The sequence below is a fragment of the Streptomyces sp. NPDC101194 genome (assembly GCF_044767885.1).
Lineage (GTDB): Bacteria > Actinomycetota > Actinomycetes > Streptomycetales > Streptomycetaceae > Streptomyces.
On record NZ_JBIWOS010000003.1, the window covers coordinates 290,198 to 343,290 of the forward strand.

At 72.1% G+C, this 53,093-nt stretch carries 51 protein-coding genes (1 of these 51 cut by a window edge); 22 read left to right on the plus strand and 29 right to left on the minus strand.

Translation table 11 applies throughout. The features are described 5' to 3' along the window. A protein-coding gene (locus ACIRP2_RS14425; protein WP_404249991.1) for an alpha-L-fucosidase crosses the window boundary here: on the minus strand, positions 1–651 show its 5' portion. It extends 480 nt beyond the left edge of the window; only the first 651 of its 1,131 coding nucleotides appear in the window; the start codon lies at positions 649–651; the stop codon falls past the left edge of the window. Positions 652–787: 136 nt separating this feature from the next. Then, on the minus strand, positions 788–2,155 hold the full coding sequence (locus tag ACIRP2_RS14430; protein WP_404249993.1) for a GH1 family beta-glucosidase: 1,368 nt from the start codon (positions 2,153–2,155) through the stop codon (positions 788–790). 169 nt (positions 2,156–2,324) lie between these two features. Between ACIRP2_RS14430 and treZ the strand changes: the two genes are divergently transcribed. Further along, positions 2,325–4,106, plus strand: coding sequence for a malto-oligosyltrehalose trehalohydrolase (treZ, locus tag ACIRP2_RS14435; RefSeq protein ID WP_404249995.1), 1,782 nt, complete (start codon positions 2,325–2,327; stop codon positions 4,104–4,106). 177 nt (positions 4,107–4,283) lie between these two features. On the opposite strand, the gene ACIRP2_RS14440 is transcribed toward treZ, so the two are convergent. Both ACIRP2_RS14440 and ACIRP2_RS14445 read right to left on the minus strand, forming a co-directional pair. Beyond that, the gene (locus ACIRP2_RS14440; protein ID WP_404249997.1) at positions 4,284–5,411 is read right to left on the minus strand and encodes an aminopeptidase P family protein; all 1,128 of its coding nucleotides are present in this window, start codon (positions 5,409–5,411) and stop codon (positions 4,284–4,286) included. Between the two features lie 71 nt (positions 5,412–5,482). Further along, entirely contained in the window at positions 5,483–6,118 is a 636-nt protein-coding gene (locus ACIRP2_RS14445; RefSeq protein WP_404249999.1) for a nucleoside/nucleotide kinase family protein, read from the minus strand. A gap of 145 nt (positions 6,119–6,263) precedes the next feature. Here ACIRP2_RS14445 and ACIRP2_RS14450 point away from each other — a divergent pair, with 145 nt between their 5' ends. Then, positions 6,264–6,650, plus strand: a complete 387-nt coding sequence (locus ACIRP2_RS14450) for a VOC family protein (RefSeq protein WP_404250001.1) — start codon at positions 6,264–6,266, stop codon at positions 6,648–6,650. A 33-nt stretch (positions 6,651–6,683) separates the two neighbouring features. Here the strand turns inward: ACIRP2_RS14450 and ACIRP2_RS14455 are convergent, their stop codons facing one another. After that, positions 6,684–7,340: a LuxR C-terminal-related transcriptional regulator gene (locus ACIRP2_RS14455; protein WP_404250003.1), complete on the minus strand. Its 657-nt coding sequence runs from the start codon at positions 7,338–7,340 to the stop codon at positions 6,684–6,686. Continuing rightward, positions 7,328–8,557, minus strand: a complete 1,230-nt coding sequence (locus ACIRP2_RS14460) for a sensor domain-containing protein (protein ID WP_404250005.1) — start codon at positions 8,555–8,557, stop codon at positions 7,328–7,330. The genes ACIRP2_RS14455 and ACIRP2_RS14460 overlap by 13 nt, the downstream gene beginning before the upstream one ends. 164 nt (positions 8,558–8,721) lie before the next feature. On the opposite strand from ACIRP2_RS14460, the gene ACIRP2_RS14465 reads away from it, so the two are divergent. Then, positions 8,722–9,444 (plus strand): ABC transporter ATP-binding protein, encoded by a 723-nt coding sequence (locus tag ACIRP2_RS14465; RefSeq protein WP_404250007.1) that lies wholly within the window; start codon positions 8,722–8,724, stop codon positions 9,442–9,444. Then, a complete protein-coding gene (locus tag ACIRP2_RS14470) occupies positions 9,441–12,101 on the plus strand; it encodes an FtsX-like permease family protein (RefSeq protein WP_404250009.1) in 2,661 nt (886 codons plus the stop codon). Before ACIRP2_RS14465 ends, ACIRP2_RS14470 begins: the two co-directional genes overlap by 4 nt. A 173-nt stretch (positions 12,102–12,274) precedes the next feature. Here the strand turns inward: ACIRP2_RS14470 and ACIRP2_RS14475 are convergent, their stop codons facing one another. From ACIRP2_RS14475 to ACIRP2_RS14505, 7 genes are all read right to left on the minus strand, one after another. Beyond that, positions 12,275–13,207, minus strand: coding sequence for a LysR family transcriptional regulator (locus tag ACIRP2_RS14475; RefSeq protein WP_404250011.1), 933 nt, complete (start codon positions 13,205–13,207; stop codon positions 12,275–12,277). Positions 13,208–13,359: 152 nt separating this feature from the next. Then, positions 13,360–14,553 carry a glycine C-acetyltransferase gene (locus tag ACIRP2_RS14480; RefSeq protein WP_404250013.1) on the minus strand — a complete coding sequence of 398 codons (1,194 nt, stop codon included), beginning with the start codon at positions 14,551–14,553 and terminating at the stop codon, positions 13,360–13,362. A gap of 51 nt (positions 14,554–14,604) precedes the next feature. Continuing rightward, positions 14,605–15,633, minus strand: coding sequence for an L-threonine 3-dehydrogenase (gene tdh, locus ACIRP2_RS14485; protein ID WP_404250015.1), 1,029 nt, complete (start codon positions 15,631–15,633; stop codon positions 14,605–14,607). A 319-nt stretch (positions 15,634–15,952) separates the two neighbouring features. After that, positions 15,953–18,751: a bifunctional YncE family protein/alkaline phosphatase family protein gene (locus tag ACIRP2_RS14490; protein WP_404250017.1), complete on the minus strand. Its 2,799-nt coding sequence runs from the start codon at positions 18,749–18,751 to the stop codon at positions 15,953–15,955. A gap of 180 nt (positions 18,752–18,931) precedes the next feature. Next, on the minus strand, positions 18,932–19,372 hold the full coding sequence (locus ACIRP2_RS14495) for a hypothetical protein (RefSeq protein WP_404250019.1): 441 nt from the start codon (positions 19,370–19,372) through the stop codon (positions 18,932–18,934). A gap of 5 nt (positions 19,373–19,377) precedes the next feature. Beyond that, a complete protein-coding gene (locus ACIRP2_RS14500; protein WP_404250021.1) occupies positions 19,378–20,259 on the minus strand; it encodes an ABC transporter permease in 882 nt (293 codons plus the stop codon). Continuing rightward, positions 20,256–21,164 (minus strand): ABC transporter ATP-binding protein, encoded by a 909-nt coding sequence (locus ACIRP2_RS14505; RefSeq protein ID WP_404250023.1) that lies wholly within the window; start codon positions 21,162–21,164, stop codon positions 20,256–20,258. Before ACIRP2_RS14505 ends, ACIRP2_RS14500 begins: the two co-directional genes overlap by 4 nt. Positions 21,165–21,541: 377 nt before the next feature. Between ACIRP2_RS14505 and ACIRP2_RS14510 the strand changes: the two genes are divergently transcribed. After that, on the plus strand, positions 21,542–21,907 hold the full coding sequence (locus ACIRP2_RS14510) for a helix-turn-helix domain-containing protein (protein WP_404250835.1): 366 nt from the start codon (positions 21,542–21,544) through the stop codon (positions 21,905–21,907). Here ACIRP2_RS14510 and ACIRP2_RS14515 read toward each other — a convergent pair. From ACIRP2_RS14515 to ACIRP2_RS14525, 3 genes are all read right to left on the minus strand, one after another. Continuing rightward, a complete protein-coding gene (locus ACIRP2_RS14515) occupies positions 21,813–22,241 on the minus strand; it encodes a TIGR03668 family PPOX class F420-dependent oxidoreductase (RefSeq protein WP_404250025.1) in 429 nt (142 codons plus the stop codon). The two genes, ACIRP2_RS14510 and ACIRP2_RS14515, sit on opposite strands and share 95 nt — an antisense overlap. 117 nt (positions 22,242–22,358) lie before the next feature. Continuing rightward, positions 22,359–23,183, minus strand: a complete 825-nt coding sequence (locus tag ACIRP2_RS14520; protein WP_404250027.1) for an LLM class F420-dependent oxidoreductase — start codon at positions 23,181–23,183, stop codon at positions 22,359–22,361. A 289-nt stretch (positions 23,184–23,472) separates the two neighbouring features. Next, positions 23,473–24,132 (minus strand): zinc ribbon domain-containing protein, encoded by a 660-nt coding sequence (locus ACIRP2_RS14525; protein ID WP_404250029.1) that lies wholly within the window; start codon positions 24,130–24,132, stop codon positions 23,473–23,475. Positions 24,133–24,376: 244 nt separating this feature from the next. Between ACIRP2_RS14525 and ACIRP2_RS14530 the strand changes: the two genes are divergently transcribed. Further along, positions 24,377–24,583 carry a DUF5988 family protein gene (locus ACIRP2_RS14530; protein WP_404250032.1) on the plus strand — a complete coding sequence of 69 codons (207 nt, stop codon included), beginning with the start codon at positions 24,377–24,379 and terminating at the stop codon, positions 24,581–24,583. A gap of 192 nt (positions 24,584–24,775) precedes the next feature. Here the strand turns inward: ACIRP2_RS14530 and ACIRP2_RS14535 are convergent, their stop codons facing one another. Together ACIRP2_RS14535 and ACIRP2_RS14540 are read right to left on the minus strand one after the other, a co-directional pair. Beyond that, positions 24,776–25,660, minus strand: coding sequence for a peptidase S1 (locus ACIRP2_RS14535; protein ID WP_404250034.1), 885 nt, complete (start codon positions 25,658–25,660; stop codon positions 24,776–24,778). Between the two features lie 197 nt (positions 25,661–25,857). Continuing rightward, a complete protein-coding gene (locus tag ACIRP2_RS14540; protein ID WP_404250036.1) occupies positions 25,858–26,151 on the minus strand; it encodes a hypothetical protein in 294 nt (97 codons plus the stop codon). Between the two features lie 436 nt (positions 26,152–26,587). On the opposite strand from ACIRP2_RS14540, the gene ACIRP2_RS14545 reads away from it, so the two are divergent. Both ACIRP2_RS14545 and ACIRP2_RS14550 read left to right on the plus strand, forming a co-directional pair. Then, entirely contained in the window at positions 26,588–29,026 is a 2,439-nt protein-coding gene (locus ACIRP2_RS14545) for a GTPase-associated protein 1-related protein (RefSeq protein WP_404250038.1), read from the plus strand. Positions 29,027–29,152: 126 nt separating this feature from the next. Next, positions 29,153–29,623 (plus strand): hypothetical protein, encoded by a 471-nt coding sequence (locus tag ACIRP2_RS14550; RefSeq protein WP_404250040.1) that lies wholly within the window; start codon positions 29,153–29,155, stop codon positions 29,621–29,623. Between the two features lie 189 nt (positions 29,624–29,812). Here the strand turns inward: ACIRP2_RS14550 and msrB are convergent, their stop codons facing one another. The 4 genes from msrB to ACIRP2_RS14570 all read right to left on the minus strand — a co-directional run bounded on the left by msrB (position 29,813) and on the right by ACIRP2_RS14570 (position 33,031). After that, positions 29,813–30,220 (minus strand): peptide-methionine (R)-S-oxide reductase MsrB, encoded by a 408-nt coding sequence (gene msrB / locus ACIRP2_RS14555; RefSeq protein ID WP_391740499.1) that lies wholly within the window; start codon positions 30,218–30,220, stop codon positions 29,813–29,815. 9 nt (positions 30,221–30,229) lie between these two features. Further along, the gene (gene murC, locus ACIRP2_RS14560; protein ID WP_404250043.1) at positions 30,230–31,624 is read right to left on the minus strand and encodes a UDP-N-acetylmuramate--L-alanine ligase; all 1,395 of its coding nucleotides are present in this window, start codon (positions 31,622–31,624) and stop codon (positions 30,230–30,232) included. A gap of 40 nt (positions 31,625–31,664) precedes the next feature. Further along, positions 31,665–32,117, minus strand: a complete 453-nt coding sequence (locus tag ACIRP2_RS14565; RefSeq protein ID WP_404250837.1) for an indole-3-glycerol phosphate synthase — start codon at positions 32,115–32,117, stop codon at positions 31,665–31,667. A 149-nt stretch (positions 32,118–32,266) separates the two neighbouring features. Further along, positions 32,267–33,031 (minus strand): pyrimidine reductase family protein, encoded by a 765-nt coding sequence (locus tag ACIRP2_RS14570; protein WP_404250045.1) that lies wholly within the window; start codon positions 33,029–33,031, stop codon positions 32,267–32,269. A 37-nt stretch (positions 33,032–33,068) separates the two neighbouring features. Here ACIRP2_RS14570 and zapE point away from each other — a divergent pair, with 37 nt between their 5' ends. From zapE to ACIRP2_RS14595, 5 genes are all read left to right on the plus strand, one after another. Continuing rightward, positions 33,069–34,208, plus strand: a complete 1,140-nt coding sequence (gene zapE, locus ACIRP2_RS14575; RefSeq protein ID WP_404250047.1) for a cell division protein ZapE — start codon at positions 33,069–33,071, stop codon at positions 34,206–34,208. A gap of 105 nt (positions 34,209–34,313) precedes the next feature. Beyond that, positions 34,314–34,739, plus strand: coding sequence for an OsmC family protein (locus ACIRP2_RS14580; RefSeq protein WP_404250049.1), 426 nt, complete (start codon positions 34,314–34,316; stop codon positions 34,737–34,739). Between the two features lie 124 nt (positions 34,740–34,863). Next, complete coding sequence (locus ACIRP2_RS14585; protein WP_404250051.1) at positions 34,864–36,243, plus strand: alkaline phosphatase PhoX; 1,380 nt, start codon at positions 34,864–34,866, stop codon at positions 36,241–36,243. Between the two features lie 123 nt (positions 36,244–36,366). Further along, positions 36,367–36,681 carry a hypothetical protein gene (locus ACIRP2_RS14590; RefSeq protein WP_404250053.1) on the plus strand — a complete coding sequence of 105 codons (315 nt, stop codon included), beginning with the start codon at positions 36,367–36,369 and terminating at the stop codon, positions 36,679–36,681. 47 nt (positions 36,682–36,728) lie between these two features. After that, positions 36,729–37,586: a polysaccharide deacetylase family protein gene (locus ACIRP2_RS14595; RefSeq protein WP_404250055.1), complete on the plus strand. Its 858-nt coding sequence runs from the start codon at positions 36,729–36,731 to the stop codon at positions 37,584–37,586. 10 nt (positions 37,587–37,596) lie between these two features. Here ACIRP2_RS14595 and ACIRP2_RS14600 read toward each other — a convergent pair whose 3' ends face one another. From ACIRP2_RS14600 to ACIRP2_RS14615, 4 genes are read right to left on the minus strand one after another with little or no spacing between them, the layout of a single operon-like run. Next, entirely contained in the window at positions 37,597–37,800 is a 204-nt protein-coding gene (locus tag ACIRP2_RS14600; RefSeq protein WP_404250057.1) for a hypothetical protein, read from the minus strand. Between the two features lie 14 nt (positions 37,801–37,814). Beyond that, complete coding sequence (locus tag ACIRP2_RS14605) at positions 37,815–38,483, minus strand: ABC transporter (protein WP_404250059.1); 669 nt, start codon at positions 38,481–38,483, stop codon at positions 37,815–37,817. Next, a complete protein-coding gene (locus tag ACIRP2_RS14610; protein WP_404250061.1) occupies positions 38,480–39,382 on the minus strand; it encodes an ATP-binding cassette domain-containing protein in 903 nt (300 codons plus the stop codon). Before ACIRP2_RS14610 ends, ACIRP2_RS14605 begins: the two co-directional genes overlap by 4 nt. Further along, entirely contained in the window at positions 39,379–40,056 is a 678-nt protein-coding gene (locus tag ACIRP2_RS14615; RefSeq protein ID WP_404250063.1) for an AIM24 family protein, read from the minus strand. The genes ACIRP2_RS14610 and ACIRP2_RS14615 overlap by 4 nt, the downstream gene beginning before the upstream one ends. A gap of 72 nt (positions 40,057–40,128) precedes the next feature. Here ACIRP2_RS14615 and ACIRP2_RS14620 point away from each other — a divergent pair, with 72 nt between their 5' ends. From ACIRP2_RS14620 to ACIRP2_RS14640, 5 genes are all read left to right on the plus strand, one after another. Further along, positions 40,129–40,899, plus strand: a complete 771-nt coding sequence (locus tag ACIRP2_RS14620) for a peptidyl-tRNA hydrolase (RefSeq protein WP_404250065.1) — start codon at positions 40,129–40,131, stop codon at positions 40,897–40,899. Positions 40,900–41,073: 174 nt separating this feature from the next. Then, complete coding sequence (locus ACIRP2_RS14625) at positions 41,074–42,384, plus strand: DUF692 domain-containing protein (protein ID WP_404250067.1); 1,311 nt, start codon at positions 41,074–41,076, stop codon at positions 42,382–42,384. A 7-nt stretch (positions 42,385–42,391) separates the two neighbouring features. Continuing rightward, entirely contained in the window at positions 42,392–43,468 is a 1,077-nt protein-coding gene (locus tag ACIRP2_RS14630) for a TIGR04222 domain-containing membrane protein (protein ID WP_404250069.1), read from the plus strand. A 96-nt stretch (positions 43,469–43,564) separates the two neighbouring features. Continuing rightward, a complete protein-coding gene (locus ACIRP2_RS14635; protein ID WP_404250839.1) occupies positions 43,565–44,362 on the plus strand; it encodes a TIGR04222 domain-containing membrane protein in 798 nt (265 codons plus the stop codon). A 374-nt stretch (positions 44,363–44,736) separates the two neighbouring features. After that, the gene (locus ACIRP2_RS14640) at positions 44,737–45,291 is read left to right on the plus strand and encodes a DoxX family protein (protein WP_404250071.1); all 555 of its coding nucleotides are present in this window, start codon (positions 44,737–44,739) and stop codon (positions 45,289–45,291) included. A gap of 154 nt (positions 45,292–45,445) precedes the next feature. Here ACIRP2_RS14640 and hemQ read toward each other — a convergent pair whose 3' ends face one another. Beyond that, a complete protein-coding gene (gene hemQ, locus ACIRP2_RS14645) occupies positions 45,446–46,159 on the minus strand; it encodes a hydrogen peroxide-dependent heme synthase (protein WP_404250073.1) in 714 nt (237 codons plus the stop codon). Between the two features lie 4 nt (positions 46,160–46,163). Continuing rightward, the gene (gene hemG, locus ACIRP2_RS14650) at positions 46,164–47,651 is read right to left on the minus strand and encodes a protoporphyrinogen oxidase (RefSeq protein ID WP_404250075.1); all 1,488 of its coding nucleotides are present in this window, start codon (positions 47,649–47,651) and stop codon (positions 46,164–46,166) included. Between the two features lie 127 nt (positions 47,652–47,778). Here hemG and ACIRP2_RS14655 point away from each other — a divergent pair, with 127 nt between their 5' ends. Beyond that, the gene (locus ACIRP2_RS14655) at positions 47,779–48,759 is read left to right on the plus strand and encodes a DUF4349 domain-containing protein (RefSeq protein ID WP_404250077.1); all 981 of its coding nucleotides are present in this window, start codon (positions 47,779–47,781) and stop codon (positions 48,757–48,759) included. Positions 48,760–48,796: 37 nt separating this feature from the next. Continuing rightward, positions 48,797–50,182 carry an FAD-dependent oxidoreductase gene (locus ACIRP2_RS14660; protein WP_404250079.1) on the plus strand — a complete coding sequence of 462 codons (1,386 nt, stop codon included), beginning with the start codon at positions 48,797–48,799 and terminating at the stop codon, positions 50,180–50,182. A gap of 28 nt (positions 50,183–50,210) precedes the next feature. On the opposite strand, the gene hemE is transcribed toward ACIRP2_RS14660, so the two are convergent. Then, positions 50,211–51,284, minus strand: a complete 1,074-nt coding sequence (gene hemE, locus ACIRP2_RS14665; RefSeq protein WP_404250081.1) for a uroporphyrinogen decarboxylase — start codon at positions 51,282–51,284, stop codon at positions 50,211–50,213. Positions 51,285–51,375: 91 nt separating this feature from the next. Between hemE and ACIRP2_RS14670 the strand changes: the two genes are divergently transcribed. Beyond that, complete coding sequence (locus tag ACIRP2_RS14670) at positions 51,376–52,035, plus strand: DUF3000 domain-containing protein (protein ID WP_404250083.1); 660 nt, start codon at positions 51,376–51,378, stop codon at positions 52,033–52,035. A gap of 232 nt (positions 52,036–52,267) precedes the next feature. Then, the gene (locus ACIRP2_RS14675) at positions 52,268–52,930 is read left to right on the plus strand and encodes a response regulator transcription factor (RefSeq protein ID WP_024488613.1); all 663 of its coding nucleotides are present in this window, start codon (positions 52,268–52,270) and stop codon (positions 52,928–52,930) included. The last annotated feature ends 163 nt before the right edge of the window (positions 52,931–53,093 follow it).

The following is a 53,093-nucleotide window of genomic DNA, read 5'->3' on the forward strand; positions in this document are numbered from 1 at the left end:
GGCGCGGGAGGCCGGCCAGGCGATGTCGTTCCAGAGGATGTCGGGGCGGTAGCGCCGGATCAGCTCGCGCATCTGGGCGTTCGCGTATGCGGGGTAACTGCCGCGCGGGACCGCGGACACGGTGTCCGCGCCGGTTCCGATGGGGCGGTCGTCGAAGGTCCAGTCGAGTCCGCCGGAGTAGTACACGCCGAAGCGGAGCCCCTCGGCCCGTACGGCTTCGGCGAACTCACCGACCACGTCGCGCGTGGTGTGCCAGCCGGCGCGGTGCGGGTTCTCGACCTCGGAGGGCCAGAGGCAGAACCCGTCGTGGTGTTTGGTGACGAGGACGGCGTAACGGGCGCCCGCGGCGCGGAAGCCGCGGGCCCAGGCGGCGGGGTCCCAGGTGTCCAGGGCATCGTTGAAGTCGCCCCCGAAGGCGGTGTACGGACGGGTGCCGTAGGTCGCGCGGTGGTGGGCGGAGACGGGACTGTCGGGGAAGCGGAGCGCGTTCTCGTACCACTCGGCGTACGACGTCCAGCCGAGCGGCGAGCGGCGGCCCGCCAGCGGCAGTTCGTCCGCCGGAACGTAGGGCGGGGCCCAGCCCGGGACCGAGGCGGGCGTCCAGTGCACAAAGATCCCCAGTCGGGCCCGGGACCACCATGAAGCAACCATGGCGCGAAGTATTGATCACACAGGGGGCCGTACGTAAGATCCGGGCCGCAATGGCGTACGCGGGCGGCTGTGCCGGGCCGTACCCGGCGTCGACGGTGGTGACGGTGAGGACGGGGTTCCGGTGTGGCGCGTCGGGTCAGTGGGCTGAGCCGCCGGTGCCGGACTTCTGCGCTCGGATCAGGTCGCGGTACCAGGCGTACGAGTCCTTCGGAGTCCGCCGCAGCGTCTCGTAGTCGATGTGGACGAGGCCGAACCGCTTGCCGGCCCCTTCGATCCATTCGACGTTGTCGGTGAGGGACCAGGTGAAGTAGCCGCGGACGTCGACGCCCGCGTCGATGGCCGTGCGCAGGGCCTTCAGGTGTCCTTCGAGGTAGGCGATGCGCCGGGTGTCCCGGGCGGGCTCGTCGACGGCGCAGCCGTTCTCGGTGATGTAGATCGGCGGAAGCCGGTCGCCGAAGCGGTCGCGGAGCTGGACGAGGGTTTCGCGCAGGCCGTCGGGGACGACCGGCCAGCCGAAGTCGGTCTTCTCGTAGCCCTCCATCTCGCGGATGCCGAAGGGGAGTCCGGCGGGCAGCTCGAAGCCGGAGAAGGAGCCCAGGGCCTCCGCGTCGGGAGCGCCGACGAGGGTGGGGTTGTAGTAGTTGACCCCGTACCAGTCGAGCGGGGCGGAGATGGTCGACAGGTCGTCCTCGACCGGGCCGGGCATCAGCGCCGCGAAGTTCTCGTCGGGGTAGCGCCCGGTGAGGATCGGATCGGCGAACAGCCAGTTGGTGATCGTGTCGTACAGCTCTGCGCCGAAGCGGTCCTCGTCGGTGTCCCCGGCGGTCCGGACGGGGGTGTGCGAGAGCGCGATGCCGATGTTGTCCGCGCCCTCGCCGCGCAGGGCGCGGACGGCCAGGCCATGGGCGAGGAGCTGGTGGTGGGCGGCGGGCAGGGCGTCGAAGAGGAGGGTGCGGCCCGGCGCGTGCTCGCCCAGGGCGTAGCCGAGCAACGTCACTTCGGCCGGTTCGTTGAGGGTGATCCACATCGGTACGCGGTCGGCGAGGCGCTCGGCGACGATGCCCGCGTACTCGGCGAAGCGGTAGGCCGTGTCCCGGGTGAGCCAGCCGCCCGCCTCGTCCAGCGGCAGCGGGGTGTCCCAGTGGTAGAGGGTGGGGGCCGGGGTGATGCCGTGGGCGCAGACCTCGTCGACGAGCCGGTCGTAGAAGTCGAGCCCCCGCGGGTTGACCGGTCCGCTGCCGCCGGGCACCACCCGCGGCCAGCTGATGGAGAACCGGAAGGCGTCGGCGCCGAGGCCGGCCAGGAGGGCGACGTCCTCGCGGTAGTGCTGGTGGAAACCGGTCCCCCGGGTGGTGTCGGTACCGTCCTTGATCCGTCCGGGCTGTGCGGCGAAGGCGTCCCAGCCGGAGGGCCCCTTGCCGTCGGTGTCGGACGCCCCTTCGGTCTGGAAGGCGGAGGCGGATGCTCCCCAGAGGAATCCGGGCGGGAACGACGGCACGTTCATCTCGGCCTCCACAGCCGTAAGAGGGAGTGCGTATTGAGCGGAACCTGGCGGGGCAATGATCAGAACCAGACCTTAATCGCCAGTAACGGGCTCGATCCAGTGTCGTGAGGCAGCCGTGGCGGCTACTGCCGACCATGGGACACGGGGGCGAGGAGACGAGGAGCGTTGCATGCTGTTCGAGGTATGGGCACCGGATGCGGACTCGGTCGGACTGCGGCTGGGGGGTGAACCGCGGGCGATGGGGCGCGATCCCCTGCGGGACGGCTGGTGGACGGTGGACGCGGAGGCGTCCGACGGGGACCGCTACGGCTTCGTCCTGAACGTCGGCACCGACGGCGCGGGCGGCGGGCCGGTGCTGCCCGATCCGCGGTCGCGCCGCCAGCCCGACGGGCCGGACGGCGAGAGCGCCGTCGTCGACCACTCGGCGTACGGCTGGCGCCATGACTGGGCGGGCCGCGGGCTGCCCGGCGCCGTCCTGTACGAGCTGCACATCGGTACGTACACCGCCGAGGGCACCTTCGACGCCGCGGCGGCCCGCCTCGGCCACCTCGCCGAACTGGGCGTCACCCATGTGTCCCTGATGCCTGTCTGCCCCTTCCCCGGCACGCACGGCTGGGGATACGAGGGGGTGTCGCCCTGGGCCGTGCACGAGCCGTACGGCGGACCGGAAGGTCTCAAGCGCTTCGTCGACACGGCGCACGGTCTCGGGCTCGCGGTCCTCCTGGACGTGGTCCACAACCACCTCGGCCCGTCCGGCAACCACCTTCCGGCCTTCGGCCCGTACTTCACCGACACCCATCACACCCCGTGGGGCGCGGCGGTCAACCTCGACGCCTCCGGTTCGGACGAGGTGCGGGCATATCTGCTGGGCAGCGCGCTCGCCTGGCTGCGGGACTACCGGCTCGACGGGCTGCGGCTGGACGCGGTCCACACCCTGGCCGACACCCGGGCACTGACCTTCCTGGAGGAACTGTCCACGGCGACCGACGCGCTCGCGGCCGAACTCGGCCGTCCGCTGTCGCTGATCGCCGAGTCCGACCTCTGCGACCCGCGGACGACCACACCGCGCGATTCGGGCGGCATCGGACTGCACGCCCAGTGGAACGACGACTTCCATCACGCCCTGCACACCGCGCTGACGGGAGAGTCGCAGGGGTACTACGCCGACTTCGCCGCCGCCCCGCTGACCGCCGTCGCCAAGACCGTGACGAGCGCGTTCTTCCACAACGGCACGTACTCCAGTTTCCGCGGCCGTACCCACGGCCGTCCCGTCGACATCGCCCGCACCCCGGCCCACCGCTTCGTCGGCTATGCCCAGACCCACGACCAGATCGGCAACCGGGCACTGGGCGACCGGCTGTCGGCCACGCTCTCCCCCGGCCTGCTGGCCTGCGCCGCGGCCCTCGTACTGACCGGGCCGTTCACCCCGATGCTGTTCATGGGCGAGGAGTGGGGCGCCCGTACCCCCTGGCAGTTCTTCACCGGCCACACCGATCCGGCACTCGCCGAGGCGGTCCGCAACGGCAGGCGGCGTGAGTTCGCCGCCCACGGCTGGGCCGCGGACGACATCCCGGACCCGCAGGACCCGGCCACCCGGAACCGCTCCTGCCTGGACTGGAACGAACCGGCGCGGGAGCCGCACGCCCGGCTGCACGCCTGGTACCGCGAGCTGATCGCCCTGCGCCGCACACTGCCCGACCTCTCCGACCCGGATCTGGCGTCGGTGCGCACCGCCCACGACGAGCAGGCACGCTGGCTGGCGTACCGCAGGGGCGATCTGCGGATCGCGGTCAACCTCGACGAGAAGCCGGCCACGATCGCACTGGGCGGCGGCCGGCGCCGCGGTGCCGGAGTCAGGGTGGTGGCCGCCTGGGAACCGCTGCGGGCGCCCGGCGAGGACGGGCTGCTGCACCTGCCGCCGGAGTCGTGCGTGGTGCTGGCCGACGAGTGAGGCACCGGGGGGGGGGCCGGGGACCCCGCGGCCCTGCGGGGGCCCACAGGCGTCCCGGCGTGCGGGCCGGGGCAGTGGCCGGGCCGGGACGAGGACGGACACGGGGCGGCGGCCGGGAACGGGGGCCCGCGCCGGCCGGCGGACCCGTGCGGGCGCCCCGCACGGCGCCCCGTCCCGCTACTCGACGATCGCCAGTTCGCGGGCGGTGCTGTTGAGGCGTCGGCCGCCGTCCTCGGTCACGGTCACGATGTCCTCGATCCGGACACCGAACCGGCCGGGCAGATAGATGCCCGGCTCCACGGAGAAGCACATTCCGGGCACCAGCGGCTGCTCCTCGCCCTCGATCATGTACGGCGGCTCGTGGGTGGTGACGCCGATGCCGTGGCCCGTGCGGTGGATGAAGCGTTCGCCGTAGCCGAACTCGGTGATGACGGCACGGGCCGCCCGGTCGATCTCCTGGCAGGCGATGCCGGGCCGGACCGCGTCGCAGCCCGCCTCCTGGGCCTCCCGCACGATGTCGTGGACCCGCTGCTCCTCGGCGGTCGGTTCGCCGACGTGGACCGTACGGGAGGTGTCGGAGCCGTAGCCGTGCTTGAGGCCGCCGAAGTCGAGCACCACCATGTCGCCCCGTTCGATGGTGCGGTCGCCCGCCTCGTGGTGCGGATTGGCGCCGTTCGGACCGGAGCCGACGACCGTGAAGTCGACCTGGGAGTGCCCGAACCGCTTCAGCAGGGCGGCCAGTTCGGCGGCGATGTCGGTCTCCTTGCGGCCGGCGAAGCGGACCTTGAGGATCTCGCCGTACGTGGCGTCGGCGGCGGCCCCGGCGGCCGCGAGCCGTTCCAGCTCGGCGGCGTCCTTCACCGCGCGCAGCATCGGCAGGGCGTCGGTGAGGGATACGTACGAGGTGTCCGGGAGCGTCCGCTGCAGTCCGAGCAGATGCATCGCCCAGGCGTTGTCACTGACCGCGAACCGGCCCCGGCCGTCGAGCAGCGGGGCGGTGACGGCGTACGGGTCCTTGCCGTCGGTCCAGTCCCGGAAGGTGAGGGCCGGTGCGCCGACGGCCCTCTCGGCGTCCGGGGCCTCCAGGGTCGGGACGACGAGGACGGGGTCCTGCCCGGCCCTGAGGACGAGAACGGTGAGGCGTTCGGTGTTCACGGGCTGGTAGCCGGTGAGATGGACGAGGTCGGGTCCGGGGGCGACCAGCACTCCCGCGAGCCCGGCCTCGGCGGCGCTCTCGGCGGCACGCGTCATCCGGGCCCGGTAGTCGTCGGCGGTGAACGGTACGGGCTGGTCGGGGCTGGACATGCAAAACCTCCTGGGGGCGCGACACGGCACACAGCATCCTGCCCGTGCGCACCTCTCCGCGCGAGCGGGAATCAGGTCTCCGGCCGCGCCCGCACCACGAGGTCGGCGCGCGAACGCCCCCGCTCGACCAGGCGCGCGTTCGGCTCGTCGGACTCGGCCACCCAGCGCTCCGCGCGGGGCCGCGGCTTGCCGAACCGCACATGCCGGTCGACGAGCCGGCGTACCCGCAGGGCCGGTTCGCTCTCCAGGAACCACGCCTCGTCCAGCAGCCCGCGTACGGATGCCCAGGCTCCCTCGTCGTGCAGGAGGTAGTTGCCCTCGGTGACGACGAGCGGGACGTCCGGGGTTACGGGCACGGCCCCGGCGATCGGCTCCTCCAGGGCCCGGTCGAAGGCGGGGGCGTACACGACGGTGTCCGGTTCCGGGCGGCGCAGGCGTCGCAGCAGAGCGGCGTACCCGGCGGCGTCGAAGGTGTCCGGGGCGCCCTTGCGCCCGGCCCGGCCGAGCCGTTCCAGCTCGGCTCCGGCGAGGTGGAAGCCGTCCATGGGGACGAGGACCGCGAGACCGCCGAGCGCCTCGACGAGCCGCGCGGCCAGGGTGGACTTCCCGGCCCCGGGCGGTCCCGCGATTCCGAGGATGCGGCGGTGGCCGGGCACGGCGAGGCGCCGGGCGCGGGCCGTCGGCCCGGTGAGGTCGCTGATGTCCATGCGGGCATTGTCCCGCCACGCGCCCTGCGGATGTCATGGCGGGTGCCGTCGTGGTGCGGTCGACGCGCCCTCCCCGGATGCGGGTAGTGTTACGTATAACCAACACCGCTCGTCAGGCCCCTGCCCACCCCCTCCGAGGAGTCACGTGCCCCACATCGCCCTGGTCACCCTGGTCGTCCGCGACTACGACGAGGCCATCTCCTTCTACACGGACGCCCTCGGCCTCGAACTGGTGGAGGACACCGACCGGGGCGACGGATCGCGCTGGGTGGTCGTGCGTCCACGCGGCACCGAGGGGACGGGACTGCTCCTTGCCCGCGCCAAGGACGAGGCGCAGCGGGCGAGCATCGGTGCGCAGACGGGCGGCCGGGTCGGCTTCTTCCTGCACACCGAGGACTTCACGGGCGACCACGCCCGGATGCTGGCCGCCGGGGTGCGGTTCCTGGAGGAGCCGCGGCACGAGCCGTACGGATCGGTGGCGGTCTTCGAGGACCTGTACGGCAACCGCTGGGACCTGCTCCAGCCGGAGTGAGGAGGTCCGGGCGGGGAGGCGGCCCCGGCGCGCTCAGCGCGTGCTGCCCTCCAGGTATGCCAGTACCGCGAGCACGCGCCGGTGCACCGTGCCGTCGTCCGGTTCCAGGCCGAGCTTGGCGAAGATCGAGCCGATGTGCTTGCTCACGGCCCGTTCCGTCACCACGAGTTCGGTGGCGATGGTGCCGTTCGCCTTGCCCTGCGCCATCAGCTCCAGGACTTCGCGCTCGCGCGGAGTGAGGCTCTGCAGGGGTTCGGCCGACGACTTGCGGGTCAGCAGCTGGGTCACGACCTCGGGGTCGAGCGCCGTGCCGCCGCCCGCCACCCGGTCGAGCGCCTGGAGGAACTGGTCGACCCGGCCCACCCGGTCCTTGAGCAGATAGCCGATGCCCCGGGCGCCCCGGGCGAGAAGCTCGGCGGCGTACGTCTCCTCGACGTACTGCGAGAGGACCAGGATCGGCAGGTCGGGCAGCTCCGCGCGGGCGGCGATCGCGGCGCGCAGCCCCTCGTCGCGGAAGGTGGGCGGGAGCCGTACGTCGAGCACCGCGGCGTCCGGGCGGTTTTCCAGCAGGGCCGGCAGGATCTCGGGCCCGGTCGCCGCGTCGGCCACCACTTCGTGGCCCGAGCTGGTGAGCAGGAGGATCAGGCCCTCTCGCAGCAGCGCGTTGTCCTCGGCGATCACGATCCGCACGGCAGCTCCACTTCGATGTTCGTCGGCCCCCCGGTGGGGCTGCTGATGCGGGTGGTGCCGTCGAGGGCGGCTATCCGTCGCCTGATGCCGACCAGCCCGCTGCCGGCACGTTCGTCCGCGCCGCCGTGACCATCGTCGCCGATGACCACCCGCAGGGCGGCGGGGGTCCGGTCGATCCGCACGCCGGCGGCCGTGGCGCCGCTGTGCTTGCTGATATTGGTGAGGGCCTCGGCGATCACGAAGTAGGCGGCGGCCTCGATCGCGGCCGGGAGCCGTCGCCCGTCCTCGACACCGTCGAGTTGCACGGTGACGGGCACGCCGACATCGGCGGCCAATGCCCTCACCGCCCCGGCCAGTCCACGGTCCGTCAGTACGGGCGGATGAATGCCGCGCACCACGTGCCGCAACTCCGCGAGGGCCTCGTCGGCACCGTCCTGTGCCTCGTCGAGGCGGATGCGGGCGGCTGCCGGGTCCCGGTCGAGGAGCTGTTTGGCGAGGCCGATGCGCATCGACAGGGCGACGATCCTGGCCTGGGCGCCGTCGTGCAGATCCCGTTCGATGCGGCGCAGTTCGGCACCGTGTGCCTCGACCGCCCCGGCCCGGCTCTCGGTCAGCTGGGCTATCCGGTCGGCGAGGGCGCCGGACGGCGACCGGGTGAGCAGGGACCGGGTCCAGGTCGCCGACAGATCGGCGAGTACGGCGTGCCAGCGCAGCACCCACCCCTGGCGCACGGGCGGCGGCGTGCCGTACTCGTCGGCGGACCGCCGGTCCAGCAGATGTGCCACGGGCAGCGCGACTCCGTCCACGAGCAGCCCCACCGGCCACAGCACCATGGCGAGGTAGCCGAGGACATTGCCCATGAGCGCCTGGACCGGCAGCCAGAGCGCGTCGCGCCGGACCGTCGGGTCGGTGAGGACGCAACGGACCCGTTCGGAGAGCTCGCCACCGTCCAGGGGGAGGTACGGCGTCGGTGTGGACGGAACACCGAGCCGCGCTGCCGCCCTGCGGCGCTCGAACTCCGCGAACCGGCGAAGCAGCTTGGCGGCCTCGGGCAGGGCCGGCAGTCCGATGAGCGCGACGGCGAACATCAGGGCCGCCACCACCAGGAACGTGCCCGTGTAGGCGAGCAGCGCGACCGGGACGCCGATGAACAGGTAGCGCGACGCATCCCACGAACGCCGGATGGCGACCGTCAGCGGGGCGGCAGGGGTGCTCATGACCCTTCACGTTACGGGGGTGCACCGGCCTGCGGAGTGGCGCCCTCTCCCGAGCCGTGGTGGAGCTGGCTGCACCCCCGGTCCGGGAGCCCTCACCCTCGTCCCGAACCTGTCGCGCTCTTATTGTTTACGCAGGTCAGAAGGCATAGGACGAAGAAGGAACGGTGGGTTCGACGGTGGAGACGATCACGGGGGTGCGGGCGACCGCGCTGACTCTGGAGTCGGTGAGCCGACGCTACGGGCGGCGCGGTGGCGGTCGGGAGGCGGTCGCGCTCGACGCGGTGAGCTGCACGGTCCCGGCCGGGAGCTTCACCGCGGTGGTGGGCCCCTCGGGATCAGGGAAGAGCACCTTCCTGCAGTGCGCGGCGGGCCTGGACCGTCCGACCGAGGGGACCGTACGGGTCGGCGGCACCGATCTCGGCTCGCTGTCCGAGGCCGCGCTGACCCGGCTGCGCCGGGACCGGATCGGTTTCGTCTTCCAGTCGCACGCCCTGAACCTGGTGCCTTCGCTGAACATCGAGGAGAACGTCGTGCTCCCGCTGGTGCTGGCGGGCGCCGACCCGGCGGACGAGCGGGTACTGACCCGCGGCCGGGACCTGCTGGCCCGGGTCGGACTGGCGGGTCGCGGGAGCCAGGGCCCCGCGACGCTCTCGGGCGGCCAGCAGCAGCGGGTCGCGGTGGCACGGGCCCTGGTGACCGAACCCGATGTGATCTTCGCGGACGAGCCGACGGCGTCCCTGGACCCGGAGTCGGCGTCGCTGGTGCTCGGTCTGTTGCGGGACGCCGTACGGATCGACGGCCGCACGGTCGTCATGGTCACCCATGATCCGGTCGCGGCGAGCTGGGCGGACACCGTGCTGACGATGGACGGCGGTCGGCTGCGATGAGCACGGACACGAGCACGGCACCGGACACGGGCACACACACGCGGAGGTCCCGGACGGATGTGCGGTCCGGGGTGCGGCGGGCGTCGGCGTTCCTCGCCCGGCGTTCGCTGAAGGCCCATCGCCGGGCCTGGGCCGCGGTGTTCGCGGCGACGACGGCCGCGGCCGCGCTGATCGGCGCGTTCGCCCTCGTCGTCGGTTCGCTGCTGCTGGCCCGGCCGCCGGTGGAGCGCCATGCAGGAGCCGACGCGGTCGTGGCGGCCGACCAGGAGGTGACGTACACGGCGAAGCCGTGGGGCAGCGAGCCGCAGACCGCGAGGACGTATCTGCCGGAGCGGGTCCGTCTCGACCGCTCCGTGGTGGCGAAGGCGGCTGCCGCCGACGGGGTCGCGAAGGCCGTCGCGGACGATTCGGTCCCGGTGGCTGTAAGTGGCGGGACCGGCGGGAAGCCCGGGGGCGGTACGACTTCGGCCGTCGGCCGGTCCTGGGATTCCGCCGTGCTCACCCCGTACCGGCTGACGGCCGGACACGCGCCGCGCACGTCCACCGAGGTGGTCGTCGACCGCGCGCTGGCGGCCGCCGTCGGGGGCGCCCCCGGCAGCCATGTGACATTGCAGGCCGACGGGACACCCCGCCGGTACACCGTCAGCGGTGTCGCGGACACCGGTCGTCGGGACGCGGCCCCGGCTGTCTTCTTCACGGAGCGGCGGCTGACCGCCCTGGCCGGGCACCCGGGAACGGTCGACGCCATCGGCATCGTCGCCGAGGAGGGCGTTCCGGCCGACGCGCTGCGGGCATCACTGGAGGCCGCGCTGCCCGACCATGTGCGCGGCGACCGCGAGGTCCTGGTCCTCACCGGTGCGGAACGCGGGCAGGCCGAGTACATCGACGCGCTCGGCACCCGGGGCGATCTCCTGCCGCTGCTCGCCTCCGTCGCGGGAACGGTCCTCATGGTCGCGCTCCTCGTGATCGCCACCACCCTCTCCCAGGCGGTCCACCAGCGCTCCGGCGAACTGGCCCTGCTGCGCGCGGTCGGCGCGACCCCCCGGCAGCTCCGGTCGGCCGTCGGCCGCGAGGTGAGCCGGGTGGCCGGCGCCGCCGCAGTGCTGGGCGGAATCGCGGCCGTACCGCTGGGGCTGCTGATGCGGTCCCTGCTGACCACGGACCCGCTGCCGCTGCCCGTACCGGTGTGGCTGCCGTTCGCCGCGGGTGCCACGGGCGCGCTGCTCGTCGCGTCGGCGGCCCGTCCGGTGTCGATGCTCGCGGCCCGGTCGATCACCCGGCTGCGGCCCGCCGCGGCGCTGGGAGCGGCCGGCGCGCCCGAGCCGGGCGAACCGGGCCGGCTGCGTACGCTCTGCGGTGCGGTGCTGGCCCTCGCGGGCGTCGGTTCGGCGGGTGCGGCAACGGCGCAGGGCGGGCAGGCCGCCGCGGTGGCCGCCTCGGGTGCGGCGACCTCGCTGATCATCGCGGTGGCGCTGCTCGGTCCGTGGATCGCCCGGATCGCCCTGCGGGTGCTCGGTGCACCGATCCGGCGTGGGGGCCGGGTCTCCGGGTTCCTCGCCGCCAGGTCCGCCGCCGCGCACCATCGGCGGCTCGGCGCGGCGATCACCCCCATCGTGCTGGTCGTGGCGTTCGTCTGCGTGCAGCTGGCGGCGGGCTCGACGCTGGAGCGGGCCGCCGACCGGCAGGCCGCCGCCGCGCTCCGGGCGGACCTGGTGGTGACGGGACCGGCCGCCGGGCTGCCGGCCGGCGCCGCACAGGCGGTGCGCGAGGCCCCCGGGGTGGCGGCGGCGACCGGTGTGCTGCGCTCCGGCGTCGTCCTCGCGCATCGCGAGCTGGGTGATCCGAAGCTCGACCGGATCCCGGTGCTGGGGGTGACGGCGGACCAGTTGTCCGGCACGCTCGATCCGCACGTCACCGCCGGTGATCTGACCCGCCTCACCGGCCGGGGCACGGTCGCGGTCGGTGAGGACCGGGCCGCCGACCTCGGCCTCGGCACCGGCGACACGGTGAAGCTCCGTCTCGGCGACGGTACGGAGGTACGGCTCCGCGTGGTGGCGCTCTACGAACGAGCCCTGGGACTGGGTGAGTTCATGCTGCCGCGCCAGGTCCTGGCCGGGCATGTCGCGGCGCCGAACGACCAGCGGATCCTGATCCGCTCGGCGAAGGGCGGGGCCGCGTCGGCCTCGGCGGTACGGCACGCACTCGCCCCGTACACGGGTGTGAGGGTCCGCCCCGCCACGGCCGACGACGTACGGATCGCCCCGCAGACGTCCGACGCCGACAACGCCATGATCGTCATCGGTGTGGGGGTGATCGGCGGCTTCGCGCTGCTCGCGGTGATCAGCACGCTGTCCCTGATCACGGTGGGCCGCCGCCCCGAGTTCCATCTGCTGCGGATGGTCGGCGCGGGCCGCCGCCAGGTGAGGCGGATGCTGGTCCTGGAGACGGGACTGGTGGCGGTGACGGGCCTGGTGATCGGCACGCTGGTGGCGGCGATCCCTCTGGTGGCGTTCGCGGTGTCGACGGCCGGTACGACGCCGTATCTGCCGCCGGAGCGTTACGGGGCACTGGTGCTGGCCGTGACGCTGGCGGCGGGTGCGGGGACGATGTGGCCGGGCTCGTCCGGCGGCCGGTTCGTCTTCAGGCGCAAGGCCTGAGCACGTGCCACGTCGCCGGACACGGGCGGGGCCCGGTCCCGAACGGTTCGCGTTCGGGACCGGGCCCCGTGGGCGAGAAGGCCGGTGTGCCGCGGAGCGGACGCGCCGCCCGTCACCGGCCTGCCGGGATCCCTCGCGAATCACCCCGCATCACGGCAGGAATCCGGCGCCCGTCACGTCGAAACCGGCAGGAGCAGGGCGCCCTCCCGAACCGCGGCCGCGGCCAACGCGGCCAGCACCGGTGCGATCAGCGGATGGCCCTCGGCCCCGTGCCGCACCGCGGCGAAGACCCGACGGGTGGGGGCGCTGCCCTCCACGGGGCGCACCACCACCCCCGTCAGCTCCATCCCCTGCAACGCCGACCGCGGCACCAGCGCCACCCCGGCACCCGCCCCGGCCAGCGCGACGACCGCGCGGAAGTCGTCCGAGGAGTGCTCCAGTCTCGGCTGGAACCCGGCGAACTCGCAGGACAGGACCACCACGTCATGGCACGGATTGCCGGGATACGGGCCGATCCACGGGTCCTTCTCCAGGTCGGCGATCGCCACCTGCTCCCGATCCGCCAGCCGGTGCCCCACCGGCAGCACCGCGTCGAACGGCTCCGAGTACAACGGCACCCGGGTCAGCCGCCGGTCGTCCTCGCCCGGCGCACCCCGGTACTCGACGGCGACCGCGACATCGACCTGCCGGTCCAGCACCATCGGCACACTCGCATCGCCCTCGGCGTCCTGGACGCGGACCCGGATACCGGGCGCGGTGAGCGTCAGTTCGGCGATCGCCGGGGCGAGTACCAGCCCGATGCCGGTGGCGAACGCGGCGACCGTGACCGTTCCGGCATCCCCCGCGTCGTACGCGGCGAGCTCCGCCTCGGCCCGTTCCAGCTGGGCGAGGACCGCGTTGGTGTGGGTCAGCAGGATCTCCCCGGCGGGGGTGAGCCGGGCGCCGCGCGCGTTGCGTTCGACCAGTCGGTGCCCGGTCTCCTGCTCCAGCGCGGCGAGCTGCTGGGAGACGGCGGAGGGGGTGAGATACAGCGCGGCGGCTGCGGCGGTCACCGTGCGGTGGTCAGCCACCGCACGGAGAATGCGCAGCCGTCGTGCATCGATCATGTGCCCCATTGTCCCAGGTCACGCACGAGACCCGGCCGCTCGGCCCGAGGCTCCCGTACAAAGACCCTCCCGGGCAGGGACAAGGACCGAGGAGGAGGACCGAGGACGAGAGAGCGGGCGGGGCTCCGTGGGGCGCCCCGCCCGCGATGCCGCTACTCCCCCAGTGCGGCGCGCGCGTCGACGAACGCGTCCACGGCCCGGTTCACATCCGCCGTGGAGTGCGCGGCGGAGAGCTGGACGCGGATCCGGGCCGCGCCCTGCGGAACCACCGGGTACGAGAACCCGATCACGTACACACCGCGCTCCAGGAGCAGCTCCGCCATCCGGCCTGCCTTCGCCGCGTCCCCGATCATGACGGGGGCGATGGCGTGGTCGCCGGGCAGGATGTCGAAGCCTTCCTCGGTCATCCGGGTGCGGAAGAGCGCGGTGTTGGCATTGAGCTGCTCGCGCAGGTCGCCCGCGGCCTCCAGCAGGTCGAGGACCTTGAGCGAGGCCGCCGCGATGACCGGGGCGAGCGAGTTGGAGAAGAGGTACGGACGGGAGCGCTGGCGCAGCAGCGCGACGATCTCGGCGCGTGCCGCCACGTACCCGCCGGACGCACCGCCGAGCGCCTTGCCGAGGGTGCCGGTGATGATGTCGACGCGGTCCATCACGTCGTGCAGCTCGGGCGTTCCGCGCCCGCCGGGGCCGACGAAGCCGACGGCGTGCGAGTCGTCGACCATGACCATGGCGTCGTAGCGCTCGGCCAGGTCGCAGATCTCGCGCAGCGGGGCGACGTAGCCGTCCATGGAGAAGACGCCGTCGGTGACGACGAGCCGGCGCCGGGCCCCCGACGCCTCCTTGAGCTGCGTCTCCAGGTCGGCCATGTCCCGGTTGGCGTAGCGGAAGCGCTTGGCCTTGGAGAGCCGGATGCCGTCGATGATGGAGGCGTGGTTGAGGGCGTCGGAGATGACCGCGTCCTCGGGGCCGAGGACGGTCTCGAAGACACCGCCGTTGGCGTCGAAGCAGGAGGAGTAGAGGATCGTGTCCTCCTGGCCGAGGAACGTGGAGAGCCGCTGCTCCAGCTCCTTGTGGACCTCCTGGGTACCGCAGATGAAGCGGACCGAGGCCATGCCGTAGCCCCAGCGGTCCAGGGCCTCGTGGGCGGCGGAGATCACCTCGGGGTGGTCGGCGAGGCCCAGGTAGTTGTTGGCGCAGAAGTTGAGCACCTCACCGGGACGGCCGCCCGCGGTGACGGCGACGCTCGCGGACTGCGGGGTGCCGATTACACGCTCGGGCTTGTGGAGTCCGGCGGCCTGGATCTCGTCGAGGGTGGTGCGCATGTCGTCGCGTACGGAGTCGAACATGAGGGGTGTCTCCCAGCTGTCTACGGTGGCGTCGTCTACGGAGGCGTCGGGTCAGGCGGTCCAGTCGAGGATGACCTTGCCGCCGCGGCCGCTCGCCGCGTCGTCGAAGGCCGCTTCGAAGTCGCGGTAGCCGTACCGGCCGGTGATCACGGGGGCGAGGTCGAGGCCGCCCTCCAGCAGTACCGACATGGCGTACCAGGTCTCGTACATCTCGCGTCCGTAGATGCCCTTGATGGTGATCATCGAGGTGACGATGCGGGACCAGTCGACGGGGAACTCCTCGGACGGGAGCCCGAGCATGGCGATCCGGCCGCCGTGCGTCATGTTCTCGATCATGTGGCGCATCGCCTCGGGCCGCCCGGACATCTCCAGGCCGATGTCGAAGCCCTCGCGCAGTCCGAGGCGCTTCTGCCCGTCGTAGATGGTCTCCTCGCTGACGTTGAGAGCGAGGCTGACGCCGACCTTCCGGGCCAGTTCCAGCCGGGCCTCGCTGACGTCGGTGATGACGACGTTGCGGGCGCCTGCGTGCCGGGCGACGGCGGCGGCCATGATGCCGATCGGTCCGGCGCCGGTGATCAGTACGTCCTCGCCGACCAGCGGGAACGACAGCGCGGTGTGCACGGCGTTGCCGAACGGGTCGAAGATCGCGGCGACGTCGAGGTCGACGGGGACCCGGTGCACCCAGACGTTGGACGCGGGCAGGGCCACGTACTCGGCGAACGCCCCGTCCCGGCCGACGCCGAGCCCGAGCGTGGAACGGCACAGGTGACGGCGTCCGGCCAGGCAGTTGCGGCACTTCCCGCAGACCAGGTGCCCCTCGCCGCTGACCAGGTCGCCGACGTTGATGTCGACGACGTCCGCGCCGATCTCCGCGACCTCGCCGACGAACTCGTGCCCGAGGACGAGCGGGGTGCGTACCGCCTGCTGGGCCCAGCCGTCGTAGTTCCGGATGTGCAGATCGGTGCCGCAGATGCCGGTGCGGAGCACCTTGATCAGTACGTCCGAGGGGCCGATCTCCGGCTCGGGCACGTCCATCAGCCAGAGTCCCGGCTCGGCCTTCTGCTTCACGAGTGCCTTCACGGCTGCGGCTCCCTGCGCTGTACGGCGTGGTGTACCCCGGGCCGGGGGCAGCCTTGGGGAAGCCTGCGGCCCGGGGAGGAATGAGAGGGACGGCATGGCAGCGCGCGTCGATCGGCTGCCGCGCACCATCCTCTGCCGTCACCGAGAAATCTGCCGCACCTCGCGCCACAGGTCCATCGAGGTTTTCTTAAGCGCGCCCGCAGCTGTGCTTCATGCCCGGTTCCTCCGTACGGGTTCCTCCGTACGAGTTCCTCCCCGCGGCAGGGCCGCGAGGACCGGCCGCCCGGAACGGGCGGGCGGCCCTCACAGCTCCTCGTGATCAGTCGCCGAGCTCCTGCGGCGGGTTGTCGCGGCCCGGCACCTCATCGGGCGCCAGGACGCGGTCGTCGCCCGGGTACGGCTTGGCCCATCCGGTGGAGGCGTACCAGGTGATCCGGTTCAGCTGCGCCGGATTCACCTGGTCCTCGACGGGGTGGGAACCCCCCGTGCTCCTCGCCTGGATCGCGCTCCAGGTCTCCCACCGCGCGGCGACCTGCCGCAGATGTGCGGGCACCTGCGGGCGCTGCGCACCGCTGTCCGCCGCCTTCGCGGCAGCCGCCGAGGCGGGCTTCTTGAGGCCGTAGTCCAGCGGGATCCGGTTGGGCAGGCTGTCGTACGGGGTGAAGTCGGGCTTCTCGGTGAACAGGTCGCGCATGGGCTCGGCGGCCCGGTCGATCTGGTTCATCGGCTGGGCGCCGAGCATCTGTTCGATGGTCTTCACCACGTTGATCTGGGTGTAGTACGTGGAGGTGACCGCCCCGCGCCTGGCGTAGGGGCTGATCACCCAGAGCGGCGCGCGGTGTCCGTCGACGTGGTCGACACCGGCCTGCGAGTCGTCCTGGACGACGAAGATCGCCGTGTCCTTCCAGAACTTGCTGTGCGAGATCGTGTCGACGACCCTGCCGACGGCGAGGTCGTTGTCGGCGACCATGGCGGTCGGGTACGGGTCGATGCCGCTGGTGCCGTTGGTGTGGTCCTGCGGCAGCGCCATCATGGTGAAGTTCGGCAGCTTGCCCTTCTTCTCGTAGTCCTTGAAGTACCGCTGCCAGATGTCGACCCGGTACTGGTCGGGGATGTCGGTGTCGAAGGTCGGGTACTCCGGGTGATTGATCCTGTTGACGGAGGGGACGTCGGAGGTCGACGGGTACGCCCCGATGGGGGTGTTGAGTTCCCCGGTCGCCCTGCCCTCCAGCACCTGGGAGTCGTGGTACCACTGCGACCAGGTCGGCGCGCCGGTCGCCGGGAGGGCGATGTTGCCCGCGTACTCGCTGAAGTTGTCGACGGTCTTGCCGGCACGTTCCACAGTGTTCCAGAGGAATCCGCTGCGCTGGTAGGCGAGGGCGTCGTTGCCGAGCGAGGGGTAACTGCGGTACCAGGTACCGAATTCGTGCTCGATGTAGTCGTTGTTGTCGGCCTGGGTCAGCCAGTTGTGTCCGTCGGCGGAGAGCGTACCGACGTCGTAGAAGTTGTCGTTGACGCCGAACTCGTCGGCCAGCGCGTGCTGGTTGGGGGTGACGGTCCGGCCGAACTGGGCCAGGGAAGGATCGCTGTCGCCCTTGCCGATGTCGCCGAGCACCTGGTCGTAGGTGCGGTTCTCCTTGATGATCAGGAAGATGTGCTTGATCTTGGAGGGACTGCCGAGCTTCGCCGGGACCACCTGCTCGCGGTCGCGCGCGGAGCCGTAGGTCTGCTTCTGCTTCAGCAGCTTCGCCCAGTCGTTGTTGACGAAGACCCGGTGGGTGAGCGCTCCGAGCTGCCGCTTGGACGGCATCGGGAACGTGGTGACGGAGGCGGTGTCGTTGTACGTGTTGTGACCGGTCGCCGTGCCACCGTTGTTGGGTCCGGCGCTCGGGCCCTGGCTGTTCTGGCTGGGGGTGCCGCGGGTACCGATGCCCTTGGCGTTGGTGACGACCACGTCGCCGGTGGCCCGGCTCACCCCGACACCGCTCGGGTACCAGTCGGTGGGGATCAGCCCTTCGTAGCGGACGGGGGCGATGCCGCCGTTCCAGCGGTACTGGGCCAGGGCGTTGTCCCGGCCGAGACTGACGAGCAGGGTGTGGTCGTCGGTGAAGGCGAAGGCGTTGGGAGCGCTGCCGACCGAGGAGCCGGGCAGCGGGTTGACGTTGAAGGTCTGGGTGACCTTCTTCGACGTCACGTCGACGACGGAGACGCTGTCGTCGTTGGAGTTGGCGACGAGCAGTGAACGCCCGTGGAGCAGCAGGGCACTGGGCTCCAGGCCGACGCGTACGGTCTTCGTCTCCTTCTCCGCGGCCAGGTCGACGACCGAGACGGTGCCGTTGGTGACGGCGCCGTTCGTGGTGTCGGCGACCACCGCGGTGCCGTTGGAGAGGTTGGTGTGGTCGCCGTCCTCCGCCGGACGTCCGCCCTCGTCGGACACGTAGGCCTCGCCGCCGGTCAGGACCACCTGGCGGGGCGCGTTGCCGACCGGGATCTCCTTGACCAGGGTGTTCGTCGCGGTGTCGATGACGCCGAGGGTGTTGCTGCCGTTGAGTGCGACGTAGAGCTTCGTGCCGTCGTCGGACAGGGCCATGCCACCGGGCAGGGCGTCGCCGTGCGGGCCCTTGAGGGTGATCGAGGCCGCGGGCGCGGGAACGACGGTGCCGTCGCCGTTGACGGTGAACCGCAGCAGGGTGTGGGACTGCGGGAACCAGAGGGTCTTGCCGTCGGACGAGTAGAGCGGTCCATCGGTGCCGGCCTTGCCGTCGCCGATCTTCTTGTCTCCGCCCGCCCCGGTGCCGACGCGCTGGAGGACAGCGCCGGTGGTGACGTCCATGAGGGTCAGATAGCCGGTGCCGTGCAGATAGGTGAGGGCGGCGAGGGTGCGTCCGTCGGGGCTGAGCGTGCTGGACAGCATCCGCGCGTCGTTCACCAGGTGGCGGGTGCCGAGCGGGGCGACGCGCTGGTTGTCGGGCAGCAGTATGCCGCGGGCGGTCGTCGTCCCGTCGACCTTGCTGTCGCCGAAGCCGCCGAGTCCGCCGTTGACACCGATGGCGGTGGCGGCTGCCGTGGTGCCGAGCGCGGCCACGAGAGCGACGGCCGTGATCGCCGTACCGCTCATTCTCCTGAAGGGTTTGCCGAGCATCCTGTCTCCTGTCGAGAACCGCGGCACCCGGATCGGATGCCACAGCGACGCTAGGATCCGGCCGTGAACGGTACGTGCCGTGTCCATGTGTCGCCGCGGCGTCCACTCGGCAAACAGTGTGCCCCCAACACCCCATGACCGGCAGGCAATTGTCCGCTACGAGACGTCGAAGCAACCGTCGAACTCATAGAGCGGATTGGTGCGGCTCACCCCGTCGATGTCCTTCATCAGCTGCTGTCCCACCTGGGTTGCGGGCCCCTGCGCGGTGAAACATCCGGTGGGCAGCACATGCACCTCGTACGTCAGCGGCCGGGTGACCCCGCCGGGGGACGGCCACCGCACCACACAGGTCCAGTCGTCGGCGGCGCCCCGGTCCGGCGAGGACTTCGTGCCGCGCTTGCAGTCCGCCCAGCGGTCGGGGCGCTCGGCCCGGTCGTTGCCGTACCGGGCGCGCTGCTGGAGCAGGTACAGATTGCTGAACTCCGGCCCGACCGCGCTTTCGAGGCGCCGTTCGGTGACGTCCGTTCCGGCGCATCCGCCGACCGCCGCGATCGCCGCGGCCACGGCTCCGGCGGTGAGGGCGATCCGTCGCATCATGGCGTTCATCCCTTCGTGAAGTCGCGTCGCTGCATCAGGAGATGACCGGCCGCCAGGAGGACGACGGCCCAGCCGGCGCCGACGTACGCCCCGGTCACCAGGGGCCGGTGGAAGGCCGGGGCGGTGGTGAGCCCGTGCCAGGCGTCGAACGCGGTCGTCGGCAGGAGGCGCCGGACCGGCCCGAGCCCGTCCACCAGCGATGCCAGCTGCAACAGCAGCCCGAGCACGGCGGGTGCGCCGATACCGGCCGCGCTGTGCCGGGTGGCCAATGAGAAGAACACACCGAGTGCGGTGAAGGCGAGGCACGGCAACAGCATGTACAGCCAGCTCTCCACGACGATCCCGGCCGCCCGGCCCGCCCCGATCTCCTGCCCGGACAGCCCGACGAGCGGTTGGTGACCGATGACCAGCACTCCGGCGGCCAGGCTTCCGGCGCCCAGCAACAGCACGACCACGGCCGAGTAGGTGATCGCCGCGAGGGCCTTCCCGGCGAAGACCTGCCCGCGCGTACGGGAGCGGGTGAGGATGGTCTTCCAGGTGCCGTGGTGGTCCTCGGACGAGAAGATGTCGCCGGCCACCAGGCAGACCAGCAGCGGCAACGCCCACTGCCCGGCGAACCCGAGGACGACGAGCGGTACCGCGAACCCCGAGTCGTGCGCCCACCGCCCGAACAGCGTGTCCGACGGCAGGGTGTCCTGGGCCCTGAGCCCCAGCGCGAAGAGGAACGGTCCGACCAGGCAGAGCACGAGCACCGCTCTGATCCGCCACTGCGCGGTGAGCTTCTCCAGCTCCCAGAGGTAGACGGTACGGGCTCCGCCCCTCGAACGGGCTGCGGACGGCGCGGCGCCGGTCGCCCCGGCCCGGCTGTCATATGTCACATCGCTCATCGGTCCGAGGCCTCCTCGGTCAGGCGGAGGAACTGCTGTTCCAAGGAGGTGGTCTCCAGCCGCAGTTCCCGTACGGGGATGCCGGCGAGCCCCAGTTCCAGCACGAACCGGTCGAGCGCGTCGCGCCGCGCCCGCACGGCGAGCCCGGCAGCCCCCTCGTCCTCGACCGAAAGTCCATCCACGTCCGCCGCGGCCTTCACGGCCGCCCGGTCGTCGCCGGTCAGCAGCCGGTGCGCGGGGTCCGGGGCACGGTCGCGGAGTTCGTCGAGTCCCCCGGCGTACACGATCCGTCCACGGTTCATGATCGTGACGGTGTCGCAGAGTTGCTCGACCTCGGCCATGTTGTGGCTGCTCAGCAGCACGGTGAGGCCGCCTCGGCCGAGTTCCCGCACCAGGACCCGCATGTCGCGCACCCCGGCGGGGTCCAGCCCGTTGGCGGGTTCGTCGAGCACCAGGAGCCGGGGCCGACGCAACAACGCGGCCGCGATCCCGAGCCGCTGCCGCATCCCGAACGAGAATCCACCGACCTTCCGCCGTGCCGCACCACCCAGGTCGACACGCTCCAACGCCTCGTCCACCGCGCCCTCATCGGCCCCGATGCCGTCGTAGGCGGCCAGCAGCGTCAGGTTCCGCTCGGCGGACAGATACGGATAGAACCGCGGACTCTCGACGAACCCGGCCAGCCCTTCGACACCCCCGCGCCCGGCCCGCCGCACCTCGCGCCCCAGCACCCCGAGTTCACCCTCGTCGGGCCGCACGAGCCCGAGCACCATCCGGAGAAACGTCGTCTTCCCGGCCCCGTTCGGCCCGAGCAGCCCGTGGACCTCGCCGGCCCGGACGGTCAGATCGACCCGCTCCAGAGCGGCCGTCCCCCCGAACCGCTTCCCCACCCCGCGCGCAACCACGGCCCCCGCTCCCACACCCGCGTCCGAGCCGTCCAACCGCCCTCACCCCATCCGTCGCCGCTGCCCACGCGCGGCAACTTACGGATGATGAGCGACACTTGGGCGACGTTCAGACGAACACCGCACGGTCGGGCATCGCGAAGGACACCCGTGATCGGCCCCACGTGGACCGAGCGCCCGACGTCCGGGCCGCTCGGCCTTCGGTGTTCCTCACCGGTGGGACCGGGGGCGGACGGGCGGGCAGGTGGACACCCTGCTGGTCCCGGGCGCGGTCGACATGACCGACGACGGCCCCGTCGCCCGGATGGACGGCGATGTCGTCGCGTGGGTGATGGAGACCGCCCCGCACGCGCGCAGGGTCGCCTCGGTGTGTGTTGATGTGCCTCAGCGAACGGCACTTCGCCCGGGTCTTCAAACAGGAGACCGGTACCGGTCCCGGCGCCTGCGTCGAAGCGGCCCGCATCGAAGTGGCCCGGCGCCTGCTGGAGACCACCGACCGACCGCTCGACCAGGTCGCGGCAGCTGCCGGGCTCGGCTCGGTGGAGACCCTGCACCGGGCGTTCAGGAGGCAGCTCGCCACCACCCCGGCGGCCTGCCGTCGCCGCTTCCGCACACAGGCCGTCCGAGCCGTCCCGGCCCCGTCCGGCGTCACGACGCACGCCAGCCGCTCCAGCGCAGGGCCGAGACCTCGACCACCGGGCCGCCGGGTGGCCGGTCGACGTACTGGTGGTACTTCGCCGTGAGCAGGCCGATGCGGCTAACTGCCTGCGGGGACCGGTCCGGTGGCGGAAGCACGCGGGCCCAGCCGTCGACCCGGACCCACCACAGGCGGCCCCAGTCCTCCTCGTAGTGGTCGGCGAGCAGGCAGACCGAGGGGTTGGCAGCCATGTTGGCCAGGCGTTTCAGCCGTGTCGTCCGCTTCGGTTTGTGGTCCACGGCCAGCACCACGGTGTCGCCGTCCACCGCGAACACCACCGGCACCAGGTGCGGGCGGGCCGCGGTGTCGACCGTCGCCAGATGGGCGACGCGCGCGGCGGCGAACCTCTCCCGCGCCTCGGCACTCGTCAGAGCGGGCATCGCGGCCCTTGCCGACGGGCCTCGCGACGCCCGCGGCGGAGGCGACGGGCACGGACGCCGCAGGCACGGATCTCCGGGCCGGTCCCGCGGTTCCGGGACACGGCGGCTTCCGGCACCTCAGCGGTACCGGGCGGCCACGGCGACCAGCCCGTCCAGGTACTCCAGCGTCTCCCGTTCGGGCAGCGTCGGCACGTAGAACAGCAGCCGCTCCACCCCCAGCGCGAGGTAGCCGTCGATCTGCCCGGGATCGTCGGACGCCGCGTACACCGTCACCGGCACCTCCCGGTCGGCCAAGGCGCGCAGCCGCTCGATCCGGGGACCGAGTTCCTGCGGCGACATGCTGTTGGCCAGCCACGCGTCCCCGAGCCGCGCGACCCGGGGGAACGCGCCCTCGCCGCCGCCGACGTAGATCGGCGGATGGGGGCGCTGCACGGGCTTGGGCCAGGCGAAGACAGGATCGAAGTCCACGAACTCGCCGTGAAACTCGGCCTTCTCGGTCGTCCACAACTCCCGCATGGCACGCAACCGCTCGTCGGTGAGCCGGCCGCGGGTGGCGGGATCGGTGCCGTGGTTCCGCATCTCCTCACGGTTCCAGCCGACACCGACACCGAGGATCACCCGGCCGCCGGTGACCAGGTCGAGCGAGGCCACCTCCTTCGCCGTGATGATCGGATCGCGCTGCGGGATCAGTGCGATGCCGGTGCCCAGCAGCAGTCGCTCGGTCACGACACCGGCTGCGGTCAGCGCGACGAAGGGATCGAGGGTGCGGTAGTACATCTCCGGAAGTTCGCCACCTCCCGGGTAGGGCGTCCGACGGCTCGCCGGTACATGGCTGTGCTCGGCGATGAACAACGAGTCGAACGCACGTTCCTCAAGAGCGGTCCCGAGCGCGGCCGGCCCGATTCCCTGGTCGGTGAGGAAGGTCGAGACCCCGAATTCCACGGCGGCTCCTCATAGGGTCGGATACGGGATACGGAGAGGTGGCACAGACCTTCTGCCTACCCGCCCCGGGCGCACCCGCCCCGATGACCACCCGGGTGAACCATCGCGGGACGCGGCTCTGGGGTCCCGCTCCACGTCCGCGGCAGCCGGCACGGCCCGGACCCGGGCTTCCGTCCTCGCCACGACCCGTATGCGCCGCCGCCAGAACCCTGACCGGAGCGGAAACGGACGTGGCACCGCCCGGACCGGGCGCCGCACGTCCCCGGTGCGACGCCCGATGGCGGAGCTCCTACTGCCTCGACCCGCACCCCGGGCAGAACGCGGCTCCCTGCGGAACGGTCGCGTTGCAGGAGGAGCACTGCGGGCTCTGGGCGAGGCGATGACCGCATCCCGGGCAGAACGCGCCGCCATGGGTCTCCGTACGGCACTGCGGGCAGACCAGCTGCCGCGGTGCGCTCACGTCGTAACTCTGCCCGGCGGTCTGTCCGGCGGCGTAGGCCCGGTCCGCCACGAAGTCGTTCATCCCGCGCCGACGGGCCGCCTCCGCCTCGGCGGCGGTGTCGGGGGCGCACTGCTGACAGAGACCCTGCTCGATGTTCCAGCACCTCCCGCAGACGTACGAGGTGCAGCGGGGGCAGCGGTTGAAGTGTCCCTGTGCGTTGTCGATCGCACGCCGGAACGCGGTGTCCCTCGCACCGCCCCAGGTGGCACCCGCCAGCCCGTCAGCCGCGTTGTTGATGGTGCTGGCGCTGCCGCCCAGCAGGCTCCAGGCGGCATTGGCCCCCTTGCCTATCCAACTGGCCGCCTGCCCCGATCTGAACGGCTCGAACGGCGAGCGCCAGGTGTCCGAACACCGCGAGCACCTGAACTCGAACTGGAAACCGGCACCGGTGCCGTGCTGCTGCGACAGGTCGCTGTAGTTGTTGCTGAAGTAGATTTCGTCGCCCACGTCTGGTCCTCGCGTCATTCGATCAGATTTTGCCCCTCGTATGATGGCAACGATCGGCGTATCGGTACGGGCGGTCCGGTCACTGTTTGGTAATACCTCCGCAGGTCAGGCACGGGGCTCCGCGGCCGTCGGAATCGCACACGGCAGACGCCTCCCCTTCGCCTCCCGCGCGTGCGCCAACGGCGGGCACGGCTTTCCGGCGCGTCACGAAGGAGCCGGACCACCCTCCGGGGAGACTCTCGCCATGACCAACGCGATGAAAGCAGTGATTGAAGGCGGCCCCGACGATCTTCCCGAGCGGATCGTTCCCCTCACCACGCCGGGGGCCGACCTCAAGATCCCGTTCCGTGGTGGATACGAGCACTTCCGGGCGACGACACGCCACCAGGAGACCGCCGAGGGTCGGTTGCCCGTCTACGAGTGGTGGGAGCGGACCGAAGTACCGGGGTGAGGCGTGCTTCCGTGAGCATGCGGCGGCAATCGCCCGGTCCACCACCGTCCACGTCCGGGACGCCGGAGCCGGGCAGGTGCCCGGCCCGGCCCCGTGGCACACACCGTGCGCGGCCGGCCGGACGCGCACGGCACCGCGCCGCGCATCGGATCAACTCCGTTGCGCGGCGCGGCGGGTTTCAGGTCTCAGGCGTCAGGACAGAGCGAGCTCGGTGACGTTGCCGGCCTCCAGGACCCACGTCGCGCTCAGGCCGCCCTCCTTGACCCGTGCGTCGCCGTCGCCCTTGAGGACACCGATGCGCTTGCCGGACAGGGCGATCTGGATGGTGTGCTCGTACTCGTGGACCCAGGTCGCGCTCAGGCCGCCCTCCTTCACGTAGGCGTCACCGTGGTCCGTCAGGACGCCGATGCGGTTGCCCGACAGTTCGAGCTGGATGACGTCGTCGGCCTCACGGACCCAGGCCGCGCTCAGGCCGCCCTCCTTCACCCAGGCGACACCGTTGCCCGTCAGGACGCCGATGCGGTTGCCCGACAGGTCGATGCCGATGACGTTGTCGGACTCCTTGACCCAGGTGGCGCTGAGACCGCCCTCCTTCACGTACGCGTCACCGTTGCCCTTGACGATGCCGATGCGGTTGCCCGACAGCTCCAGTTCCTTGACCTTGTCGGACTCCTTGACCCAGGTCGCGCTGAGACCGCCCTCCTTCACGTACGCGTCGCCGTTGTCCTTCACGACACCGATGCGCTTGCCGGACAGGGCGAGCTGCTTGACGTCGTCGGCCTCACGGACCCAGGTCGCGCTGAGACCGCCCTCCTTCACCCAGGCGACACCGTTGCCCGTGAGCACGCCGATGCGGTTGCCCGACAGGACGACCTGCTTGACGTCGTCGTGTTCCTTGACCCAGGTCGCGCTGAGACCGCCCTCCTTCACGTACGCGTCACCGTTGGCACGCAGGGCGCCGATGCGGTTGCCGCCGTCACCGGAGACCGTGCCGGGCACCGCGTTGGCCGCGGACGCGCCGGTGAGACCGGCCAGCGCCAGAACGGCGGCGGCCACGGAGAGAGTCTTGAGATTCATCCGAGTAACTCCTGTACGCAGAAAGACCCTTGGGCCCGGAGTGCGGCGCCCGCGGGGGATTCTTCGATCCGAAGACGATCAACGACCGACCGGACCTGCGGTGTGTAGGCCATTGGAGTGATGAAGGAGCGTTGAAAGCGTCCTTGCCGCGCGCCGGAACCGGAGCGGCAAGGACGTGAACTCCGGTTCGTCCCGGCTCAGTACGCGAAGCCGGACCTGCCCGTCCCCGTGGTCGCCACGCGCATGACGGCGCTGCCCGCCGGAAGGACGGTCACCGACTCGCGGGTGGGGTTGGCGGCGCCGTCACCGAGCTGTGCGTCGGTGTCGGCGCCCCGGGCGATCACCGGACCGTCGTCGCGGGCGACGGTGTGGTCCGCGCCGCTCGCGACGCCCTGCAGGACGTGACCGGCACGGGCGAGGCGAGCCGAGTGGGGACTCGGCCGAGTCGGGAACGGGTCGAGGGCGGGTTCCTCGACGGCGAGGACGACCACCGGCTGCTCGCGGTGACCGACAAACCCTCGCGTGCCGTGCCGGACGCTTCCTGCGGCGAACCGGCCCCATGTCCGGTGCGCAGAAGCAGCGTTGCACCGCGTCCCGGCCGATGACGAGCACGTCGGTGGGCGCGGACTCCGCGGCGTCCTCGGCGGACAGGGACCGGCCGAACGTCGGAACGCCGACCGCTGCGGACGTACGGGCACCGCGCACCGCCCCGTTGGGCCGAGTCCCCGAGGCAGGGGTTCCGGACGACCTTTCGGCGGGGTGCGTGCGAGGGCGGCGTGCTTGATAGCGTCGCTCCCGCGATTGCGGACCGCTCCCCGCCGGGGTCGTCGCTGCGCCCGGTCAGCCCTGCCCTCGACGGACGGCCGACGGGAGCGGGCGTGCTCACCGCACGGGGACGTTCGCGGCAAGGACGAAGAGGGCCGACGCATGAGCCTCGCGCAGTTGCACTACACCTCTGCCTCTGCGGGCGCCGACGGGGGCGGCGCACGGTTCACGGCGGTCAGCGCCGGCCTGCCCACGCCCGTGCTGGCCGAGGCCGAGCAACTCCTCGGATACGAACCGCCGGCCGGGGCTCCGTACCACCCGACGGCCGCCGAACTCCGCGCCTTCCCGGAAGCGTTGAGCTTCAGCGCACTGTCCGACGGCAGTCATCTGCTGGGGCGCGCAGTGGCGCTCGGCGGTCCGGGCACCGGTGGTTTTCACGCACACGCGGTACACCTCCCGGCCGGCACCCGGCTGCCGGGGGACGCGCTGCCGATCACGGCCTGGCGGTCACCGAACTGGGCCTCCACCGCACCGGACGGCGGCGCGCCCGCCCGAATAGCCTCCCTGCCCGCCTCCGCCGCCTTCGGACCGGAGGCGTTGAACGACTTCGCGGTCTCCCGGAGTCCCTGGCTGGCGGCGGTCTTCGCCGATCTGCGACGGGTGCGCGAGGACCCGTCGGCGGCGCGAATGGTCCTCGTGGAGCGGCAGAGTGCCGACGTGGCCCGGTGGATCGCCCTGGCCTCGGCCGTACTCCCGCCGGAGCACGCGCAGCGGCTGACCTTCACGACCTACACCCGCCGTCCGGAGCGGTCCCCCCATCAGGTCGTCGGGGTGCTGCCCCAGGACGCGCCGGAACCGGGCGGCCCCGACGGCGCGTTGCGGGTGCACACCTGCGCCGGGGCGCGCCCGGAAGCACCGGTGGACGACGCCTGGGCCGAGACCTGTGCCCGGATCTGGCGGAGCCGGTCCCCGGAGCTGTTCCGGGCGGCGGCGGAACTGCCCGGCGAGCCCTTCGCGGCCGGACCGCTCGCCGTCACCGCGCTGTGCGCGGGCATCGCTCTCGGCCCCGCCGGGCGTGCCGCGGCGGCCGAATGGGCCGCCGGGCGGCCGTACGCGCTGGACGAGGAGCGGACGCGGCTGCTGACGGATGCGCTGACGACACCGGGGATCGACCGAACGACCTCCGAACTGACCTGCGTGGCAAGCCTGTTGACCGCACTGGACGGACGCTCCCCCGCCGCCACGACGGCCTCGCTCGCCGCTCTCCTGGTGACGGAGGCGGTACGCGGCGGTGATGTGGCACTCGAACCGCCCGCGCGCTCGGCCTTCACCGGTCCGGCCGGGGAGCGTGCCGTCGCCGCACTCGTCACGGCCCTGGGCGACGACCTCCGCGGCGAACTGGCCACCGGTGCGCCCGCCACGGACACCGCACCCGGCCGGACCGTGGCGCGCGCGGTGCAGTTGCTGCGGATCGCGCGGCTGCTCGATGTGGACTGCGCGGATCTGCTCCCCGATGTCGTCCGCCGGATGGCCCGGTCCCTGCTGGCCGAAGGGGCCGCCGACTGCGGACCGGTGCTGCTCGATCTGCTGGACGAACAGTTCGACGTCCGCACGGCGCTGCTGGGCGAGCTGGACCGGGTCGCCCCGCACGATCCGACCGCGACGGAACGGCTGCTGACCGGGGTACGTCTGCCCTTCACCGGAACGCAGGCCCTACCGCACCTGCGGATGTGCGCGGCGGCGCCGGACGCCAGGGCGCGCGGCGGCGACCGGCTGGAGGTGGTGCACATGGTGCTCCGCGCCGGTGGCATGTCACCTTTCACCGAACCGCTGGTGCTGCGGACCGCGGTCGGACTGGTGTGGGGCGAGGAGACGCCCACGGCGGGCGAGGCCCGGCAGCTGCTGGGCGGGTCCACCTCCGACGCGCACCGTACGGCCGGTACGTGGTCCGCGCTCGTCGCGGCTGCTCTCGGCGCCCCGGCCGACGACGAGGAGGCTCCCGAACTCGCCCATGACCTGCTGCGCGGCTTTCCGGGGGAGATCGACGCGCGGGTGCGTGGCGCCCTGTCGCTGCTGGAGTTCGCGCGGGACGTGCGCTCGGGTGCGGCAGAACCCGGCTGGGCGGAACGGGCGCGGAAGCTGTGCGCTGGGGCCGAGCCGGTGGAACCGGGTGTACGCGACCAGGCGTTCGGCGCCCTGGCGGAACGGCTGCTCGCTCCGGACCGGCCCGAGGCGGAGCTGTACGCGTTCGTCCACAGCGACGACGCGGACCTCATCGCGGCCTACGGAACGGCCGCCCGCCATGACACGGTCCTTGCCCGGCTGCGTTCCGAACCGGCCTATGCGGCCGACTGCTTCACCGTCTGGAGTTCCCACCCGCACGCCGGCCGCGCCTGGGGCGAGACGCGGGCGGCGCTGCTGGCGGACGTGCTGCGACCGGTGGTGCGCGGCCTGTCCGCCGGCGAGGTGGCGGCGGTGGAGGAGGCCGTCGGGCGTACGGGCAGCAGCCGCACGGTGGAGGCGTTCCGGGCATGGAACCGGCCGGGCGGATTCGGCAGACGGCTCGGCAGCAGGCTGACGGCGCGGGTGCGGCGTTCGTAGGGCAGCGGCCGCCCGGCCGGGGCCCCGGGTGTCGTGGGCCGTCCGGGGTGGCCGGTACCGTGTGACATGTCTGTCTCGTGTGCTCCTGGCGGGCTGCGTGACCCCCGAGGAACGGATGAGGAAGAGATGACGACGAACCGTGGACGCAAGGACGTCATCCGGGACCGGATGGCCGCGACCGGCGAGTCGTACAACGTCGCCGCCCGCAATCTGAAGGCGATGAAGGACATGGGCGCCACGCGTGAGGCGGTCCTCACCCAACGTTGGCGTCCGGCCGAGACGCTCGATGTGCCGTGCCCCTGCGGCGGCACGTGCGAGCCCGGCGAGAGGTGCGAGCGCTGCCACGCGCTCCACCGGCACGTGGCGCGCTTTCCCGGCAGCGTCACCGATGCGGAGACCTGGGCGGACCGCTACGACTGCATGGGCTGCGCGTCCTCGTACCTCCTGACCGTGGCGCTGCCCGGTCGGCCGTGGGGCGTCGTCGAGACGGTGGTCCGCGGCGGCTCGGCGGAGCCCGCCGTACGGGCCCGGGTCTTTCCGGGGGTCGCCCATCCGCTGCTGCGGCCGGAGAGTGCCGGGGACGAGGACGAGGGCTGACGCCGGGCGTCGGCCCCCGCTCCGGCCGTGGGCCTCTCCGGCCCCGGAACCGGCCACGGCCGTCGGTCCTCTTCGTGTCGGCGGTGGGCCGACCGGCCGGCGGCCGACCACCGGCGATGGCCGCCGGGGCTCACCCGCCGCCGCACACCCGGACCGGACCTCCTCGGGCCGGCCTCGGTCGCCGGGTCGTCAGCCCTCGTCGGGCGTCAGGCGCAGTGAGATCGAGTTGATGCAGTACCGCTGGTCCGTCGGGGTCGGGTAGCCCTCGCCCTCGAAGACATGGCCGAGGTGCGATCCGCAGCGGGCACAGCGGACCTCGGTGCGGACCATGCCGTGGCTGCGGTCCTGGATCAGTTCGACGGCGTCGGAGTCCTTCGGGTCGTAGAAGGACGGCCAGCCGCAGTGCGACTCGAATTTGGTGTCGGAGCGGAACAGCTCCGCGTCGCAGGCGCGGCAGGAGTAGACGCCCGTGGTCTTGGTGTCGGTGTATTCGCCGACGAAGGCGGGCTCGGTGCCGGCCTGTCGCAGGACCGCGTACTCGGCGGGGGTCAGCTCCGCCCGCCACTGCTCGTCCGGCTTCTCGATGTCGTACGACACGTCGCTCCCTCAGCTCGACAGGTGTTCCAGGATCTGCGGGCCGAGGTCCGTGACGTCGCCCGCCCCCATGGTGAGAACGAGGTCGCCGGGCTTCGCCATTCCCGCGACGATCCCGGGGACCGCCGCCTTCTCGTGGACGGCGGCGACGTCGGCTCCCGCGGTCCGCGCAGCGTCGATGATCAGGGCGCTGGTGACGCCGGGGATCGGGTCCTCGCGGGCCGGGTAGATGTCCAGGACCACGGAGGCGTCGGCCAGTGCGAGTGCCTGCCCCATCTCGGTGCCGAGTTCCTGGGTGCGGGAGAAGAGGTGGGGCTGGAAGACGACCAGGAGACGGGCGTCGGACGCGGCACCGCGCATCGCTTCGAGGTCGGCGGTCATCTCGGTGGGGTGGTGCGCGTACGAGTCGATGACCTGCACACCCGCCGCCTCGCCCTTGAGCTGGAGGCGGCGCTTGACGCCGGTGTACTTGCCGAGGGCCGAGGCCAGGTTGTGGGCCGGGATGCCGAGGGCGACACCGGCGGCGAGGGCCGCGACCGCGTTGAGGGCGTAGTGGCGGCCGGGCACGGAGACCGTGAACGTGAGGTACTTCCCGTTCAGGACGATCGTGACCTCACTGGTCAGACCGCGCGGGGTGACCTTGTGGACGCGTACGTCGGCGGTCTCGGACGCACCGTAGGTGACGACCTTCACCGAGGAGAGGTCGCGCACCCGCTTCGTCAGTTCGACGGCACCGGCCTGGTCGGCGGAGATCACCAGGGTGCCACCGGGAACGATCTTGCCGGCGAACGTCTCGAAGGACTCGTAGATCTCGTCCATCGAGGCGTAGTTCGCGTGGTGGTCCAGCTCGACGTTGAGGACGATCGCGACCTCGGGGTCGTACTTCTGGAAGCTGCGGTCGCTCTCGTCCGCCTCCGCGACGAAGATCTCGCCCTCGCCGTGCGCGGCATTGGTGCCGGGGCCCGCGAGGTCGCCGCCGATGGCGTACGAGGGGTCGAGGTTCAGCTCGGACAGGGCGACGGCCAGCATCGATGTGGTGGTCGTCTTGCCGTGCGTACCGGCCACCGCGATCGCGCGCAGGCCGCCCATCAGGGAGGCCAGCGCGTCGGAGCGGTGCACGACGGGGACCGACAGCTCGGCGGCGCGCACCAGCTCCGGGTTGTCGGGGCGGATGGCGCTGGAGACGACCACGCACGAGGCGTCGTCCGCCAGATGTGCGGCGGCGTGCCCGATGTGGACGGTCGCCCCCAGCGCCCGCAGCGCCTCGGCCGTGCCCGACTCCTTGGCATCACTGCCCGCGACCTTCGCGCCGCGCTGGGTGAGGATCTTCGCGATGCCCGACATTCCGGCGCCGCCGATGCCGATGAAGTGCGGCCGTTCCATGGCGGCAGGAATACCGGGTGCCATGCGTATGTCTCCCCAAATGTCGATGCGAGTCGTCCACAGCCTATTCGCTGTGCGCGAAGAGCTTGAGCACCGGTACGCCGACCTTGTGCCGGGCCCTCGACGCCCAGTCCCGGTGGAAGAACTCCTCGACGTAGTGCGGCGCGGTGAGCACGATGACCTCGTCGGCCTCGGCGTCGTCGACCACGGACTTCAGCTTGTCCAGCGGGTGCTCCTCGATCACCTGTCCGACAGCTTCCGAGCCTGCCTGCCGCAGCGCTTCGAGTGACACTTCGAGCGCCAGTTCGGCGGACTGCCTGGCATTCTTGCCCTCCGGCTCGTCCCCCTCGCGGGCGGCCTCCTTCAGCTCTCCCATCGCCAGGTCGTCGATGGCCCGCAACAGCACATCGGCCTGGTCACCGCGCGGCTGCATGAGCACGACGAAAGAGGTCCGCTCCTCCCCGTGCAGGGTGGTGACGAACTCGACGTCCTCGGAAGTGAGGGGCTTCTCGATCATCAAAACGCTGGTGAACACCACGGGCGCCCTTCTGCTTCAGTGACCGTCGCCGGTCTCTGCTGAAACCGTCCTTCCCCGTGCCTGCACGGGGTCTGCGAGAGTAATTGTGCCCACCGGAAACTAAGCGGAACGGTAAATTCCGCCGATGGTCAGATCCGACGGTATCGGGTGAAGAGGAACCCGGCCTCTTCCAGCATCGATGCCAGGGCGAATCGTTCCGGCACAGCCACCGAGGGGCCACCGGCGATCCGCTGCGCGTCTCCGGCGGTCAGCATCGGCGAGAGGGTCAGGCAGAGCTCGTCCAGCACGCCGGCCGCCACGAACTGGCCCAGCATCCTGGGCCCGCCCTCGGTCAGCAGCCGCTTGAGTCCCCGGTCCGCCAGTTCGCGTACGGCCCTGGCGGGGTCCACCCGGGCCCCCTCCCCCGCGATCACCACCTCGGCGCCCGCCCTCCGTGCCTCCTCGATCCGCCCCTCAGGGGCTCCGGCGCCGGTCAGCACGAGGGTCGGGACGAGCGGCGAGACGAAGAGCGGCAGCGAGAAGTCCAGGTCCAGGCTCCCGCTCACCACGGCGATCGCCGGTGCGGGCCCCTGCCCGGCCGCGGCCCGGCGTGCGGCGAAGGCCTCGCGGGCCCTGGCCGGCCGGTAGCCCTCCAGCCGCACCGTCTCCGCCCCCGCCACCACCACATCGGCCAGACCGCGCAGCGTGCCGAAGATCCGCATGTCGCTCTCGCACGAGATCGGCTGCGAGCGCCCGTCGTGCTGGGCGGCGCCGTCGAGCGTCGAGACCATGTTGGCGCGCAGCCAGGGACCGTCCTGCTCGGGGTAGGCGTAGACATCGGCCAGATCGTCCAGACTCCACTCCCCCTCGTCATCGGTCGGTGTCGTGTCGGTCACAGGGAAGAGGCGTCGCATGCCCCGCAGTCTGGCACGGCCCTTAAACTTGACGGTTGTGTCGTCCTCCACCGCCGTGCCGGGGCAGAGCCCCATATCCGAAACGGCCCCGCTGTCCCTGTGCGCGCTCGAACCGCACGTTCCCGCCGACCGACTGGTCGCCGAGATGGTGCCGCCGCCGCGTTTCGACTCCGTGCGTTTCGATACCTATGTCCCGGACGCGGGCCGGCCCAGCCAGGCCGAGGCGGTCGAGGTCCTGAGCGGCTTCGCGGCCGGGCTCGGCGGGGCGCATGCCACCGGCTCCGGCAAGAACAAGGGAGCGCGAGGCGCGTCCTCGAAGGGCTGGTGGCGGGCGACGGGCGGGCGGTTCAGCAGGAAGCCGGCGGCGCCCGCGTCCCCTCTCGGGGTCTATCTCGACGGCGGCTACGGCGTCGGCAAGACCCATCTGCTGGCCTCCCTCTGGCACGCCACGCCCGCCGCACCCTCGCTGAAGGCGTTCGGCACGTTCGTCGAGCTGACGAACCTGGTCGGCGCGCTGGGCTTCCAGCAGACCGTACGGACGCTGAGCGGGCACCGGCTGCTGTGCATCGACGAATTCGAGCTCGACGACCCGGGCGACACCGTCCTGGTGTCGTCGCTGCTCAGCAGGCTCGTCGAGGCGGGGGTCGCGCTCGCCGCCACCTCCAACACGCTGCCCGGCAAGCTCGGCGAGGGCCGGTTCGCCGCCGCCGACTTCCTGCGGGAGATCCAGGGACTGTCCGCGCACTTCCGTCCGCTGCGGATCGACGGCGAGGACTACCGCCACCGCGGGCTGCCCGAGGCCCCCGCGCCGTACTCCGACGAACAGGTCACCCGGGCCGCGTACGCCACCGAGGGCGCCAGCCTGGACGACTTCCCCTCGCTCCTCGACCATCTGGCCCGGGTCCATCCGAGCCGCTACGGGGCGCTGACGGACGGCCTGCGGGCGGTCTGTCTGACCGAGGTCCAGCCGGTGCCGGACCAGTCGACCGCGCTGCGGCTCGTCGTCCTCGCCGACCGGCTGTACGACCGTGAGGTCCCGGTGCTCGCCTCCGGTGTCCCGTTCGACAGGCTGTTCAGCGAGGAGATGCTGAACGGCGGGTACCGGAAGAAGTATTTCCGGGCGATCTCCCGGCTGACGGCGCTGGCGCGCGACGCGAAGGGCCTGGTGGCGCAGTAGGTTCGGGGCGTAACACCCTTCGGGGGCGTATCACTCGAGGTGCCCCGGGGCGCCTCGTGCCTCCCGTAGCAACCGCGCACACCGTTTGATTTGAAGGGATCCAGCATGGCTACCACGCGTCAGGCGCACACGGTCTGGGAAGGCAACCTGATCCAGGGCAAGGGCGTCGTCACCTTCGACTCCTCGGGCATCGGCGAGTACGAGGTCTCCTGGCCGTCGCGGGCGGAGAAGGCGAACGGCAGGACGAGTCCCGAGGAGCTCATCGCGGCGGCCCATTCGAGCTGCTTCTCGATGGCGCTGTCCAACGGTCTGGCCACGGCCGGCACCCCGCCGACCCGTCTGGACACCCGGGCCGAGGTGACCTTCCAGCCCGGTACCGGCATCACCGGTATTCACCTCACCGTCCAGGGCGAGGTGCCGGGACTCGACGAGGCGGGCTTCGTCAAGGCCGCCGAGGACGCCAAGGCGAACTGCCCGGTCAGCCAGGCACTGACGGGCACGACGATCACGCTCACCGCGTCCCTGGCCTGACCCCACGGGCCCCCGTGGGCCCGTGACACGCACGAGGCACGTGACCCGCGTGGTTTCCGCGCGACGATACGCGTGGTACACACATGCGGGTCACTTCTCCTGTCCGCCAGCAGGGAGTTGCCTCATGTCATCAGCAGCAGCACGACACCTCGCAACACGACGACAGGTCCTGGCCGGCAGCGGCGCGGCCGTTGCCTCGATCGCCTTCGCCGGGGCGTTCTCCGAACTCTTCGCGGGTACCGCCGCCGCCCGGGGACACAGCGGCTACGGCCCGCTGGTGCCCGACCCCGACGGGCTCCTCGACCTCCCGAAGGGCTTCCGCTACCGGGTCCTGTCCCGGGAGGGCGACCCGCTCCGCTCCGGCGAGGGCCAGGTCCCCGGCAACCACGACGGGATGGCCGCCTTCGCGGGCCGGCACGGTCACGTCCGCCTGGTCCGCAACCACGAGAACCGCGTCACCGCCGGGCTCCCGGTCCCGGTCGTCGAGGGCCTCACCTACGACCCGATGGGCAAGGGCGGCTGCACCGCCCTGGAACTCGACGGCCGCAACAACGTCCTGGGCGAACGCGTCGCCATCGCCGGTACCGCGGTGAACTGCGCGGGCGGCCGCACCCCTTGGAACACCTGGCTGACCTGCGAGGAGACCGAGGACCGGGCCGGTACCAACGGCTACACCAAGGACCACGGCTTCGTCTTCGAGGTGGACGGCGCCGATCCGCGCCGCACCGGCGCCGTGCCGCTCACCGCGATGGGCCGGTTCCAGCACGAGGCCGTCGCGATCGATCCGAAGAGCGGGATCGTGTACGAGACGGAGGACGCGTTCGACAGGCCGTTCGGGCTCTTCTACCGCTTCCTGCCGAACAAGCCGCTCGGCGGGACGGGCTCCCTGCGGGCGGGCGGCCGTCTGGAGGCCATGCGGGTGCCGGGCGTCCCCGACCTCTCCGTAGTCCAGGAGACCGGCGCGAGCTTCGAGGGCGTCGAGTGGGTGCCCGTACCGGATCCGCAGGCGGCCGTGACCCCGATCCGGTTCCAGGACTTCGGCCCGAAGGGCATCACGCACGCGCAGAAACTGGAGGGCTGTTACTGGGGCGGGTCCGCGGTCTACTTCGTCTCCAGTTTCGCGCACAGCTCGCAGGGTTCGGCGGCCGACCATTACGGCCAGGTGTGGCGGTACGAGCCGAAGCGGCGCCGCCTCACGCTGGTGATCGTCTTCGGTCCCGGTACGGACGTCCAACTGCCCGGCGAATCCCCGGACAACATCTGTCTGGCCTCCGACGGCGGGCTGATGGTGTGCGAGGACGGCGACGGTGCCCAGCACGTGTTCGGCCTGACGCGGGGCGGCGAGGTGTACGCGATGGCGCGGGGCCGCCAGAACATCGGGACGCCCGAGGAGCCCGCGTGGGGCGAGTTCGCCGGGGTCACCTTCGCTCCGGACGGCGGGACGATGTTCGTCAACTGCTACACGCCGGGGACGACGTTCGCGGTGACGGGGCCGTGGCGCTGACCCGCTGACGCGCGCGGGGAGCGGGCCGCTGTCGCCCGTTCCCCGCGCGCCGCCCGGGGCGAGCCCTCCTACCAGTTGGTGAACGCCCCGTCCGCCGTGCGCGGATGAGGCCGTTCGGCGGCAGTGGCCTGGTACGTGCGGGGCGGTCGGCGGGCACGGGCCGCCCTGCCGGCCCTCGGCGTACCCGGCCCGGGCGCGCACGCGGTGCATCTGTGCGCTCCCGAGACGCTCGTGCCGTTCCCGACGGAGGAGCTCCTGCGCCGCTATCACCCGACCGCCCGGCTGCTGCGCCCGCTGCCCGGACGTACCGCGCCGGTGGACACCACGGCCGCGCGACGGCTCCTCGGCTTCACCGCGGAGCGTCTGATCGACGGCCCGGGTGAATCCCGGCGTGACTTCGATGCGGAGGAGCGCCGCACACGCCCCTTCATGGGATAGTCCGATATTTTCCGCAAGTGATCAACTGTGCGCGAAAGCTTTCGGCCGTGACCGTTCTGGGTGTGGTACTCGGCAGTCTCGCCGGCTGCGGGAGCGGTGGAACGCCCCTCGCCGACCACCCCTCGGCCGGAGGGCGTACCCCCGCTGCCGTTCCTGCCCCCTCGGCATCGCCGTCCATGGGCCCGACCCCCACCGCGACGAAGCAGCCCCCCACGATGGCCCCGGCACCGGGCGGGCTGACGCCGGTCTTCGCGCACGGGGCACGAACGGGCGGGAAGGTGGTGGCGCTGACCTTCGACGCCGACATGACAGCCGAAGAGGGCCCGCGCGCGGCCGCGGGCGAGCACTTCGACAACCCCGAACTGATCGCGCTGCTGCGCAGGTCGAAGGTGCCCGCGACGGTGTTCATGACGGGACGCTGGGCCGATGAGTACCCGGCACAGGCCCGGTCCATCGGCGCCGATCCGCTCTTCGAGGTCGCCAACCACTCGTACAGCCACCACGCCTTCGCGTCCCCCTGCTACGGACTGCCCACCGTGGCGAAGGGCGACATGCGCGGCGACGTGGAACGGGCCTTCGCCGCGTTCCGGAAGGCCGGTGTGCGCCATGTGGTGCCGTACTTCCGCTTCCCCGGCGGCTGCTACGACGACGCGGCGCGGCGCGCGCTCGCGCCCGAGCGGGTCACGGCGGTGCAGTGGGACGTGGTCAGCGGCGACGCGTTCGCGACGAACGCGGACGCGGTGGCGCGGCAGGTGCTGGACGGGGTGCGCCCCGGGTCCCTGGTCGTCATGCACTGCACCCGCAGCGCGGCGCCGGTCACGGACCAGGCGGTGGGCCGGGTGGTCCCGGAGCTGCGCAGGCGCGGATACCGCTTCGTGAAGGTCTCCGACCTGATGCGCGGCTGACCGGGCGGAGTCAGCCCGAGCACGCCGAGCGCTGGGCCTCCTGCCATGCGCAGACCGGGCAGAGCGTGATGCCCTTGACGGACTCGGGGTACTCGGTCGGCCTCCGGCACAGGACGCACTCGGCGTACGGAGGTCCCGCCGCGGGCTCCGCTCCGTCGGGTGCGGGGGCGACGGCGGGTGTCCCGCAGTACGGCTCGTCCTTGCGTTCGTCCATGTGCAGGAGCCTACTCAGCCGCGCAGTGAGGCGAGTCTGCAGGTGAGCGCGACCGCCGCCGCCGCGAGGGCGGTGGCCGCGAGCAGCGACAGGACCGGCATGTGCACCGTGCCGGTCCGCGAGCCGGTGACCAGACCCGTCACGGCCTGATGCGCGGGCGAACCGCTGGTCACCAGGGCCAGCAGGGCGGTGAGCACGGTGGCGAGGACGGACCACCCGCGCCGGTGCAGCAGCGGCCGGGTGCACAGTGCGCCGACCACCGCCCCCAGCAGCACGCAGCAGGCGGCGGCGAGCAGACCGGCGAGCCCGGCGGGCAGCAGCGGCACCCGGACGGCGTTGTCGCTGCTGGCCGGCTTGCTGATCAGCACCACGATCAAGGTGCCGGTCGCGCCCAGCAGCCCGGCACATCCGAGCGCCGCGAGCAGGGCCGCCAGATGGACACGCGCCGCCCCCACCGCCGCCGCGGCGACGGTCCGGGCGGCGGGCGGCTCCTGGCCGGCACAGAGCTGGACGAGCCAGGCGGTGACGGGCAGCAGCCCGGCTGCGGCGTACCCGAGCGAGTCGAGAACCGGCTGCCCCGACTGCACGCCGATGCCGAGGAAGGCCGCGTACAGCAGTACGGGCGCGAGCCAGCGCTGGGAGCGGACGAGCAGGTCCGTCTGGTAACGGAGGAGCGCGGTCATGGTTCCTCTCGGGTAGGACGGCCACCCGGCGCGGGGGTGGTGGCAGCGGGATCCGGGGCGAAGGCGGCCGGGGCGGGCGTCAGTCGCCGGACGTGCCAGGGAGGACACGCGGTGAGCAGGGCGACCAGCAGCGCGTCGGAGTGTGCCGCCGCGACCGTGAGGCGTACGCCCCCGTCGGGCGTGGACGTGCGCTCGGGTGCGCCCGGCAGGTCCATGGGGAGTGCGGCGTCCCGGGGACCCACCACGTCGATCCGTACACGCGGGCCCTGCTCCGCGGCCCGTACGACGGGGACGGCGAGGAGCCCGTTCCCCTCGACCCGGAACACGGTGTCGACCGCCCCGGCGAGCCGGCGCGGATCGTGGTCGACGAAGACGACGGTGGAGCCCGCCGCGACCCGTTCGGCCACCGCCCGGTCCAGTTCGTCGCGGGCCTCGGCGTCCAGGCCGGTCCATGCCTCGTCCAGGACCAGCAGCTCCGGTTCGGCGAGGAACGCCTGGGCGACGGCGACCTTCTGGCTGGTGCCCTTGGAGAGTTCCGCGAGAGGTGTACGGGCATGGCCGGCCGCCCCGAAGCGGACGAGCCACGACTGCGCCCGCGCCGCCGCCTGCGAGGTGGACAGGCCGTGGATCCGGCCGAGGTGCACGAGGTACCCGGTCGCGGTGAACGGCAGGGCGGCTGGGAATCGTTCGGGGACGTACGCGGTCCGGGGCCTGCGGCCGGAGATCCGGCCCTGCGTCGGGGTGTCGATGCCGGCGAGCAGCCGCAACAGCGTGGACTTGCCGGTGCCGTTGGCGCCCTCGATCCGGACCAGGCCCTGCGGCGGCAGGTCGAGGTCGATCCCGCGCAGTACCCATGGCCCACCCCGGCCGTACCGGCGGCCGACCCCACTCAGTCTCAATTGGCCGATGCCTTCTCCTGCTTGAGCTCGCTGGGCCGTACGATCACGAAGCCCTCACCGTCCAGACGCAGTTGGACGGCCTCTCCGGACCCGCCGCGCATCATCGAGCCGAAGCTCTGCGAGCGGTGCAGCGACGTGGTCAGACTGGCGCTCCAACCGACCACCGCGTCCGTGTCGACGCACACCGGCTGCTGGGGCGTGACGGGTATCACGATGGGGTGGCCCTCACACATCAGCCCGAGCTTGCCGTATCCGGTGAAGACGCTGTTGAAGATGCCGCCGCCGGTCATTCCGGCACCTTTCACGGTCTTGATCTCGTAGGAGAGCGTGGCGTCGAAACACAGCACGTTCCGGCCGTTGATGGTGAGGACGTCGCCCTGCTCCATCTCCACGATGAAGCAGTTCGCGGCCTCGTGCGCGAACCATGCCTCGCCCTGGCCGCGGACCGCCATCAGCGGCAGCCCCTCACCGGTGACGGCGCGCTTGAGCATCCCGCCGATGCCCTGCCCCTTGCGCTCGAACTGCAGATCGCCGCGGAACGCGATCATCGATCCCTGCCGGGCGTGCATCTCACCGTTGACGGCGTACTTGATGGATTTGGCGTTCTGCAGGGTCATACCGGGGACTGTTGCCTGCTGTGCCAGGTTCTCGCTGGAAAAGAGATCGCTCTTCATGCGCTGCATCCTCACCCGGAGCAATTCATTCCGCCAAGAAGCATTTTTTCGGCGGCTGGCAGACTGGACCGGGTGAGCGACAACAACACCCCCGCACTCCCGACCGAATCCCCCACCACGTCTCGGCCGGAGTCCGGCACCGCTGTGGCGGACAGCCCCTTCAGGTCGGGGCGGACGAGCCGCGACGAGGCCCCGCAGTACGTACTGCCGCTGGTCGTGCACATCGAGAAGACGGCTCCCCCGGCGCGCAACGACGCGCTGCGGACCGCCGCCCGCGCGGTGCTCGTGATGCTCTCCGACGAGCGGTCGGCCGGCGAGGGCGAGTGGGCGCGGGCGATGCGGGACTGGCAGGACGCCCGGATCCGCAAGGTGGTGCGGCGGGCGCGCGGCGCGGAGTGGCGCAAGGCGTCCGCCCTGCCCGGCCTCACGGTCACGGGCGAGAGCGCCGAGGTCCGGGTCTTCCCACCGGTGCCCCTCGACGGCTGGCCGAAGGAACTGGCGAAGCTCCAGGTGTCGGGGACGGATCTGGACGCCCCCCGGCCACCGGCCGCGCCCGACCTCGCGGGCCCGGTGCTCTGGCTCAATCCGGAGCTGGAGATGTCGGCCGGCAAAGCGATGGCACAGGCCGGGCACGGCGCACAGCTCGCCTGGTGGGAGCTGTCGGAGACGGAGCGCAAGGCGTGGCGCGAGGCGGGCTTCCCGCTGTCCGTCGCCACCCCCGAGGCGGATCACTGGCGGGAACTCACGGCGAGCGGGCTCCCGGTCGTGCGCGACGCCGGGTTCACCGAGATCGCCCCGGGGTCGTGCACGGTGGTCGCCGACCATCCCGCGCTGCGGGGCTGAGCGGAACGGCGGAGGGGCGCGGGACGGTCGACCTTCCCGCGCCCCTCCGCCGTTCCGTCGTCCTGATCTCCCCGGACACGGAACCTCAAATGAACCTCTGAACGTCCCCCTGTTCGGATTGACCACTGCTCGCCGGGGCCATCAGCCCTGCACGGAGTGGAGGAGGGGGAGGCCATGAGGCTGGGAATCGGTATCGGCTGGCGGCCGGAGATCGCGGACGTGGTCGAGGCACTGCCGGGGATCGACTGGGTGGAGACGGTCGCGGAGAACATCTGCACCGGTCATCTGCCCGACTCGCTGGTACGGCTCAGGGAGCGCGGCGTCACCGTCGTCCCGCACGGCGTCGCGCTGGGCCTCGGCGGAGCCGAACGCCCCGACGCCGGCCGGCTCGCGGATCTCGCGGCCCGCGCCGAGCTGCTCGGCACTCCGCTGGTCACCGAGCACATCGCGTTCGTGCGCGCCGGGGGGCCGCGCACCGCTTCGCCGGGACTGGAAGCGGGCCATCTGCTCCCCGTCCCCCGGACCCGGGACGCGCTGGACGTGCTGTGCGAGAACGTACGGATCGCGCAGGACGCGCTGCCGGTGCCGCTGGCACTGGAGAACATCGCGGCGCTGATCTCCTGGCCCGACGAGGAGCTGACGGAGGGGCAGTTCCTGGCGGAGCTGGTCGAGCGCACCGGCGTCCGGCTGCTGATCGACGTCGCCAATCTGCACACCAACCACGTCAACCGCGGGGAGGACCCGGCCACCGCGCTCGACGAGCTGCCGGTGGAGGCCATCGCGTACGTGCATGTGGCGGGGGGCGTCGAGAAGGACGGCGTCTGGCACGACACCCACGCCCACCCGGTCACCCGGCCCGTCCTCGACGTCCTCGCCGAACTCCGTTCCCGGGTCGACCCGCCCGGTGTGCTGCTGGAACGGGACGACGACTTCCCGCCCGCCGCGGAGCTGGCGGACGAACTCACGACGATCCGCGCCACGCTGGACCGGGCGGCCGCCCGCAGCGTCCCGGTCCGATCCGGCGGAGGGAGCGCGACCCGGCCCGCCCCGGGCGCCGAGGGGTCCGAGCACCCCGACTCGGCGCGCGACCGGGTCGCGGTCGCCCAGACCGCTCTGCTCTCCGCCCTCGTCGCGGGCACGCCCGCCCCGCACGGCTTCGACCACCACCGTCTCGGGATCCAGAGCCGGGCGCTGGCGGCCAAGCGGGCCGGGGTGGTCGCCAAGGTGGCCCCCGAACTGCCGCAGATCCTGGGCGCCGGGTACCGGGACGCCTTCCTCGCGTACGCCAGGACCCGTCCCATGTCCGCCGGATACCGGCGCGACGCACTGGACTTCGCCGAGGACCTGCTGATCGCCGGCCGGCCCGCCGACGACGCGGCACGGCGCCGGCTGACCCACTGGTGGCAGGACCGGGCCGGCGCGCGACCGCCGCACCGCACCACCCGGCTGGTACGGGCGGCCCGCGCGGCCCTGGTCGGAAGGTGACTGGAGGATGACCTGCACGAACACACTCGCACTGCTGGTGGACCTCGCCACAGCGGTCTCCTCCGTCCTCCTGGTCGTGGGACTCGCCCGTGCCCGCGGCGGGCCCGGCGGCTCCGTCCACGATCTCCTCGAAGTCGCCTTCCTGAACGGCGGGCCGGGCAGGGTCGTGGACACCACGCTCACCGCGATGCACACGGACGGACGGCTCACCGTCGGCGGCCCCGGCATCGTCGCCGTCGAGCAGGTGGACGCCCGTGACCCGGTCGAGCGCGCGGTGCTCCGGACACATGCCACCGCTCCGAGCGGCGCCCTGCACGCGCTGCGCGACGCGGTGATGCGGCACCCCGCGGTGCAGGAGATCGGCGACGGCCTCGCGGCCCGCGGTCTGCTGGCCCCGCCCACGACGACCCGCGTGTGGCGTCGCTGGGGCGTCGCGCAGGGCCTGGTCTGTCTGCTGGCCATCCCGCTCGGCGTCGTGGTGACGGCCATGCAGTCCATGGCCGACGACTCGCCCGAGATGGACGTCTCCGTACCCTTCCTCTTCCAGGTCCTCCCGGCCCTGATCATCGGTTTCCCGATCGGCTTCGTCTGCGCGGGCATCGCCCGGGGGCGCGTCACCAAGCCGGGGCGGCGGGCGGCCGAGGCGTACCGCGCCGCCCACGCGTACGACCCGCAGCCGGCCCACCTGGTGGCCACACTCGGACTGCGCGCCCTCCCCGACCCCGTACTGCGGACGCAGTTGATCGCGGCGGCCAGGATGCGCCCGGCCGGGCGGCCCCCGACCGCGGGTCCGGGTTCGGCCTCGCACGCGTCGACGGACTCCTCGAACCTGTTCGTCGCACCGTTGGTGTGGTGCGCCGGTACCAGCCCCGGCAGCGGAGGTTGCGGGAGTTCCGGCGACGGGGGCAGCGGTGGCGGGAGCGGTTCGGGGTCGAACTGCGGCTCGGCATCCGGCTGCGGCGGGTCGAGCGGCTCCAGTTGTTCCGGCAGCAGCGGTTCCAGCTGCGGTGGTGGCGGTTCCAGCTGCGGTGGCGGGGGTTCCAGTTGCGGTGGTGGGGGTTCCAGTTGCGGCAGCAGTTCCTGAGCGCCTGCGGTGCCCCGCGCCTTCACCCGCGGCGCCGCACGGTCCGCATGATGGACAGGCCATGGCGTTCCGCCATCCCTCCCGAAGAGGAAGCCGCTGCTCTGGGTTCTCCTTCTGCTGGTCGCATGGGGTGCGGCGGCGGTCTCGTGTGTCCGGCTCTGTCTCGTCTCCGTCCGCACCGGACTGCTGCCGGACACGCCGCCGGATGCCGTGCGAACGGGGGCGGACGGTCATGAACTGACCCTGTACGAGACCGCGTTCCTGGCGGGCGGCCCGCATCGGGTGGTGGACCTGGCGCTGGTCACCATGCATCTGCGGCGTCGCCTGCTGCTCGCCCACACCGGCTGGGCGACGGTCGTCGACCCCGAGGGCCGGGACGACATGGAGCGCATGGTGATCCGCGCGATAGGGCCCCTGGGCCAGTCCCGCATTCCTCCGGTACGGACGGCCGCGGCGGCCGCCGACACCGTGCGCGCCCTGGCCGACCGGCTCGTCGCCGCGGGGCTGGCCGTCCCCGGCGGCGTCGGGACCGATGTCGCGGCCGCGGTCCGTGCGGTGCGCGGAGCGGCCCTGCTGGTGGTCGCGACGGGCGCTGCCGCACTGCTGATGCCCGGTCAGGAGGCGCGCCCCGACGGCCCGGTGGTGTCCATGCTCGTCTGGTTCGGACTGCCGCTCGCGCTGACCGTGGGATGTCTGGCCATCGCCCGGATGGAGGTCCATCCGTACAGCTCCTGGGCCTCGCCCGCCGGTCGGCGGCTGCTGGCAGCGAACGAGACCTCGGTGTCGGACGCGGACCACGACGTCCTGGCGGCGATGGCCGTACGGGGCGTACGCGCCGTGCACGATCCTGCACTGCGTGCCGCGCTCGGCGTCAGGCGTCCCCCCAGCAGCTGATCACCACCCGGCCGTCCGGCTTCCGCTCCGGTCCGTGTGAGGGCGGGGACGGACGCAGGAGCGGCAGCATCGCACGGAGCGCTCCCTCCCCGGTCCACGGGCTCGGCATCGGGGGCGCACGGGGGTGATGATGGATGGAGAAGCCGACGACACTTCTTACCTGACGAGAATGACCGGCGGCCTGTCCGGACTGGCACGAGAACGGCGACGACAGTCCGGCCGACTCCCCCGTTCCTGCTGCGTCCCGGCAGCGTCGCGGTCTTCCGCGCATGGCGTCGCACAGCACACGCCATCGTGACGGAAGGACCTGCCCCGCCGTTTTCTCGGCGGTCGGTCGGCACCGCCCGGGACCTCGGGGCGGAAGAGAGCCTCCGGTGAAGTACACAGCCGAACAATTGCGCGCCCCACCCGAGCCGCCGGGCCGGGTCCGCACCGGGCCTGCGGTGTCTGCCGGCGATTGCGGGCTGCTTCTCATCAGGGTCACGTTCGGCCTGCTGATGGCAGGGCACGGCGCTCAGAAACTTTTCGGGCTGTTCGGTGGCGAAGGCCTCACCTACACGGGCAAGGGCTTCGCCGCGCTGGGCTACCGGCCCGGAACGGTCTACGCCGCCGTCGGCGGCTGCTCCGAGCTGCTGGGAGGCGCCGGCCTGGCTCTGGGCCTGTTCACGCCGCTGGCGGCGGCTGCCCTGATCGGCGTGATGATCAACGCCATGGTGACTGTCACGGCGGCACACGGCCTGTGGGAAACGGACGGTGGCATGGAGTACAACGTGTGCATCGCGGTCGTCGCACTCGCCGTCTGCGCCATCGGCCCCGGGCGGCTGGCCCTCGACCGTCCCTTCCGCTGGGGAAAGGGCGGTTGGTACGAAGCCGCCTTCGCGCTGTGCCTCGGCGGCATCGGCGCCGCGATCACGTTGAGCCTCCGGTGAAGCCTGACAGTCGCTGTGGGTTCCGGGGTCGCCGCAGGCCGGTGCCTGCGGCGAACCCGGAGCCGAACCCGGTGTCGCTGGAACGACGGGCAGCGCGGAACGCGCCGGCGCCCGCCGTCTGATCTTCCGGGCCGGGGTGGTCGGAGCCCGCTCGCTACGCGAGCCCTGCCACCAGGTCTGCGACCGACTTCCTGCGTCCCGTGTAGAACGGAACCTCCTCACGGACGTGCATCCGCGCCTCGGAGGCCCGCAGGTGGCGCATCAGGTCGACGATCCGGTACAGCTCGTCGGCCTCGAAGGCGAGGATCCACTCGTAGTCGCCGAGCGAGAAGGAGGCAACGGTGTTGGCCCGGACATCGGGGTAGCCGCGGGCCATCTTGCCGTGGTCCGCGAGCATGCGGCGGCGGTCCTCGTCGGGCAGCAGGTACCAGTCGTAGGAGCGCACGAACGGGTAGACGCTGATGTAGTTGCGCGGCGTCTCGTCGGCCAGGAACGCCGGGATGTGCGACTTGTTGAACTCGGCGGGGCGGTGCAGCGCCATGTTCGACCAGACCGGCTCGAGCGCCAGGCCCAGCTTGGTGCGCCGGAAGAGGTTGTACGCCTCCTGCAGCTCGTCCGCGGTCTCGGCGTGCCACCAGATCATGACGTCGGCGTCGGCACGCAGGCCCGACACGTCGTAGGTGCCTCGGACCGTGATGTCCTTCGCGGCGAGCTGGTCGAACAGCTCCTGGACCTCCTCGGCGAAACCGGCGCGGTCCGCGGGCAGGACGTCGCGGAGCTTGAAGACTGACCAGAGGGTGTAGCGGATGACCTCGTTGAGGTCCTTGGCCTTCTTGCCGGCGTTGGGGATCTTCTCGGGCGCACTCATACGGCTATTGTCCCGCCTCGCTCCGAGTGCCCTGAACCAGGGTCGGCGTGGCGATGATCTCTTCCCCGGAACCGCCCGAGATGTCGCGGACGATCTCGTCGGCGGCACGGTGGGCGCTGGCGATGCACGCCGGGATGCCGACGCCGTCGTAGACCGCTCCGCAGACCCGCAGCGCGGGCAGCTTGGCGACCTCGTCGCGGATCCGGGCGACGCGGGAGAGATGGCCCACGGGGTACTGGGGCAGTCCGCCTATCCACCGGGTGACCTCCGTGTCCACCGGCTTCGCGGTCAGTCCGGTCGCCGCACCGAGATCGCGCAGCGACACGTCGACCAGTTCGCCGTCCTCACGGTGCAGGTGGTCCTCCTCGCCGTACCGGCCGACGGAGGTGCGCAGGAAGAACAGGTCGGGGGCGGCGTCGGCGACCCAGTTCCACTTGTGGGTGGAGAAGGTGGAGGCCTTGATGGTGCGGCCGTCCACCGGGGGCACGAGGAAGCCGGAGCGCCCGTCGAGCGCGTCGGTGGCGGCCGCGTCGGAGCGGCGGAACGCCATGGTCACCAGCGCCATCGACGCGTACTCGACACCGGCGAGCTCGGCGGAGGCGGCCGGGGACTCGGCGGCGAGCAGGGTCGATGCGGACCAGGCGGGCGCGGCCAGCACGATGCCGTCGGCGGTGATCACCCGGGCGTCCGTGCGAACGTCCCAGCCGTCGGCGGTACGGGTCAGGCCGAGGACGGGGGTGGCGGTCAGGATCTCCCCGCCCGCCGCGCGCACGGCGTCGGCGACCGCGGACGGCAGGGTGCCGATGCCGCCGTCGATGCCCTGGAACACCGGTCCGGTCTGCTGCCGGGCGGCTGCGCGTTCCTGGACGCGCCGGACACCGTCGAGCAGTGAACCGCCCTCCCGTGCCACCTCGAAGAGCTGGGGCACGGCGGCGCGCATCGAGATCCGGTAGGCGTCACCCGCGTACACCCCGCCGAGCAGCGGCTCCACGAGCCGGTCGACGACCTCGCGGCCCAGCCGGTCGGCGACGTACGCACCGACCGCGACGTCGTCGCCGACGGGGGTCGGGGTGAGGTCGCGCTCCTGCGCGATGCGGGCGAGGCCCTCCGGTGAGAGGACCGCGCCGAGCGCCGCCGGGTCGCTCGGTACGCCCATCACATGCCCCTTGGGCATGGGCCGCAGGGCGTCGCGCGTCCAGACCGACGCGGTGGCGGTGGCAGGTGGCTGGAGGCGGTCGCCGAGCCCGACGGCGCGCGCCAGGGCGACCGCTTCCGGGCGCCGGGCGAGCACCGACTCGGCACCCAGGTCGACCCGGGTCCCCGCGATCTCACCGGTCATGAGCTTGCCGCCGAGCCGGTCGGTGGCCTCCAGGAGGGTGACCCGCAGCCCGGCCCCGAGGAGCCGGTGAGCGGCGGCGAGCCCGGCGATGCCACCGCCGATGACGACGACATGACCCGTACCTGTGTCCGCGCGGTTGTGTGAACGCTGCATGCCCCCACTCTCTCAAACCTCATCCGAGTCCTGAACGTGACCGCTTCGAAACCGGTATCGGGCAACCCGCACCCCTGCCCCGCACGTCGAACCGGCACCATCAACCACCCGTCCCGGGGGAGCAGTTATGCAGACAGACCGGCATTCCGGCCGTTCATCCGTCCGTCGTTCACGCACGGTCCTGGCCGCCGGGCTGCTGGCCGGGCTCCTCGCCCTCGGCGGCTGCGGCGCCTCCGACAGCGCGAGCGATACGAGTTCCGGCGACAGCAAGAAGGCGGTCGCCGCGGGCGAGCGGAGTGCCGCGGACGCCGCGGACGGCAAGGCGGCACAGGGCCCGCAGGAGGCGGGCGGTTCGCCTGCGGAGCGGAAGAAGCCCGATACCCTGCCCGTCGCCGGCCATGTCATCCGTACCGCCTCGCTCTCGGTGGAGGTGAAGAGTGTGCCGAAGGCCGCGGCGACCGCCCGCTCGGTCGCGGAGGGCGCGGGCGGCCTGGTGGCGGGCGAGGAGACCGAACGGGTCGACGACACACGTGAAATGTCACATATCGTGCTGCGTGTCCCACAGGGCGAGTACGACGCGGTCCTGCGCGATCTCGCGGGCGCCGGGAAGCTGCTCTCGCGCACGTCGTCCGCGAAGGACGTCACCGACCAGGTGGTCGACGTGGAGAGCCGGATCGCCACCCAGCGGGCGAGCGTGGCACGAGTGCGCAAGCTGATGGACCGGGCCGAGAAGCTCACCGACGTGGTCGCGCTGGAAGGAGAACTGAGCAGCCGTCAGGCGTCCTTGGAGTCGCTGCTCGCCCGGCAGGCGTCGTTGAAGGACCGCACCACGCTGGCCACGATCACCCTCGATCTGTCCGAGCCGGAGGCGACGACGAAGGGCGGTGACGACGACCCCGGCTTCCTGGACGCGCTCGGCGGCGGCTGGCACGCGTTCGTCACGATGCTGCGGTGGCTCGCGATGGCGGTCGGTGCCGCGGCCCCGTTCCTGGCCGCGGTCGCCGTACTCCTGCTGCTGTGGCGGCTGCTGCGCAGCCGGTCGGTCGCGCGCCGTGCGCCACATGTGTCCGAGCCGTCGCAGCCCTCGTCCGCACCTCCGGCGTCGTAGCGTGGTCCCTTCGGACTCCAGGTCGAAGGGACCAGGCATGACGGCGGAGCGACTGGTGATCATCGGCGGTGACGCGGCGGGCATGTCCGCCGCGTCCCAGGCCCGCAGGCTCAAGGGCCCCGACGAACTGGCCGTCGTCGTCTTCGAGCGCGGCCACTTCACCTCGTACTCCGCCTGCGGCATCCCGTACTGGGTCGGCGGCGATGTCACCGACCGGGACGACCTCATCGCCCGTACACCGCAGGAGCACCGGGCCCGCGACATCGACCTGCGGATGCGCACCGAGGTCACGGAGATCGATGTCGCCGGGCAGCGGGTGCGGGCGCTGGACCGGGAGACCGGCGAGACGTACTGGACGGCCTTCGACAAACTGGTGATCGCGACCGGTGCCCGGCCGGTGCGTCCGGCGCTGCCCGGCATGGACGCGCCCGGCGTGCACGGAGTGCAGACGCTGGACGACGGGCAGGCGCTGCTGGATTCGCTGGACCTGGCGCCGGGACGCAGGCGGGCGGTCGTCGTCGGAGCGGGCTACATCGGCGTCGAGATGGCGGAGGCGATGCTGAAGCGCGGCTTCGAGGTCACCGTGCTCAACCGGGGCGAGCAGCCGATGGCCACGCTCGACCCCGACATGGGGCGGCTGGTCCACGAGGCGATGGACGGCCTGGGCATCACCACGGTCAACGGGGCCGAGGTCACCGGGATCCGCACCGGACCGGACGGCCGGGTCCACGCGGTCGCCACCGGCGATGCCTCCTGCCCGGCGGACGTGGTGGTGCTCGGCATCGGCGTGGAGCCGGAGACGACGCTGGCGCGCGCCGTCGGCCTTCCGCTGGGCCCGCACGGCGGTCTGCTCACCGATCTGTCGATGCGGGTGGTCGGGCACGACAACATCTGGGCGGGCGGCGACTGCGTCGAGGTCCTCGACCTGGTGGCGGGCCGCACCCGTCATATCGCGCTCGGCACCCATGCCAACAAGCACGGCCAGATCATCGGGGCCAATGTGGGCGGCGGGTACGGGACGTTCCCGGGTGTGGTGGGCACCGCGGTGAGCAAGGTGTGCGATCTGGAGATCGCCCGCACCGGGCTGCGCGAGAAGGACGCCCGCGCGGTCGGGCTGCGCTTCGTCACGGCGACGATCGAGTCGACGGGCCGGGCGGGCTACTACCCGGGGGCGCGGCCCATGACGGTGAAGATGCTCGCCGAGTACCGCACGGGGCGGCTGCTCGGTGTGCAGATCGTGGGCCGGGAAGGGGCGGCCAAGCGCGTGGACATCGCGGCCGTGGCGCTCACCGCCGGGATGACGGTGGACCGGATGACCGCCCTGGACCTGGGCTATGCCCCGCCGTTCTCCCCGGTCTGGGACCCGATCCTGGTGGCGGCCCGCAAGGCGGTGGCAGCGGTGCGGAGGGCGGGCACCGCCTGAGTCACGGTGCCCGGCTCCCCCGCGCCGATCAGCGCGCGGTCCGCTCGTGCACGTACTCCACGAGCCGTGTCAGGGCGTCGGGGTCCATCGACGGCATCACACCGTGGCCCAGGTTGAAGACGTGCCCCTCCAGGCCGGCGGCCGCGTCCAGTACCTCCTGGGCCTTCTCCTCCACCGTGGCCGTCGGCGCGAACAGCACGGCGGGATCGAGGTTGCCCTGGAGCGCCTTGCCGGGGCCGACCCGGCGCGCGGCCTCGTCCAGCGGGACCCGCCAGTCGACGCCGACGACGTCCGCGCCCGCCTCGCCCATCGGTCCGAGGAGTTCGCCGGTGCCGACACCGAAGTGGATGCGCGGGACCCCGTACGGGGCGACGGCCTCGAAGACCTTCGCCGACGCGGGCAGCACCGAACGCCGGTAGTCGGCGGGGGACAGCGCGCCCACCCAGGAGTCGAAGAGCTGGACGGCCGAGGCGCCCGCCTCGATCTGCACCTTGAGGAAGGCGCCGGTGATCTCGGCGAGCCGGTCGAGCAGGTCCGCCCAGAGCTGCGGGTCGCCGTACATCAGGGCCTTGGTGTGCTCGTGGTTGCGCGACGGGCCACCCTCCACGAGATAGCTGGCGAGGGTGAAGGGCGCGCCCGCGAAGCCGATCAGGGGGGTCGCGCCCAGTTCCGCGGTGAGCAGGCCGATGGCCTCGGTGACGTAGCCGACGTCCTCGGGGGTGAGGTCGCGCAGCCGGGCCAGATCGGCGCGGGTGCGGATCGGGTCGGCGATGACCGGTCCGACGCCGGGCTTGATGTCGAGGTCGATGCCGATGGCCTTGAGCGGTACGACGATGTCGCTGAAGTAGATCGCGGCGTCGACCTTGTGGCGGCGCACGGGCTGCATCGTGATCTCCGCGACGAGCTCCGGCATCATGCAGGAGTCGAGCATCGGGATGCCCTCGCGGACCTTGAGGTACTCCGGAAGCGAACGTCCGGCCTGGCGCATGAACCAGACCGGTGTATGCGGCACCGGCTCGCGGCGGCACGCCTTCAGGAACGCCGACTCATGGGTGGCGGATGTCTTCGTCTGCTGGCCCATGGGGCGATCGTTGGCACTCACACCCAGAATCTTCGCACGAAGCCGTAAGCCGCCGGGCCCGCCCGGGTGTCCCTCCCTGCGCGAGGCTCCGGTTCCGCCTACTCTTCCCCGCATGGCTCCGGCTCAGGGACAGTTCTCCGATCAATCCGATGGCGCTGACAGCAAGGACAGCGCGGAGGGTGGTTCCGTCCCGCCCGCTTTCCGGTCGGCGGTGGACGCGTTGCACTCGGCGCGACTCCGCCCGGAGCTGGAGGTGGAGTCGACACGGCCGCCCAAGCGGCTCGCTCCGTACGCGTATGCCCTGGAGGCCGCGGTCGTCGAGGGCGAGGACGATCTCGCGGACGGCCGTCTCGTGCTGCTCCATGACCCGGCCGGGCACGAGGCCTGGCAGGGGACCTTCCGCCTGGTGACTCTCGTGCGGGCCGAACTGGAGCCGGAGATGGCTTCCGATCCCCTGCTGCCGGAGGTGTGCTGGTCGTGGCTGACCGGCGCGCTGGAGGCGCGCGGCCTGTCGTACGGGGAGGCCGGCGGCACGGTGACGCGGGCGGGGTCGCACTACTTCGGCGCGCTGGCCACGAGGCGTCCGGCGACGCAGATCGAGATCCGGGCGTCATGGACACCGCGCGAGGGCCGCGGCGGGGTGCCGGACACCGCGGCGCATCTCATGGCGTGGGGCGACCTACTGTGCCAGATCGCCGGGCTGCCTCCGTCGGGTCCCGCCGACGCGGCGGTGGTGACGCTCCCCCAGCGCCGCGGCCCCCAGGCTCTTTGAAGCCTCACCGTCGAAGGCCGGTAACACCGCGTGACGTAAAACGCGGCGCTGCCGGCATTTTTTTCGTACAATCGATCGCATGTCCGATTTGCCCTAATTGTTACTCAGCAAATCGTGATCTTCCCCTAAAGGAGGACGGGTCTGCTGCCGAAGAGGTCAATGACCCTTCAAGCACGGTTCGCCCCGGCTTCATCCCCGAGCCGGCCCGTCCCGCCACTCCCCAGGAGGCCTGGTGTCCGTTCTCCTAGAGCAGCCCGCAAGCCTGGTCGCCTACCGCCCGAACAAGCCGACGGCCATGGTCGTCGTGGCCGACCCGCGCGTCCGTTCCACCGTCACCCGCCATCTGTGGGCACTCGGAGTACGTGACGTCATCGAGGCGTCGTCCATCGCGGAGGCCCGTCCCCGCGTCGGCAATCCACGCGACATCTGCGTAGCCGACGTCCACCTGCCCGACGGTTCCGGGCTGACCCTGTTGTCCGAGACCCGAGCCGCCGGCTGGCCGAACGGCCTCGCCCTTTCCGCCGCCGACGACATCGGCGCCGTACGCAACGCCCTCGCGGGCGGCGTGAAGGGCTACGTCGTCACCGGCACCCGAACCAACATCGGCCACCCCACCCGTCCCGGCGTCGCCCCCATCGGCGCCAATGCCGCCCGTATGCACCGCCGGCCTCCCGGCACCCCGAGCCACCCGGGCGGCTATCGCGAACTGTCCGGCCGCGAGGTCGAGGTCCTCCGGCTGGTCGCCGAGGGCCAGTCCAACAAGGCCATCGGCGTCTCCATGGGCCTGTCCGCCCTGACCGTCAAGAGCCACCTCGCACGAATCGCCCGCAAGCTCGGCACCGGAGACCGTGCCGGGATGGTCGCCGTCGCCCTGCGAACGGGCATCATCCACTGATCCCTGCCCCCAGGCAGGTCCGCGCGGCCTTGCGGACCGGCTGGTTTACATGCATCGGCGCCCGGGGGCGGGACCGGACCGGGGCGGGGGGCGCCCACAACCCGTAAACCCAGAAACGATCACCACCCCCCCCAGCACCCCCCCCGCCCCAAACAGCGAACCC

Bases quoted from the DNA above. Each gene is read 5' to 3' on its own strand.
- ACIRP2_RS14440 (WP_404249997.1), bottom strand. From the start codon at position 5,411: ATGTCCAGCCCCGACCAGCCCGTACCGTTCACCGCCGACGACTACCGG.
- ACIRP2_RS14510 (WP_404250835.1), top strand. From the start codon at position 21,542: ATGTGCCTCAGCGAACGGCACTTCGCCCGGGTCTTCAAACAGGAGACC.
- ACIRP2_RS14655 (WP_404250077.1), top strand. From the start codon at position 47,779: ATGCAGACAGACCGGCATTCCGGCCGTTCATCCGTCCGTCGTTCACGC.
- ACIRP2_RS14430 (WP_404249993.1), bottom strand. From the start codon at position 2,155: ATGAACGTGCCGTCGTTCCCGCCCGGATTCCTCTGGGGAGCATCCGCC.
- treZ (WP_404249995.1), top strand. From the start codon at position 2,325: ATGCTGTTCGAGGTATGGGCACCGGATGCGGACTCGGTCGGACTGCGG.
- ACIRP2_RS14585 (WP_404250051.1), top strand. From the start codon at position 34,864: ATGTCATCAGCAGCAGCACGACACCTCGCAACACGACGACAGGTCCTG.
- ACIRP2_RS14615 (WP_404250063.1), bottom strand. From the start codon at position 40,056: ATGAAGAGCGATCTCTTTTCCAGCGAGAACCTGGCACAGCAGGCAACA.
- ACIRP2_RS14625 (WP_404250067.1), top strand. From the start codon at position 41,074: ATGAGGCTGGGAATCGGTATCGGCTGGCGGCCGGAGATCGCGGACGTG.
- ACIRP2_RS14550 (WP_404250040.1), top strand. From the start codon at position 29,153: ATGACGACGAACCGTGGACGCAAGGACGTCATCCGGGACCGGATGGCC.
- hemG (WP_404250075.1), bottom strand. From the start codon at position 47,651: ATGCAGCGTTCACACAACCGCGCGGACACAGGTACGGGTCATGTCGTC.
- ACIRP2_RS14500 (WP_404250021.1), bottom strand. From the start codon at position 20,259: ATGAGCGATGTGACATATGACAGCCGGGCCGGGGCGACCGGCGCCGCG.
- ACIRP2_RS14475 (WP_404250011.1), bottom strand. From the start codon at position 13,207: ATGATCGATGCACGACGGCTGCGCATTCTCCGTGCGGTGGCTGACCAC.
- ACIRP2_RS14600 (WP_404250057.1), bottom strand. From the start codon at position 37,800: ATGGACGAACGCAAGGACGAGCCGTACTGCGGGACACCCGCCGTCGCC.
- ACIRP2_RS14470 (WP_404250009.1), top strand. From the start codon at position 9,441: ATGAGCACGGACACGAGCACGGCACCGGACACGGGCACACACACGCGG.
- ACIRP2_RS14630 (WP_404250069.1), top strand. From the start codon at position 42,392: ATGACCTGCACGAACACACTCGCACTGCTGGTGGACCTCGCCACAGCG.
- hemQ (WP_404250073.1), bottom strand. From the start codon at position 46,159: ATGAGTGCGCCCGAGAAGATCCCCAACGCCGGCAAGAAGGCCAAGGAC.
- ACIRP2_RS14580 (WP_404250049.1), top strand. From the start codon at position 34,314: ATGGCTACCACGCGTCAGGCGCACACGGTCTGGGAAGGCAACCTGATC.
- ACIRP2_RS14445 (WP_404249999.1), bottom strand. From the start codon at position 6,118: ATGGACATCAGCGACCTCACCGGGCCGACGGCCCGCGCCCGGCGCCTC.
- ACIRP2_RS14605 (WP_404250059.1), bottom strand. From the start codon at position 38,483: ATGACCGCGCTCCTCCGTTACCAGACGGACCTGCTCGTCCGCTCCCAG.
- ACIRP2_RS14530 (WP_404250032.1), top strand. From the start codon at position 24,377: ATGACCAACGCGATGAAAGCAGTGATTGAAGGCGGCCCCGACGATCTT.
- ACIRP2_RS14515 (WP_404250025.1), bottom strand. From the start codon at position 22,241: ATGCCCGCTCTGACGAGTGCCGAGGCGCGGGAGAGGTTCGCCGCCGCG.
- ACIRP2_RS14495 (WP_404250019.1), bottom strand. From the start codon at position 19,372: ATGATGCGACGGATCGCCCTCACCGCCGGAGCCGTGGCCGCGGCGATC.
- ACIRP2_RS14570 (WP_404250045.1), bottom strand. From the start codon at position 33,031: ATGCGACGCCTCTTCCCTGTGACCGACACGACACCGACCGATGACGAG.
- ACIRP2_RS14490 (WP_404250017.1), bottom strand. From the start codon at position 18,751: ATGAGCGGTACGGCGATCACGGCCGTCGCTCTCGTGGCCGCGCTCGGC.
- ACIRP2_RS14660 (WP_404250079.1), top strand. From the start codon at position 48,797: ATGACGGCGGAGCGACTGGTGATCATCGGCGGTGACGCGGCGGGCATG.
- murC (WP_404250043.1), bottom strand. From the start codon at position 31,624: ATGGCACCCGGTATTCCTGCCGCCATGGAACGGCCGCACTTCATCGGC.
- ACIRP2_RS14535 (WP_404250034.1), bottom strand. From the start codon at position 25,660: ATGAATCTCAAGACTCTCTCCGTGGCCGCCGCCGTTCTGGCGCTGGCC.
- ACIRP2_RS14565 (WP_404250837.1), bottom strand. From the start codon at position 32,117: ATGATCGAGAAGCCCCTCACTTCCGAGGACGTCGAGTTCGTCACCACC.
- ACIRP2_RS14480 (WP_404250013.1), bottom strand. From the start codon at position 14,553: ATGTTCGACTCCGTACGCGACGACATGCGCACCACCCTCGACGAGATC.
- ACIRP2_RS14670 (WP_404250083.1), top strand. From the start codon at position 51,376: ATGGCTCCGGCTCAGGGACAGTTCTCCGATCAATCCGATGGCGCTGAC.
- ACIRP2_RS14460 (WP_404250005.1), bottom strand. From the start codon at position 8,557: ATGAGCACCCCTGCCGCCCCGCTGACGGTCGCCATCCGGCGTTCGTGG.
- ACIRP2_RS14545 (WP_404250038.1), top strand. From the start codon at position 26,588: ATGAGCCTCGCGCAGTTGCACTACACCTCTGCCTCTGCGGGCGCCGAC.